The sequence below is a fragment of the Streptomyces sp. NPDC093544 genome, from assembly GCF_040683495.1.
Lineage (GTDB): Bacteria > Actinomycetota > Actinomycetes > Streptomycetales > Streptomycetaceae > Streptomyces.
The window spans coordinates 1-56,494 of the sequence record NZ_JBFBEA010000011.1 but is presented as its reverse complement, the minus strand read 5'-3'; the positions used below and the strand labels follow the sequence as shown (position 1 = coordinate 56,494).

Genomic DNA, 56,494 nt, shown 5'->3' with positions numbered 1-56,494 from the left:
CCGACGAACCGACCACCGCACTCGACGTCACCGTCCAGGCCCAAGTCATGGACCTGCTCGCCGAGTTGCAGCGCGAACTGCACATGGGGCTCATCCTCATCACCCACGACCTCGGCGTGGTCGCGGACGTCGCCGACCGGATCGCCGTGATGTACGCGGGCCGGATCGTCGAGTCGTCGCCGGTGCACGACATCTACAAGGCCCCCGCGCACCCGTACACCAAGGGCCTGTTGCGTTCGATCCCGCGCCTGGACCAGAAGGGCCAGGAGCTCTACGCCATCAAGGGCCTGCCACCGAACCTGATGCACATCCCGCCGGGCTGCGCCTTCAACCCCCGCTGTCCGATGGCCCAGGACATCTGCCGGACCGACGTGCCCCCGCTCGCGGAGGTAGACAGTCCTGACGGCGCACGCAGGAGCGCCTGCTTCTTCTGGAGGGAGTGCCTCGATGACACAAGCAGCCACTGAGGCGGCACCAGCAGCCACTGAGGCGCTTCTGGAGGTCAGCGGGCTGGTCAAGCACTACCCGCTGACCCAGGGCATCGTCTTCAGGAAACAGGTGGGGTCCGTCAAGGCCGTCGACGGCGTCGACTTCCATCTCGACCGGGGCGAGACCCTCGGCATCGTCGGCGAGTCCGGCTGCGGAAAGTCCACGGTCGCCAAGATGCTGGTCAACCTGGAGAAGCCGACCGCCGGGGTGATCAAGTACAAGGGCGAGGACATCACCACGATGTCCGGCAAGGCGCTGAAAGCCGTACGCCGCAACATCCAGATGGTGTTCCAGGACCCGTACACCTCGCTCAACCCGCGCATGACCGTCGGCGACATCATCGGGGAGCCGTACGAGATCCATCCCGAGGTCGCGCCGAAGGGCGACCGGCGGCAGAAGGTCCAGGACCTGCTCGACGTGGTCGGACTGAACCCCGAGTACATCAACCGCTATCCGCACCAGTTCTCCGGCGGGCAGCGCCAACGCATCGGTATCGCAAGGGGGTTGGCGCTGCGTCCCGAGATCATCGTCGCGGACGAACCGGTGTCCGCGCTCGACGTCTCGGTCCAGGCGCAGGTGATCAACCTGCTCGACAGACTCCAGGACGAGTTCAATCTGTCGTACGTCTTCATCGCGCACGACCTCTCCATCGTGCGGCACATCTCCGACCGGGTCGGCGTGATGTACCTCGGGCGGATCGTGGAGACCGGCAGGGACGCCGAGATCTACGACCACCCGACGCATCCCTACACACAGGCCCTGCTCTCCGCCGTGCCCGTCCCCGACCCCGAGGCCCGGGAGCACCGCGAGCGGATCATTCTCGTCGGGGATGTGCCGTCCCCGGCGAACATCCCCTCCGGATGCCGCTTCCGCACCCGCTGCTGGAAGGCGCAGGAGCGCTGCGCGTTGGAGGTGCCGCTGCTCGCGGTGCCCGCGGAGTTCCGGCTCACCGAGGGTCCGGCCGCGCACGACTCGGCCTGTCACTTCGCGGAGGAGAAGCAGGTGGTGCCGCCGGACGACCCCACAGAGGGGGCGGCATAGCCGCACAAATGTGCACCAATCGCGTTTACACGCAGGCAACTTCACGGAAGCGGACCCGATATACGGACGCGTCAGTCTGAACAACGTACGGCCGTGCGGGTGCCGTAAACGGGCCGGGACGCGCCATGTCGTCCCGGCCCGTTGCCGCGCTTTGCGCCTGAACCGGCGCCGCTCTCGCGGACCCCTTTTTGCGCCTAAGCCGGCGCCGCTCTCGCGGACCGGGTGCTCGCCGTCGTGGTTTCTCAATTGATGGTTGCGGTGGTCTGTGGGAGTTTTCCGGTCAGGCCAGCTTGAGGGCGCGCCGTAGGAAGTCCACTTGGAGCAGCAAGAGGTTCTCCGCGACCTGTTCCTGCGGGGTCATGTGCGTGACGCCCGACAGGGGGAGCACCTCGTGCGGGCGGCCGGCGGACAGCAGGGCCGAGGACAGGCGGAGGGTGTTGGCCACGACCACGTTGTCGTCGGCGAGGCCGTGCACGATCATCATGGGGCGGGCGGGTTCCGCGGCTGCCACCAGACCGTTGTCGTCGATCAGCGAGTTCGCGGCGTACACCTCGGGCCGGGTGTTCGGGTCGCCCAGGTAGCGCTCCGTGTAGTGCGTGTCGTACAGCCGCTGGTCGGTGACCGGCGCCCCGACGATGCCCGCGTGGAACACGTCCGGGCGGCGCAGCACCGCGAGCCCCGCCAGAAACCCGCCGAACGACCAGCCCCTGATGGCGACCCGGGTCAGATCCAGCGGGAAGGTCTCGGCGAGAGCCTGGAGCGCGTCGATCTGGTCCTGGAGCACGATCGCGGCCACGTCGTCCTTGATCGCCTTCTCCCAGGCGGGGGAGCGGCCGGGGGTGCCCCGCCCGTCCGCGACGACCACCGCGAAACCCTGGTCCGCGAACCACTGCGAGGTGAGGTGCGCGTTGTGCGCGGCCACTACCCGGTTGGCGTGCGGACCGCCGTAGGGGTCCATGAGGACGGGCAGGGGAGTGTCACCGCGGTAGTCCGTAGGCATAAGCACGGCGCATGGGATTTTCCGTGCGCCCCCCTGTGTGAGGGTCACGCGCGGGGACAAACCTGGATGTTCGGCGTACGAGGGGATCGTCGCCACCTGCTTTCCCTCGCGGAGCACCTGGACCTTGGCCCCGGGCTGGTCCAGTACCGCCGAGACGAGCACGGTCACGCCCCCGGCGCGCACCGCCGAGTGCATGCCGGGCTCCTGCGAGAGGCGCTCCAGGCCGAGCTCGTTGACCCGGTAGACGTGCACCTCGCCGGTCTCGGGCGCGGCCGCCGCCTCGCCCGCCGACGCCGAGATCAGCACCTCGTCATCCGTCACGTCGAGCACCGCGCGCACGTGCAACTGCGGGCCTGTGAGCGGGCGTTCACCGAACGCGAGCACTCGCGCGCCGCCCTCGTCGGCGATCCGTACGAGCTGTCCGGCAGGGCTCCAGCACGGCACGCCGGGGAAAAGATCAAGCCATTGTGGATCTTCGTCCGCGTGCACCATCCGAGTCGCCCCGGTGTCCGGATTCACCGCCAGGTACAGCTGACTCCGCTGGTCCCGCGCCTGCACGAGAACCAGCGGCGCACCAGCCTCTGACCAGTGCACATGCGCCAGATACGGGTACCGCGCCCGGTCCCACACGACCTCCGTGCGCACCCCGTCGAGATCGATGACGAAGAGGCGTACGTCCGCGTTGGCGCTTCCGGCCACCGGATACGCGACCTGCTGCGGATCGCGGTCGGGTTGTGCGGGGTCGGCGATCCACCAGCGCTGTACGGGCGCGTCGTCGGCCCGCGCGACCAGCAGCCGGTCGCCCTCCGGCGACCACCAGAAGCCGCGTGAACGCTGCATCTCCTCCGCCGCGATGAACTCCGCCAATCCATAGGAAACCGTCTCCGCCTCCGGCTCGGCGAGCGCCCGGTCGCCCTCGCCCTCGGCGCCGACGACCCGCAGGGCGCGCCCGGATACGTATGCGACGAGCCGTCCGTCGGGCGAGGGGCGTGGGTCGATCACCGGTCCGGGGACGCGGAGTTCGCGAGCTGTGCCGGCCCGCAGCTCGGCCGTGAAAAGCCGCCCTGACAAGGCGAAAGAGGCCAACTCCACCGCCGTATCGGTGGCGTAGCCGACGATCCCGGCACCGCCCTCGCGACTGCGCTCGCGGCGCGCCCGTTCCGCTGCCGACAGGTGCTCCTTGGCGCCCCCGAGCAGGGCCTGTGGATCGGCCGCGACGCGCTCCGCGCCGTCCGCCACATCGAGCACCCACAGCAGATTCGCCCGGTCCGTACCGGAGCGGGAGCGCAGGAACACGACGCGGGAACCGTCGGGGGCCACGGCGAAGGCGCGCGGCGCGCCGAGCGTGAACCGCTGGGTACGGGCGTGCTGTCGGGGGAAGGAAAGGGGCTCGGTCGTCATGCCTCGACCATATTGGCCATGCGCCCCCTTGTGCGGCCGTGCGCCGATCGATGCGCGCGTACGGATAGTTATGATCACTAGCGCTGTGTGGGTATGAACCCGCTGGCTGCTGTATGGATTTACCGACCCCTCATGTCCGACCCCCACACCGGACCCGTGTCCCTGGGATCTTTGGAGGTGAACCGCCGTGGCACTCTCGATTTCGGCGGTGGTGCTGCTGGCGATCATCGTCTTCATCCTGGTGAAGAAGTCAGGACTGAAGGCGCCGCACGCCATCGTGTGTGTCCTGCTCGGGTTCTATCTCGCCTCCTCGACGGTCGCTCCCACGATCAACGAGGTGACCACGAACATCGCGGGCATGATCGGCAGCATCAACTTCTGACCGGCGCGGCGACGAGGGCCTCTCGGGAGACGAGAGGCCGAAGTCCGCACCTGGCCGTCCCGTTCCGCTGCTTCATGACGTCCGGCTCCGTAAGCTGACGGATCCGGGACGAGCGAAGGCTGGGGCAGCGGCGCGTGGACAGACAGAGTTTGGACGACCGGCTTCGGGAACTGGCGAAGGGGTCACCCAACTTCGGGCGCCTCTACGGGTACCAGCCTCTCCTGGCCATCTACGGGTCTCAGGCGGAACTCACCGTCCTGACCAACCCGAACGCCGCCTATGTGAGTGCTGGGCAGTTCGGCGAGGTCCTGGCCGAGGAGTTCGTCACCCGGACCGGCACTCGCGTCGAGGGCACCAGCCAGTTCGACCGCCTCAACGCGCTCACCCGGGCCGGCGTGCTCGTCGGCTGGAGCCGTGAAGCCTTCGACAAGCTCCGCAGGGGCCGCAACGACGCCGCGCACAACCACCTCTTCGACACGACGAAGGCACTCGAAGCGCTGAGGTTGTGCTGGCAGTTGGGCGAGCTCTTCGACCGGGCCATGGGCGGTACGCGGACCGTGACCGCGTTCGTCCCGCCGACCCTCCCGGACGAGGTGGAGGCCGCCGACCCCGAGGAGATCGCGCAGCTGGAGAAGGCGCTGGAGGGGCATCGCCGCGCGCTGGCCGAGTCGCGCGTGAAGCTGTCCGAGACCAGCGACCGCCTGGAGGCCGAGCGGCGGGCCCGCGCCGAGACCGAAGCCCTCATCGCCAGTGCCCAGCGGACCAAGACCGCGTACGCCGAACAGATCGAGGAGTTGCGGACGCAGGTCGCGGACCTCCGGGCGGCCCACCAGCAGCGGTACGACCGCGAGCGGGTCAAGCCCCGCCAAGTCGCCTCCGCCGCCCGTGAGGCCATCGTGGAGCGTGCGCAGCGTCCCGCGCCGCTCAACGAGGTGCAGGCGCGCGAGAAGATCGACGCCCTGCTGTCCAAGGCGGGCTGGCTGATCCAGGACAAGGCGGACGCCAACCCGCTGGCGGGCAAGGGCGTCGCCGTCCGCGAGTTCACGGTGGCCACCGGCCGTGCCGACTACGTCCTCTACGTCGACGGCAAGATCGTCGGCGTCATCGAGGCCAAGCGAGAGGGCACGCCGCTCGCCGGAGCCCTCGCACAGAACGAGCGGTACGCGGCGGGTGTGCTCAAGGAGCACGCGATGGCCGTATGGCGCCGGGAGGAACCCTTCGCGTTCCGTTACGCGACCACCGGCACGGAGACGTACTTCGTCAACCGCGTCGACCCCGACGCCCGCTCCCGTGAGGTCTTCGCCTTCCACCGCCCCGAGACACTCGCCGCGTGGATGAAACGTGCCGACGCGGATCCGCAGGCGCCCACCTTCCGGGCGGCTCTGCGTACGAGCATGCCGCTCCTGGAGACGCACGGCCTGCGCATGGCTCAGGTCGAGGCCATCACGGGCCTGGAGGGGTCCCTGGCCGCCGACCGGCCGCGCGCCCTGATCCAGATGGCGACGGGCGCGGGCAAGACGTTCACGGCCGTCACAGAGACCTACCGCCTGCTCCGCCACGCGGGCGCCCGCCGGGTCCTGTTCCTCGTCGACCGCAACAACCTCGGCCGCCAGGCGCACGCCGAGTTCGACAAGTACCGCACACCCGACGAGAACCGGAAGCTCACCGACCTCTACAACGTGGACATGCTGGGCCGCAGCGGGCTCCAGGAGACCTCGTCCGTCGTGATCTCGACGATCCAGCGGATGTACGCCTTCCTCAAGGGCGAGCCGTTGACGGAGCCGGAGTCGGACGAGCCGGACACGGACGAGCTGAAGACGAGCGGGGCGGAGACCGGGGATCGCGAGGACAGGAAGTCCTCGACCCTGGACGAGACCTACGCGGCGGACGAGCCGATCACGGTCGACTACAACCCGGACGTCCCGATCGAGTCCTTCGACGTGATCGTCATCGACGAGTGCCACCGCTCCATCTACGGCCTGTGGCGCGGCGTCCTGGAGTACTTCGACGCCCATCTCGTCGGCCTCACGGCCACCCCCACCCGCCAGACCAAGGGATTCTTCGACAACAACACGGTCTCGCAGTACACGTTCGAGCAGGCCGTCGCCGACGGCGTCAACGTCGACTTCGACATCGTGCGACTCAACACAGACCTGCGAGAGGACGGCGGCGCCAAGATCGAAGCCGGTACGACCGTCCGGATCCGCGACCGCCAGACACGCGCGCAGCGGTACGAGGAACTCGACGAGGACTTCGAGTACACCGTCGCGCAGCTCGGCCGCACGGTGATCACCGCGGACGAGATCCGGGCCGTCCTGACGACGTACAAGAACAACTGGCAGCGGTGGTTCCCGGGACGTGCGGACCTCCCCAAGACCCTCGTCTTCGCGGCCGGCGACGACCATGCCGACGAGGTGCTCAAGCAGGTCAAGCAGGTCTTCGGGCGGGGCGACAAGTTCGCGAAGAAGATCACGTACAGATCGCGGGAGAACGGGGACGACCCCGACTCGCTCATCAACGACCTGCGCAACTCGCCCAACCTGAGGGTCGCGGTGACGGTCGACATGATCGCCACAGGTACTGATGTGAAGCCGCTGGAGTGCGTGATATTTCTCCGGTCGGTGCGCAGCCCGGTGCTCTTCGAGCAGATGAAGGGGCGGGGTGCCCGCTCCATCGACCCGGACGAGCTGAAGGCGGTCACTCCGGAGGCGTCGCCTGATCTGGTGAAGGACCGTTTCGTACTGATCGACGCGGTGGGTGTGACGGACTCACCTCTGGTGGACGCCCGCCCGCTGATCCCGGCGGGCGAGAAAGGCATCTCCCTGGCGAAACTTCTCGACAAGGCCGGTACGCGGTCACTGACGGCGGACGAGGCGGAGACGCTGGGGCGCCGACTGGCCCGTATCGACCGGCAGTTGGGCGACGAGGAGCGGGGGCTACTGGCTCAGACGTCGGAGGGCGTCAGCCTGGCCGACCTGGCCCGCCGCATCGCCGACGCCGTGGACGTCGACACGCAGGACCGCGCCCGTAGTGAGGGTGGCGCGGAGCTGGCCAAGAAGTTGGTCCAGGACGCGGTGGCCCCGCTGACCAGTCGGCCGGAGCTGCGCAAGCTGATCCTGGAGATCCGCCACCAACAGGACCTGACGTACGACGAGACGACGGAGGTACGGGTCACCGAGCTTCGGGAGATACCGCGCGAGGAGAGGGCCCGCAAGGAGCTCGCCGAGTGGAACACGCTGCTCACGAAGGAGCAGGACGACGAGAACGCGGCGATCAGAGTCGCGCTGGGCAGCGGTGCGCGCCGCTTCACTCCGCGTGAGGCGCGGGACGCGCTGAAGGAACTCTCCGGCAGGATCCGGGCGACCAACCGCTCCTGGACGACGGGGGTCCTGTGGGACCACTACGACCAGCTCGGCAAGGCCGCGGCCAGCCCCGGCAAGGAGGCGGGCCTGGGCGACCTCGTCAGGCTCATCCGCTTCGAGCTCGGCGCCGATGATGAGCTCCGTCCGTACCGTACGGTGGTCGAGGAGCGCTTCGAGGGCTGGTTGCTGCGGCAGCGGCAGGCGGGCGTGGAGTTCACGGAGGACCAGCTGTGGTGGTTGGACCGCATAAAGAACGCCATCGCCGTCGACGTCGGCATCGAGCCGGGGGACTTCGGACACGCACCATTCTCCGAGCGCGGCGGAGGTCGGGGCTTCATGCGGGCGTTCGGGGACAAGGACAAGGCACTTGAACTGTTGGATGAGCTGAATCAGGAACTGGCGTGAGCGTCGACAAGGAACAGATTCCACTGAACTGGACGTGGGTGGAACTAGGCGAGGTGGCGGAATCTGTTCGAAATGGTATTTACGTGTCGCGTCCCGGCGTCGTTCCCGACGGCGTCCCTATTCTCCGTATCGGTGCCGTCCGCCCTTTGCGTCTGGATCTATCGGATCTGCGCTATACGGGGATGGAGGCCGCGGAAGTCGAAGAGCTCGATGGCACGCTAAGTCCCAGTGACCTACTCTTTACACGTTACAATGGGAACCCCGAGTTCGTCGGTGCCTGCGCACGGGTGCCCGATGGTGTCGGTGATCTGACCTACCCGGACAAGCTAATTCGTGTCCGGCTTGCCCCTGGCGTATTCGATAGCCGATTTGTCTGCTACATGTGGGCCTCTGAGGGCGTTCGTCGGCAAGTGCGTGAGTACGTCAAGACATCCGCTGGCCAGGTCGGCATTGCTGGTGGGTCCCTGAAGAAGGTACGCCTTCCCCTGCCGCCGCTAGCAGAGCAGCACCGCATCGTCGAGGCTCTTGAAGAGCAGCTGTCACGGCTGGATATGGCTGAGCGCGCAGCTATGAACGTGAGGCGCAGTCAACCTCAGTTGGTTGGTGCCTTCAAAAGCGCCCTTCTCCACGCGAAGGGCAACCTGCCTGCTGGTTGGCATTGGCGCGAACTAGCAGACGTCGTAGAGCGAGTCGAGGCCGGTAAGTCCTTCCGCTGTGAGCCCCGCCCCGCCGAGGATGGAGAGTGGGGCGTAATCAAGGTAAGTGCCATGACGTGGGGGAAATTTCGGCAGGGTGAGCAAAAAGCCGTCCCGGTTGGCAGGGAGATTGACGCACGATATGAAATTAGGGCCGGCGATATTCTGGTGAGCCGTGCAAATACCCCTGAGTATGTCGGTGCTCCTGTCCTTGTTCGTCAAACGCGTTCTCATCTCCTGTTGAGCGATAAAAGCCTGCGATTGATTCCTAAGTCGGGCGTTAGTCGCCACTGGCTAATTACAGTCCTGTCGGCACCGTTGGTGCGCCAACAGATCACGGCTAGAGCGACGGGGAGCAAGGATTCCATGCGGAATATTTCACAGAGGGATTTGCTCTCTGTGCGAGTGCCCGTGCCTCCGTCGGATGAGCAGAAGTCCCTAGCGGATCGGGCGGATGAGGTACTGACGGCTATCGAAGGAGCGGCTCGCGAAGTGGAGCGGGTTGGCGAGCGAGCGGGTGCGCTACGAAAGGCCATTCTTGGCCGAGCGTTCGCTGGTCAACTGGTCGCCCAAGATCCCGCAGACGAACAAGCATCCATGGCCCTGGACCGCATGGTCGCCGACCGAGTTGCCCAACTCAAGCCTAAGCGGACCCGCAAGGTCGCATCGAGTGAAGCCGAGAAGGTTCCTCGGGCACGCGGCCCACGACCGGCTACAGCTCCCGCCCCCGAACCAACCCCCGCCCCATCCCTCGCCGTACAGCAGGAGTTCGACCTGTGACCGCCCCCGCAGACCCCCAGCAGCCCGCGACAGAGCTGGCCGAGACGGCCAAGGTCGTCGCCCAGACCAACACCCTGGTCTCCAAGCTCTGGAACTACTGCAACGTCCTCCGCGACAACGGCATGTCCACCATCGAGTACGTCGAGCAGCTCTCGTACTTGCTCTTTCTCAAGATGGTCGACGAGTTCGAGAACGACCCGTGGGACGGGCGCGACATGAGCGCGATCGTGCCTGCCGAGTACAACTGGAAGTCACTCGTCGGCAAGCGCGGCCCGGAGCTAGAGAAGCACTACCGGGACACCCTCGAACACCTGGGCCGTCTACCCGACACAACCATCGGCACGATCTTCGCCGACGCCCAGAACCGGATCACCAAGCCCGCCCTCTTGGAGAAGCTGGTCGTAGACCTGATCGGCCGGGAAGAGTGGACCGTCACGGGGACTGACCTCAAGGGTGACGCCTACGAGGGCCTGCTCAACAAGGGTGCCTCGGACACGAAGACCGGCGCCGGCCAGTACTTCACGCCCCGCGCGCTGATCGACGCGATGGTTGACGTCGTACAGCCCGGCCCGGACGACACCATCACGGACCCGGCCTGCGGTACCGGCGGCTTCCTCATCGCTGCCCACTCCTACATCCGCGACCACTACATGAAGACCATGCCGCTGGACGAGCGGATGGCCTACGACAGTGGCCGCAAGATCTGGGGCAACGAACTAGTCACCGGCACTGCCCGCCTCGCCGCGATGAACATGCTCCTTCACGGCATCGGCAAGAGCGACGGCCCGAGCCTCATCACCGTCGGAGACGCCCTCGCCGACAAGCCCAGCGGCAAGCACGCCACCCTCGTCCTCGCGAACCCTCCCTTCGGCCGCAAGTCCGCGATCACAGTGATCGGCCAGGACGGCGACGTCGAGAAGGAGGACATCCAGTACGACCGCGACGACTTCACCGCGACGACCACCAACAAGCAGCTGAATTTCCTGCAACACATCATGTCGCTGACGGCAGTTGGCGGCCGCGCCGCCGTCGTCCTGCCGGACAACGTCCTCTTCGAGGGCGGGGCCGGTGAGAAGGTCCGCCGCAAGCTCCTCGACGAGTTCGACCTGCACACCATCCTGCGGTTGCCCACCGGCATCTTCTACGCCGGTGGAGTCAAGGCCAACGTCCTCTTCTTCGACAAGAAGCCTCCGCGCGCCGACGGCAAACCGCACACCACCGAGACCTGGATCTACGACCTCCGAGTCGGCCAGCACTTCACGCTCAAGCAGCGCCCCCTCACGCGAGCCCACCTGGACGACTTCGTGGCGGCCTACCGTGCTGGCGAGCCCCGGTCGTCCCGCGTCGAGTCCGAGGACGACAACGGGCCGTTCAGGAAGTTCAGTTACGAGGACCTGATCGCCCGCGACAAGATCAACCTCGACATCACATGGATGAAGGACCCGGCCCTCGACGACGCCGACAGCGGTCTGGCCCCCGAGGTGATCGCCGAGGAGATTGTCCGCGACCTCCAGTCCGCCCTGAACGAGTTCACGGCCATCGCCCGCTCCCTCGGCGCCGAGGTCGACGTACCGGAGGCCGAGGTCGAGTAGCCGACTCACCGCTCGGCTTGGCCTTCGGTCGCGTCTGAGCCGCAGCGGCCCGAGCGGTGGGGAAGGCCAGACCCGCCCTCGTTCAGCTCACCCTCCGGATGAGGGGGCGGCTAGGGTCGTGAGCAAGCAGCGCCGAAGGGGTACACGCATGAGTGCACAGCACGCCGAGACACCGCCACCGCTCATTCCGCAACCGCCGACCACCCGCGATGCCCTGCGCGAAGCCGTTAAGCAGATCGCGCTCGCCCGGCTTGCCGAGTTCGATCGCGACCTCGGTGAAGCCTTCGATCAGGCCATCCAGCTCTCGTCCATCACACCCATGCGGCTGTTCCTGGAGAAGTGGGCAACGCTTGTCGCCATCGAGCGCCACCCTGAGCAGGCGCGGATGATGCGTGAGGCCGAGCGAACCATCGCCGATCCCAGTGCCCCGGAGGACGCCTTCCGGCAGGCGCAGGCCACGGTCACCCGCATACTCGACACGGCATCCGAGGAGGCCGGAGTAGCCCTGGGGTGAACGAGCGCGAAGAAGGCCAGGAGGACGCCACCACAGGGTGGGCCTGGGAGTACGACCCGAACGCAGAGTGGGTGGTCGGCGGTATGAAAGCCGTGGACCAGGAGGCGGTCGCCGTCATCGCGTCCGCGCTGGCCGATCTCGCCGCATACGGTCTTGGCCCGGACGGGCGCCTCGACGAAGACCCGAATCCCATGCGGCTGCGCACCTACAGCACCGGAACGATCCTGGTCTGGTACCAGGTGGTTCCGTACCGCAAGCGCGTATACGTCAAGCGCGTCAACTTGTGACACCGGGCCGCCCGCACATCCAGTCGCTGCCCTCAGGCACCCGGGCCAGTCAGCCTTCAGACACGTGCGGAACGAAGTCGGCCCAGGCGGCGAGGAAGAAGGACAGGCGGGGGCCGTCGGTGGACTTGGAGTCGCGGATGTGGACCGTGCCGGGGGTGGTGGCGATCTCGACGCAGGAGTCGCCGTCGGGGCCGCTGCTGTAGCTGCTCTTGAACCACGCCAGTTCGGAGGCGTCCCCGGCAACGGTCTTGCGGATCATGTTTCTCCCAGCAGTTGCTCAATGAGGGTCAGCGACTCCCGTGGTGGGAGAGCCTGCGCCCGGATGGTGCCATACCGCAGCTCAAGGATGCGAAGCTGCCTCGGATCGGACGTCGGACGACCGTTGAACGCGCCGTCGGAACGCCCCACAGCTGTCCCGTCCTCGAACTTCAGCACTTCGATCCTGCCGCTCATGCCGGGATGGGCAGCACTGTCCATCGGCATCACCTGAAGCGTGACGTTGTTCAAGTGCCCCATCTCCAGCAGGCGTTCGAACTGCTGTCGCTGCACCATTGTGCCTCCAACTTTGCGGCGAAGCGTTGCCTCCTCCAGAACGAAACTGAGCGCAGGTGCAGGCGACCGCTCGAAGACGGACCGCCGGGCAATGCGGGCGGCTACCCGCCGTTCCAAGTCCTCCAGCGAATAGGCCGGCTGCCACGATTCCAGCAGGGCTCGTGTGTGCTCGGGCGTCTGCAACAGACCGGCGATGCTGCTGCACTCGTACACCCCGATCTCCACCGCCCGCGCCTCCATCTGCGCCAGATCCCGAACCTTCTTCGGATACCGAACCCTCTTCACGTCCTCCTTCATCGCCGAGAGCAACCCACCCGCCCCCAACACCTCGTCCGCCTTGTCCAGATACTCGGGCTGAGGAATCCGCTTCCCGCCCTCGATCTTGTAGACCAAGTCTTCCCCGTACCCGACGGCCTCCCCGAACTCGGCGGCCCGCATCCCCACCGCCTCCCGCCGCAGCCTCAGCTGCCGCCCCACGGTCGCGACGACCGCCACACCCCAGTCGTCGTCCGGGTCCACCTCCCAACCCGGCTCGTCCGCCTCGCTCTTGAGCCGCACCGCGTTGCCGTCCACCTGCCGCATCCCGCACCCCTCCGTCGTACGACTGTGCCGCGACGGCCCATACCCGTACGCCCGGTGCCGACAGCCCGGACACGACCGGACAACGTCCGGACAATCACCGTACGCAACGGAGTCGTCACTGTTCACGGTAGGCGTGGGCAGCCACTCTGAGTGACGTGATCCACGAAACCGCCGCCCCCGAGGCTCAACCCGGCCACCTCATCCGCAACTTCAGCGTGCAACTGTCTCCCACGCCACGCGGAGCCCGTCTCGCCCGTCTGCTTGCCACCGAGCAACTGCGCTCCTGGGAACTTCCGTTGGACCCGGCACGCCAACTCGTCGCCGAACTCGCGGCCAACGCGGCCACGCACAGTCGCGTCCCCGGCCGAGATTTCAGGATCACCCTCTACGTCGTCGCGCACACCCTGCGCATCGAGGTGACCGACACCTGCGGCGACCGGCTGCCCCGCCCCCAAGACCCCGCCCCCGACGCCGAGTCAGGCCGTGGTCTCGTCCTCGTCGAGGCGCTCGCCGACCGGTGGGGCACCATCCGGGGACCGCGCCCGCGCAAGACGGTCTGGGCGGAACTGAACCTGTCACCGGACCACGGAAACGCGTGCTCCGGTGACAGGGGCGCTCTTCCCAAAGAACCACGAGGGTGAAAGGACCCCACCAAACCCCACCCCACCCTCCCGCACGCGTCGGCACGCCCCTCACTCGCGCGAGTGAACATCACCAACTCTGCTGGATTTCCTGCCCCTTGCCTGCCCTACGCTCAGCGCGACACAACACAACCGCAGACATGCGACGGCCCCCGCCGGGACGGCAATCCCAGTGCGAGGGCCTGACCACCGAGGAAGAGAAGAGCTTCCCGATGGGTACCCAAAACCCTAGCGTGCCCCCGCACGCCCAGTCCCGGCATGCCGCCGACAAACACCCGAACCGGCGGCGGCACCCCCGCTCCGGAGTCTCCGGAGGCTCCCGAGACTCTGGCCAAGGCGGACTCACCCACGACAACGCCCGCCACGCCACCCGCTTCACGGTGATCGGCAACCACCTCGCCCAGCACCCGGAGCTGTCGGGTCTCGCGATCGGGCTGGCCGTCCACATCCAGTCCCTCCCCGCAGGGGCCCGTGTCGACATCAAGACCCTCACCGCCCGCTTCCCCGAGGGAGCGACTCGTATCGCCGCAGCTCTGCGCGAGCTGGAGGCCCACGGCTACCTGCGCCGAGAACGGCGACGCATTCCGGGCGGCCGCATCGTCACCCGCACGATCTCCTGCAATCAGCCCGGTCACCAGCCCGACCGCCACCAGGCAGCCGACGACCACGGCCCGGTAACCCCTAAACAGTCGAAGGAGCCGGAGAGCCCGGAGCAGCCGTCGCAACCGCAGAGCCCGGAGCAGCCGACGCGGCCGAAGCAGCGCGCACCCCGCAAGCCCCTCCCCGCGGTACCGCGCCCTGCCTGCCCCGCCCCCGCCCTCCTCCAGACGGCCGCCGACCTCCTCGCGGACCTGCGTCGCCACGACCCCAGTCTGCTTCTCTCCGCCTGTGACACGGCCCACCTAGCCCCCGGCGTCGCCGCCTGGCTGGAGCGAGACGTCAGCCCCACCGCCGTACGACAGGCGCTGACCACCGACCTGCCACCCGAGGGTCTACGGCGGCCCGCCGCCCTCCTCGCCCACCGCCTGACCGCCCAGTTGCCGCCGCCACCCCCGTTCCGTGCCCCCACCTCACGGTCGGCAGGCGCACGGCACCCACTCCAGAACTGCGACGGCTGCGACCGCGCCTTCCGCGCACCCGAACCGGGCCGCTGCTACGACTGCCGGACTCTGTCACCCGCGCTCTAAAGATCCGCCCAAGCACAAGGAACCGCATGGTCAACTCGTCCCACGAGGCGATGCACCGCATCTTCCAGGAGTACCCGGGCTTGTTCACCGGCGTCTCCAGGGCCCTCGGCCTCCCGTTCATCCCACCCAAGTCCGTCACTGTTCTGCCGACCGACCTCACCGAGATTCAGCCTGTCGAACGCCGCGTCGACACACTGCTGCGTTTCGACGGCGAGGAGCCGATTCTGCTGGCCGTCGAAGCGCAGAGCGCGAAGGACTCGAACAAACCATCCAGCTGGGCCTACTACCTTTCCTTCCTCTTCGCGAAGTACAAGACCCCGCCCCTGTTGCTGGTCGTCTGCCAGGATCGGGCCACAGCCGAGTGGGCCGCCCAACCCGTCCCCATCGGCCCTCGGTGGTGGGCCGCCCTCACCCTGCACCCTCTTGTGGCCGGTCCGCACAACATGCCCGTGATCACTGATCCGGACGAGGCCCGCGCCGACCTGGCGCTGGCAACGCTGTCCGCTATCACCCACGCGAAGAACCCGGACATCAATGGGATACTGAAGGCCCTGTCCGCCGCTCTGCAGGGTGTGCCCGAAGCCGTAGCCGACCCGATCATCGAATTCACAGCACAAGGCCTTGGTGTCAACCGCCGGGCCGGGGAACTCTGGAGGAACCTGGTGGCCGTGGACCTTTCCTTCTACAAGTCGTACATCTCGGAAGAGATCCGTGACGAGGGGCGCGCAGAAGCCCGCGTTCAGACGGCCGCCGAGGACATCCTGCTCGTCCTGGAGACGCGCGGCCTCGATGTCCCCGACGAGATCCGCGAACGCGTCACCGGCTGCGACGACCCCGAACTCCTCCGCCACTGGCTCACCCGCGCCGTCACCGCGCCGTCCGCCGAAGAGATCTTCACTGACGCGGGCGAAAACGCCTGAGGCCAGCGGGAGCAGCCAGGGCCTGAAGCCACCGGTCTCGACGGCTCCCGTGTCCGGAGAGGTGTGATCCGGAAACCGAAGGGTCGGAATCGGCCACCTTGGTGTGGGCTGGCCCTTCTGGCTTGACTGACCCCCGTACGGCTCGGGAATCGTGCACGTAGAGATCGTGACGGAGAGCTCTACGGGGGTTACCCATGGCCGTTCCCAGACCGCAGACGCGTCAGTTCGAGGCGTTTATGACGAACCTGTCGTACGCCCGGCGCATGGTCGAAGCGGGCAGGATGCTCACCCCCTTCAAGTCACCCACGATCGACATCGACGACTTCTACCGGGCGGCCTGGGTCCAGGCCGTCGCCGCCATCGACCACTGGCTGCATGAAGAGGTGCTGCGCCGGGTCGCCGAGCTGGCGGCCAAGGACAGTCCCGACATGCCGTACCAGCTGCGGGTTTACGAGTTGCCGCTGCACAGGGTCGAGGCGGTTCAGCGGGGTGATGTCACCTTGTCCGAGGCGGTCGTCGAGCACCTGCGCGACAAACTCGCGGCTCAGTCGCTCCAGCACCCGGGGAAGATCTCCGAGGTGCTCAAACTCGTGACCGACAAGAAGGTCTGGTATCTGTCCGCGGGATGGATCAACAAGTCGCTCTTCCAGGACCGTACCTCCCTGAATGAGAAGACGCTTCGCAGTCGCTACCTGGAGATCACTCAGCGGCGGAACAAGATCGCGCACGACGCCGACCTGATCGACGGCGATCTCAAGCAACGCCGCCCCATCGACGAGGCTTCGGTGAACGACGCCATCGACTGGATCGAGCGGATCGCGCTCGCCATCGCTTACGTGCTCGACGACGAGGACTGACAGGCGGTCGGGGAGGGGGATGGGGGAGCGTGGGCGCCTCGTAGGGTGGGTTCCATGACGGAACTGCCCGACCGGCGTCTGCTCCTGGTGCACGCGCACCCGGACGACGAGTCGATCAACAATGGCGCGACCATGGCCAGGTACGCGGCCGAGGGCGCCCAGGTGACGCTGGTGACCTGCACCCTCGGCGAGGAGGGCGAGGTCATCCCGCCCGGGCTCGCCCACCTCGCGCCGGACCGTGAGGGCGGGCTCGGCCCGTACCGGACCGGTGAGCTGGCCGCCGCCATGAAGGAACTCGGCGTCACGGATCACCGCTTCCTCGGCGGCCCCGGGCGCTATCGCGACTCCGGGATGATGGGCGTCGAGCAGAACCGGCGCCCGGGCGCCTTCTGGTCCGCCGATCTCGACGAAGCCGCCGGATATCTCGTCGAGGTGATCCGAGAGGTACGCCCCCAGGTGCTCGTCACCTACGACCCCGACGGGGGTTATGGGCACCCGGACCACATCCAGGCCCACCGCGTGGCCACGCGTGCCGCGGAGCTGGCCGCGCAGCCGTCCTTCCGCACCGATCTCGGTGCGTCCTGGGAGATCGCCAAGATCTACTGGAACCGGGTCCCGCGCTCGGTGGCCGAGGAGGCGTTCGGGCGGCTTCGGGAGGCGCTGCCGGAACTGCCGTACTCGAAGTCGGCCGTCATCGACGACGTGCCGGGTGTGGTCGACGACTCGCTGATCACCACCGAGATCGACGGAACGGCCCACGCCGCCGCCAAGGCCGCCGCGATGCGCGCGCACGCCACCCAGGTCGAGGTGACCGAGCCCTGGTTCATCCTGTCCAATGAGCTCGCTCAGCCGCTGTTCACCACGGAGTACTACGAGTTGGTACGCGGAGAGCGACCGAAGTCGCGTGAGACGGATCTGTTCGCGGGCATCGACCGGCAACAGCGAGAGGCGGGCGTGTGATGAGTACGACGGGACAGCGGGGGAGTGGGATGGCCCAGCCGCTGACGCCGCCCTCGGGCGGGCGCATCGTCGTCTACGTGGCACTCTTCGTGCTCGGCGCCGTCGTCGGGGCCGCCGGAGCACTGGTGCAACCCGGCTGGTTCCCGGGCGGGTTGCTGCTCGCGCTGGCCGGCGCGGCCGGGCTCTTCCTGGGCGGGGCGCGGGGCGTCGGCACCAGAGCCGGGGCCGTCGCGCCCGCGGCCGGCTGGATGGTCGCCGTCATCCTGCTCACCGCCAGCCGCCCGGAAGGCGACTTCCTCTTCGGCACGGGATTCGGCTCCTACCTCTTCCTGCTCGGCGGTATGGCTGTGGCTGTGATGTGCGCCACGCTTGGACAAGTGCGGCAACCTGACGGCTCCGCCGTCCGACTTGGCAAGTGACGTACCACTTCGCCATATCCGGCAGGTGCGGGTCCCGTGGGGGTTTCCTTCGCGGTCGAGGTTTGCGGGCCCGACATGGCCAGTATGGTGGTGCGCGTCGCCGAGCCGCCCGAGATGAGGTCGAGGAAACGGGCGGCGGAGCCAACCGGGAGAACTTGCCTTGAGTCGTGAAACTGACAGTTCGTCCTCCGGGCCCAACGGGCGCGGTGGAGCCGCGTACCCGTCGGGGACGCCGCCGTACGGGACCCCCCAGGCCTCCGACAGCGGGGCTGACGCGGGCCGTTCGGCTGCCGGCGCGCCGCCGGAGGAGCGCAAGACAGAGACCACGCTGACGACGCGGATCCGGATCAACATCCCCGGGTCGCGGCCCATCCCGCCCGTCGTGGTGCGTACACCGGTCGCGGACGCCGACGGTGCCGACAGCCTGGGCGGCGGAGCGGGCGGTGGCGCTGAGCCGCCGCGTGCCCTGAGTTCGCCCACCGGCGCGTCCACGGTCGTGGACATTCCGGCGGGTGCCGCTCCGGCCCCCACGACCGCTGCCGAGGAGAAGACGAGCGACTGGTTCGCGCCGCGCAAGTCCGGTGCGCCCAAGGGCGGGCCGGGAGGCGGGTCCACCAACGGGGCCGGTCTGCCTGGCGGTTCGGGTCCCTCGGGCGCCGCTGGTCCTGCCGGGCCGCAGGGTTCGGGTGGCCAGGGTGCCGGTGGCGGCCGTCACAGCGCTCCCGGCGGTGCGCGTCCCGCCGGCACGAACGGCGCCGGTCCGCAGGGCGCCTCCGGTGCTGGCCGGCCCGGCGGGGGCAACGCGCCCCGCCCCGGCGGTACGAACGGTGCCGGGCTGCCCGGTGCCACCGGCGCCGGACCCGTGGCGCCCGGCCACGGTGGCGGCACCGGTTCCTTCGACGTCTCCGGAGCGCTCGGCAACACCGCCTCCTTCCCGGCGATCGGATCCGGCGCCGATGAACAGCGGCGCGACGACCTCCCGTACTTCCCGGACGACGGCCGGCGTGGCCCCGGCACGGGCCACGGGCCCTCGGGGCCGACCGGTGGTCCGGTCACCGGGAACGGTCCGCTGGTTCCGCCGATGGGCGCGGGCGTGGCTCCGGGCAGTCTGGCCGCGGGGCCGGGTGGACCCGGTGGACCGGGCGGGCAAGGGATGAGGCCGGGTGGGCCTGGCGCGGGACCGGGCGGTCCCGGCGTGGGCTCGGGATATCCCGGTGGAGGTCCCGGAGGCCAGGCGGGTCCCGGAGGTCCGGCGGGTCCGGGAGCCTCGGGGTACCCCGGCAGCCAGGGCTACGCCGGCAGTTCGGACTACGACTTCGCGAGCGGTCTCAGCGACGACACCGCGATCCTCACGCCGCAGAAGCCGGCCCCCGAACCGGGCGCGGGCGGCTACGGCGGCGGCGCCGGGGAGAACGTCTCCGGGCACACCCTGACCAGCGGCATCCCCGTCGTACCCGCCACCCAGAACTCCCCGTTCGGGCCGGGCGCGCACCCCGACGGACCGCTGCCGCACACCCCGCCGAAGCTGCCCGAGCCGGTCCAGGAGCCCGCACCCGCGGCGAAGCGGACCAAGAAGAAGGGCCGCAGCAAGCTGATGCTCCTCGGCGTCGGCGTGTTCGTCATAGGCGGTGGTGCCTACGGCGCCGGGCTGCTGATGAACCACTCGGACGTACCCAAGGGCACCACCGTGCTCGGCGTCGACATCGGCGGCGGCACCCGGGACGACGCCGTCAAGAAGCTCGACGACGCCTTCGGTGACCATACGAACAAGGCGCTCAACCTGTCGGTCGACGGCGACACGGTCTCGCTCAAGCCGGACCAGGCCGGGCTCCAGCTCGACACCCAGGCAACGGTCCGCGCCGCCGCGGGCAGCGACTACAACCCCGTCTCGGTGATCGGCTCCCTCTTCGGCCAGGAGCGTGTCGTCGAGCCCGCGATGCCCGTCGACGAGGAGAAGCTCAAGGCCGCCCTGCAGAGCACCGCGGGCGGCTCCGGTTCGGCGAGCGACGGCACGATCAAGTTCGAGTCCGGCAAGGCCGTCGCCGTGTACGGCAAGGCGGGCAAGGGCATCGACGTCGCGTCGTCCACGCAGGCCGTCGAGGACGCGTACCGCACGCAGGTCGAGACCGGCACGGCCCCGCCGGTGAAGGTCGCCACGTCCACCCAGCAGCCGACGGTCACCGACGCCGAGGTCGACCGGGAGCTGAAGGAGTTCGCGGAGCCGGCGATGTCGGCCAACGTGACCGTGCAGACGGACGCGGCGCACTCGGTCCCGATGAGTCCGGAGAACTCGCTGTGGAAGTTCCTCGCGGTGACGGCTGTCGACGGCAAACTGGTCGACAAGCCGAACCTGACCGCCCTGGAGGAGCTCTACGGACAGACCTTCGACGGTGTGCTCATCACCCGGGCCAACGGCGAGAAGACGGCCGTGACACCGCAGGACGTCTACGGCGCCCTGCGCCAGGCACTGCTGAGCACGACCGACCGGGTCGCGGTCATCGACACCGACCCCAGCTAGCGGGTTCGCCTCCAAGAGGGCGCCCGGCCATGACTCCCATGGCCGGGCGCCCTCTTGTTGTCCTTGTCGTCTTTGTCGTCCGCCAGGATCCGAGACAGCGTTGCCAGTAGGGGCCATGGCGGCCGCCGGGTGCCGGAACTACGCCATCTCACGCACCTGGGCGTCGATTTGACCGACTCGGGCGCGGGCAGCGCGAACCGGTCCACCACGGACTGGGCGCACGCCGTCGCGTTCGCCACCGACTTGGTCCTCACGGACAGCCGCGGCAACGCTGTCCTGGCAAGGGAGTTGGACGCTGGAGCCCCGCGCCGGAGGCACTGCGCGCCGAACGCCGGCGCCGAGCCGCATGACATCTGTCATCCCGGATGCCCGACAGTCGGCACTGCCGGCGGCGCCCCCCGCGCCGCCACCATGGGGCACATGACAACGACTGCGACGGCCACCACCTCGGTGGTCGGGTTCGAATCGGTGACCAAGAGCTACGGCGGCGTCCGGGCCGTGGACGGACTGACGCTCGACCTGCACCCCGGCGAGACCGTCGCCCTGCTCGGCCCCAACGGCGCGGGCAAGTCGACCACCCTCGACCTGCTCCTCGGCCTCAAGCGCCCCGACAGCGGCGTGGTCCGGGTGTTCGGGGCGGGCCCGCGCGAGGCCATCGTCGCCGGCCGGGTCGGGGCGATGCTACAGAGCGGCGGGCTGATGGACGAGGTCACCGTCGGGGAACTGGTGAGGCTCGCCTGCGATCTGCACCCGAAGCCGTTCCGGGCCACCGACGTACTGGCCCGCGCGGGCATCTCACAGCTCGCCGACCGCAAGGTCAACAAGCTCTCCGGCGGCCAGGAACAGCGTGTGCGCTTCGCCCTCGCCACCGCCGGCGACAGCGACCTGATCGTGCTCGACGAGCCCACCACCGGCATGGACGTCTCCGCCCGCCAGGCCTTCTGGGCCACCATGCGCGAGCAGGCCGACCAGGGCCGTACGGTCCTCTTCGCCACGCACTACCTGGAGGAGGCCGACGCGATCGCCGACCGGGTGCTCGTCCTGCACCGGGGCCACCTGCTGGCCGACGGCACCGCCGCCGAGATCAAGGCGAAGGCGGGCGCGCGGCGGATCGCCTTCGATCTGGAGACCTCGGCCGGCCAGGTCGACGAGGCCGAGCTGCGAGCGCTGCCGTTCCTCACCACCATCGACATCTCGGGCCACACGGTCCGCATCCAGTCCACCGACGCCGACGCGACCGTCCACGCGCTGTACGGCCTCGGCGTCTACCCCCGCAACCTCGAAGTCGCCGGGCTCGGTCTCGAGCAGGCCTTCGTCGCCATCACGGCCGCCGAGGAGGCGAAGCAGAAGTGAACAGCCTCATCAAGCTGGAGATCACCCGCGCCCTGCGCAACCGCAAGTTCCTGTTCTTCTCGGTGATCTACCCCTCGGCCCTGTTCCTGCTGATCGCGGGCAGCGCCGACAGCACCACCCAGGTGGACGGCACCGGTCTCACCCTGCCGACCTTCTACATGGTCTCCATGGCCTCCTTCGGCGCCCTGACCGCCGTCCTGATGGGCAACAGCGAGCGCATCGCCAAGGAACGGGAGAGCGGCTGGGTACGGCAGCTGCGGCTGACCACGCTCCCGGGCCGCGGCTATGTGCTGGCGAAGACGGCGAGCGCCGCCGTCATCAGCCTGCCCTCGATCGTGATCGTCTTCATCGTCGCGGCGGCCGTGAAGGACGTACGCCTCGACGCCTGGCAGTGGGTGGTCCTCACCTTCGCGATCTGGGCCGGCAGCCTGGTCTTCGCCGCGCTCGGCGTCGCCATCGGCTACATCGCCAGCGGCGACGCGGTCCGCCCGATCACGATGATCGTCTACTTCGGTCTGTCGATGCTCGGCGGTCTGTGGCTGCCCAGCACGACCTTCCCCGACTGGCTGCAGAGCATCGCGAAGTGGCTGCCCACGCACGCGTACGCTGGCCTGGGGCAGTCCATAGAACTGGGCAACGCCCCGCACGCGACGGACCTCGCCATCCTCGCCGTCTCCTTCGTCCTCTTCGCGGGAGGCGCGGCCTGGCTGTACCGGAAGGACACGCTGAAGGCGTGAGCGGCGTCGGCATCGGGCAGCGCCCGCAGAACCGCAAGCAGAAGATGGTCAAGTCCCTGTGGACCGGCATCTGGCTCGTCTATCTGAGCGCGCCCGTCACCGACCTGCTGAACGGCGGGCACAGCACCGGAGTCCGGATCCTCGGCTGGCTCGGCCTGGTCGCCTTTGTCTGCTGGTACATGATCCTGGTGTTCCGCACCGGCCGCGGCGAGACCAACGCCCTGGTGCTCGGCTCCCTCGCGGTCCTCGCCGCCCAGTCCACGGTCCTGTCCCTCACCCTGGGCCGGGAGTGGCTCGTCCTCTTCGTGTACGTCGCGATCGCGTCCGGCGCGGCGCTTCCGCTGCGGTTGGCGCGCTGGAGCATCCCGTGCGCCGCCGCCCTGCTGACGGCGGTCGCCCTGGCCGTCCCGGACGGCACGGCGTATCTGGGCGCTCTCCTCATCCCGGCGGTCCTCGGCGGGTTCGCGATGACCGGCGTACGTGAACTCGTGCGCACGACCATCGCACTGCGCGAGGCCCGCGCCACCGTCGCCCAGCTCGCCGCGAACGAGGAACGGCTGCGGCTGGCCCGTGACCTGCACGACCTGCTGGGGCACTCGCTGTCGCTGATCACGCTCAAGAGCGAGCTGGCCGGGCGCATGCTCCCGGACCACCCCGACAAGGCGGCCCAGCAGGTCGCCGACATCGAGAACGTCAGCCGCCAGGCCCTCGTCGACGTACGCGAGGCGGTCACCGGTTACCGGCGGCCCCGGCTGGCCGGTGAACTCGCGGGCACGAAGGTCGCGTTGGCGGCGGCGGGCATCCTCGTGGACCTGCCGGCCGAGCCGGATCTCACCGAGGTCCCCGAGGAGAGCGAGTCCGCGCTGGCCTGGGCGCTGCGCGAGGCGGTCACCAATGTCGTACGGCACAGTGGGGCCCGGCGCTGCGTGGTGGGGCTCGTACACCGTCAGACGCTGGACGGGCCGGTACTCGAACTGTCCGTGGAGGACGACGGGTCCGGGAGCTCGGGCGGCTCCGGCGGTGGGCCCGGCAACGGTCTCACCGGGCTGGCCGAACGCCTGGAGAAGGCGGGCGGTTCCTTGGAGGCCGGGCGGGCGAGGAGCGGGTTCCGGCTGGTCGCGCGGGTGCCTACGGGCGGTGTGGGCGGTACCGGCGGTACGGGTGGTACGGGTGGTACGGGTGGTACGGGCGGCGTGGCCGACCGGCCCGCAGGATCCGCGGGACCCGTAGGATCCGGGGCATGAGCCGCACGATCAAGGTCCTGCTCGCCGAGGACCAGTCGATGGTCCGCGAGGCGCTCGCCGCCCTGCTGGGGCTTGAGCCGGACATCGACGTCGTCGCCCAAGTGGCCCGCGGGGACGAGGTGTTGGCGGCGGCGCGTGAGCACGACGTGGACGTGGCGCTGCTCGACATCGAGATGCCGGGCAAGACGGGCATCGAGGCGGCGGCCGAAGTCCACCGGGCCCTGCCCGGCCTCAAGCTGGTCATCCTCACGACTTTCGGCCGTCCCGGCTATCTGCGCAGCGCCATGGAGGCCGGCGCCGACGCCTTCCTGGTCAAGGACGCCCCGGCCGCCCAACTCGCCCAAGCGGTACGGAAGGTACTCGCCGGCGAGCGGGTCATCGACCCCACCCTGGCCGCCGCCGCCCTCGCCGAGGGCGCGAACCCGCTCACCGACCGCGAACGCGAGGTCCTCCGCACGGCGGCCGACGGCTCCACCAACGCCGAACTGGCCCTCGCCCTCCACCTCTCCCAGGGCACCGTCCGCAACTACCTCTCCACGGCAATCCAGAAACTGGCGGCCCGGAACAGAGCGGAGGCGGTACGGATCGCGAGGGAGAAGGGGTGGCTGTAGAACGCGGGCCGGGGGAGGCCCCGCAAGGGGCGCGGGGCTGTGACATTGTGCGGCTCCGCCGCGGGGGCGCGACCAGCCACGACGAGGGCTGTGGTCGCGCGACGGCGCAAGCCCCTTCGGCGCTCGGGCGAGTCAGTTGAGCATGGCCCGCGCGGCATGCGCCTGCTGCCGCACACGGTCCCCGGCCGCTTCATCGACCGCAGCCACCACATCGGCATAAGCGTCGAGTTCAACCGCCCCGCCGAGGAAGTCGCCCCGCTGGACAAGAAGTTGGGCCCGCTCGTAGCGCAACCGGGCAGGATGTGACGGCAGCGCCAAGGACAACTCGACGGCCCACAGGGCCACATCGGACCGCTCGGGCCGGGCGGCAGCCCACGCCCGGATGTTGTTCAGGATCCGCAGGACGACGTCGAGCGGGTCGGCCGGTGAGAGCATCGCCGCGTCGAGCGGCGCCCCCGTCGCCCCCGCGACGAGCAACTCCGCGTCGGAGCCGCTGAGCACGCGGCCGCCGTCGAAGGGGTCGGCGAGGACCTGCTGCTCCGGGGGCCCGAAGCCGACGACGAAGTGCCCGGGCAGGGCGACCCCGTACACGGGCGCACCGGACCGCCGGGCGACCTCCATCCACACCACGGAGAGCAGGATGGGCAACCCGCGCCGCCGCCGCAGTACCTCGTGAAGCAGCGAGGAACCGAGCCGCTGGTAGTCGGCGGGCGAGCCGCGGAACTCGCAGCGCGCGCCGAGGAGTTCACCGAGCGCGGCCGCCCAGGACCGAGGCCCGCCGGGCCGGAACGGCAACAGCCCCGCCAGCCGGTCCAGCTCGATCTGCGCCGCGTCCATCCCGGCTTCGTCGAGGCCGCCGTCCGCCGCGGCCCCCACCAGCAGACACAGCACCGCCAGATCGGGCCGCTCGGCCCGCGCCTCCACACCGAACCGCCGCCGCACCTCGGCGGCCCGCTCCGGCTCCGGAGGATGAGGAGAACGCATAGCAGCCTCGTGCCCGTTCACGACGATCGATACCGGTCGCGCGGCTGGGTGCCGGCCTCGCGGCGGGCGGGAGCTTTCGCTAGAGCCGCGGGTACGGCGGAGTTCGCGAGGGCGGCGGGATCGGTGGGGACGCCGGGATCGATAGGGACGCCGGGGACGGCGGGACCGGCGGGGGCCGTGGGGACTGCGGGGGCCGCAGAGCCAGCGGGTACGGAGGAGTCCGCTGGATCGGAGGGGACGGTGAGGACTGCGGGATCGGTGGGGACGGTGGGGACGGCGGGATCGGAGGGGGCCGTGGGGACTGCGGGGGTCGCGGAGCCAGCGGGTACGGAGAAGTCCGCGGGTACGGCGGGTACGGCGGGTACGGAGGAGTCCGCGGGATCGGAGGGGACGGTGGGGACTGCGGGATCGGTGGGGGCGGCGGAGTCGGCGGGCATGGCGGAATCGGCAGGGACTGTCGGGGCCGCGGGATCGGTGGGGGCCGCGGGGAGCGCAGAGTCGGCGGGGACGGCGGGCATGGCGGAGTCCGCGAAGGCGGCGGGATCAGCGGGTACGGCGAGGACGGCGGAATTGGCGGGGGTGGCGGGAACGTCGGGGACATCGGAGTCGGCGGAACTGGCGGGGACATCGGAGTCAGCCGGGGTGGCGGGATCGGCGGGGACCGCGGAGTCGGCCGGAACGGTGGCGACGGTGGGATCGGCGGGATCGGCGGGATCGGCGGGATCGGCGGGAACGGCGGGAACGGCGGGGACCGCGGGGACATCAGGCACCCACCGATAGTGGTGGTACGCGTGATGCGCTCCGAACCCCATCCCCCCGTACAGCGCACGCGCCCCCGCGTTGTCCGCCTCCACCTGGAGCCAGGCCGCCGAGGCGCCCTCGTCCAGGGCGCGGTGGGCCAGCGCGGCCATCACAGCCGTCGCGAGCCCCTGGCGCCGGTACGCCGGGTCGACCTCGACGGCGGCGAAACCGGCCCACCGCCCGTCCACCACGCACCGCCCGATCGCGGCCGGAGCCGCACCCGCCGCCCCCGGCACCGTCGCGAACCACACCGAGGGGCCGCTCCCCAGCACCTTCAGTGCCACCTCGCTCAGCCCCTTGCGCTGGTAGCGGTCCAGCCAGGCGGCGTCCGCCTCGCGGGAGATCACGACCCCGGGCGCCTCCCGGTCCCCGATCGGCGCGAGCGCCCCGATCCACAGCTCGGCCGTCACCTCACGCGCCCACCCGCGCGCCTCCAGCTCGGCGCACAGCAGTTCCTGCGTGCCCTCGGCCCCGGTGGCGGTCTGGACGTACGCGGGCAGATCACGGGTGGCGTACCAGCCCCGTACGTACGAAAGCGCCTCGTCCAGCGGCAGGCCGGGCTCGCCGAGCGGCAGCACGGAGTTGGCGCGCCGGGTGAACCCGGAGGCCGCCCGCAGCTCCCACTCACCGAGCCGCTCGCTCTCCACCGGCCGCCAGGCCCGCGCGGCGACCCGGGCCAGCTCCTCGTACGAGGCCACCGGGCCCCGTCGCCGTGCCGGGGCGGACGGTACGACCTTGCCCGCGACCAGCACGGATTCCGGCATCCGGACACGTTCGCCGGTCCGTCGTGTGATCGTCAACACACCGTCGTCCCATGATGTGAGAACACCCACCGTGTCAGTGAATTTCTCCCCGTTGGTGGCATCCTCGTAGCGCCGCCGAACAGAGACGCGTTTGCCCACGTCAGCAGCGGTGATGCGGACCTCAAGTCGGCCAAACGCAGAGATTTCCACAGGTCAGTTCACCCCTCCTGTTCGGATCAGGACCAAGAACGGAGATACTAGGTGCGGGCATCGACGACGCCGCGCTTCCGCGCGCCAGGCGGCGGAGCCTACGGAGGCCCGCCAGCGCCCTATCGAGGAGGAACGACAGCGTGACCTACGTCATCGCGCAGCCTTGTGTCGACGTCAAGGACAAGGCGTGCATCGAGGAGTGCCCGGTCGACTGCATCTACGAGGGCTCCCGGTCCTTGTACATCCACCCGGACGAATGCGTCGACTGTGGAGCCTGTGAGCCGGTGTGCCCGGTCGAGGCGATCTTCTACGAGGACGACACTCCCGAGGAGTGGAAGGACTATTACAAGGCGAACGTCGAGTTCTTCGACGAACTCGGCTCGCCCGGCGGCGCCAGCAAGCTCGGCCTGATCGAGCGCGACCATCCCTTCGTCGCAGCGCTCCCGCCGCAGAACCAGTAAGCGGCCCGCACCCACGCGCCGCCTCGGTCCCGTACGGCCTGATCGCCTTGATCGCCGTGCGGGACCGAGGCGTTTGCCGTACCGGTGCACAGCGACTGCACGTGAGTGCAGCGAGTACCAGCGATACGTACGGGCCCCAGGCCGCCGTACGCATCAGAAAGTGAGCCCATCCCGTGTCCGCAGTCACCGACCGGCTTCCCGCCTTTCCCTGGGACAAGCTGGAGCCCTACAAGGCGACGGCCGCCGCTCACCCGGGCGGCATCGTCGACCTGTCCGTCGGCACCCCGGTCGACCCGGTGCCCGAGCTGATCCAGAAAGCTCTGGTCGCGGCCGCGGACTCGCCGGGCTATCCCACGGTGTGGGGCACGCCCGAGCTGCGCGACGCGCTCACGGGCTGGGTGGAACGACGGCTCGGCGCACGGGACATCACCCACCATCACGTACTCCCGATCGTCGGCTCCAAGGAACTGGTCGCCTGGCTCCCGACCCAGCTGGGCCTGGGCCCCGGGGACAAGGTCGCGTACCCGCGCCTGGCGTACCCGACGTACGAGGTCGGCGCCCGCCTGGCCCAGGCGGACCACGTGGCCTACGACGACCCGACGGACCTGGACCCGACGGGCCTGAAGCTCCTCTGGCTGAACTCCCCGTCGAACCCGACGGGCCGCGTCCTGTCCCGGGCCGAGCTCACCCGGATCGTCGGCTGGGCCCGAGAGCACGACATCCTCGTCTTCTCCGACGAGTGCTACATCGAACTGGGCTGGGAGGCCGACCCGGTCTCGGTGCTCCATCCGGACGTGTGCGGTGGCTCGTACGAGGGGATCGTCTCGGTCCACTCGCTCTCCAAGCGGTCGAACCTGGCCGGCTACCGCGCCGCGTTCCTCGCGGGCGACCCCGCAGTCCTCGGCGACCTCCTCCAGATCCGTAAGCACGGCGGCCTGATGACCTCCGCGCCCACCCAGGCCGCCGTGATCGCCGCCCTGTCCGACGACACCCACGTCCGCGAACAGCGCGAGCGCTACGCGGCCCGCCGCAGGGCCCTGCGGGACGCCCTGCTGCGGCACGGCTTCCGCATCGAACACAGCGAGGCCAGCCTCTACCTCTGGGCCACCCGCGACGAGTCCTGCTGGACCACCGTCGCCCACCTCGCCGACCTGGGCATCCTCGCCGCCCCGGGCGACTTCTACGGCCCAGCGGGCGAAAACTTCGTACGAGTGGCCCTCACGGCCACGGACGAGCGGGTGGCGGCCGCGGTGGACCGCTTGTCGAGGTAGCCGCGCCCGCAGACGCGCTACCGCTGGCCGGCCGCCGCTACCGCTCGTGGGCAGCCGAGCCGCTACCGCCGGCGGGTAGCCGAGCTGCCACCGTTGGCGGGCAGTCGAGCCGCTACCGCTGTGGGCAGTCGTCCCGCAGGGCTGGACGGGTGGGCACAGCCGACAGCGCCGGGTGCCGTGCAAGAAGGCTCCAGCTCCTTCCGGGGGCAAGCGAAATGGGGGTTCAGGGAAGAAGACCTTCCCTGAACCCCCGTAGCCGTACAGCCCCGGCGCCTAGCCGAGCGGCAGACCCTTCAGCGGCAGCTGCTCCGTGGGCAGTCCACCCTTGGTGACCGCGTCGGTGGGCAGTCCCTTGGTAACCGCGTCCGTCGGAAGCCCACCGCCCGCCGTCTTGGCGGTCTCACCGACCAGGCCTCCGGCCTGCCCCGCGGTGTCCCCGGCCACCTGCTGCGCGGCCGGCGTCGCCGTCTTGGCGACCTTCCCGCCGGTCTTGCCCGCGGCAGGCACTGACTTCTTGACCGCGTCGCCGCCGGACTTGCCCGCGAGCCCGGTCACGTTCTGAGCCGCACCGTCGACCGTGTTGCCGACGCTCGCCCCGTCCAGGGCGGTCAGTCCGCCGAGGTTGGGGGTGGCCGGCAGTTCGGGGGCCGCGCTGGCGGAGCTGGCCGCACCGACCCCGGCAGCCGCTCCCGCTGCGACGAGCAGCGCGGCACGGGCGATCCGGCGGGTCAGGGGGAGGGACATGATGCTCCTTAGACGGAAGAGAACGGTGAAATGTCCATCCAGGCCCGGCAGTTGACCGACTGGTGGTCGGCCGACCGTCGACCGACCGAAGGTGATCGTTCCGGACTCGGACGCAGTGACTACCGCTCGAAGCCCGCGAAGGTTGCGGTGGGCCAACGTAAAGAGTTGGTAATGCGTCGCATAATCATCTGCGGACAAAGGCGAGTAAAGGGCACCCGGTCGGAAAGTCTGCCGAATCCTTACGGCCCTTTGTTTTCAAGGGATTCGGCGGAAACGACAGCGACCGTGCGAAAACTTCCGTCCATCGCCGCCACCACTCGCTCCGCGTCCCCCCAAAGGGTGAGGACCCGTACTACTGCCCAGTGACGATTCGGACCTCGGCGGTGGACGCCTCCGCGGCCGAGCCCCCGTTCCCGTCGGACGTACCCCACCCGCTGTCGGTGCTGTCGGCCGTCCACTCCCGCCCCGCGTACGAGACGCGGTCGATGTGCAGTGCCGAGGAGTTGGCGACGGCCCAGTGCGCCAGCTCCCAGCCGCGCTGCCGGACGGTGACCGCGGCGGTGCTCCCGGACCCCTCCGTGGACACGGGCACGGTCACGGTCCGGCTCGCGGTCGTGGGTGAGGGGGAAGCCGGGGCGGAGGCTGTCGGTGAGGAGGAGGGCTCCGCGGCGCTCACATCCGCTGCCGTCTCCTGGAGCACATCACGCCCGAAGTCCTGTACGAGCGCGGCCCGTACCGAGTCCGTGCCGCCTGCCGGGGTCGGCTCGGCGGGGCCCTGACAGGTCAGCGTGGCCGCCGAGCGGCCGGTCAGAGCCGCGGCAAGCAGCGTGGCGTCCGGCTCGTGCTTCGCGTACGCGTCCGGATAGGCGCTGCGCTGCACCCGCTGCGCGGCGACGGTGAGCGGCAACTGCGCATAGTCGTCGACCTTGGCCAGGTGCTCGTAGAAGATGTCCGCCGCGTACGTCGGATCCATGATCTCCGTCGTCGTCCCCCAGCCCTGCGAGGGCCGCTGCTGGAAGAGGCCGAGCGAGTCCCGGTCGCCGTGCTTGATGTTGCGCAGTCCCGACTCCTGGAGGGCTGTGGCGAGGGCGATGGTCACGGCCCGCTCGGGCATGCCGCGGTTGGTGCCGACCGCCGAGATCGTCGCCGCGTTCACCGCCTGCTCCGGCGTGAACTCGTACGACTTGCCGTCGCTCTTGCCCGAGACGACCGTGCACCGGGGAACTCCCGGCCCCCCGGTGAGGTACTGCACCGTGAGATAGCCGGCGAGCGCGAGCAGGACCACGACGGCCCCTCCGAAACGGAGGAGGCGGCCGCGCCGGACAGGGGTGGGGGACGGCTCTGACACGTCGTACAAGGTACTGGAGGTCACTGTCATGGAAATGCGGGGCTGTGGATAACCGGTTCGAGCCCGCGGAGCCGTGAGCGCTAGGGTCGGCGCCATGGCCGATACCCCCCTTGACCTCACGCTGGACGCTGCCGAGCTGACCGCGCAGCTCGTCGACTTCCCCTCGGAGAGCGGCGGCGAGAAGCCGCTCGCGGACGCGGTCGAGACCGCGCTGCGCGCCCTGCCGCACCTGACGGTCGACCGGTACGGCAACAACGTCGTCGCGCGGACCAACCTGGGCCGCGCCGAGCGCGTCGTCCTCGCCGGCCATATCGACACGGTCCCCATCGCGGACAACGTCCCGTCCCGCCTCGACGAGGACGGCGTGCTGTGGGGCTGTGGCACCTGCGACATGAAGTCGGGGGTGGCGGTCCAGCTGCGCATCGCGGCCACGGTGCCCGCCCCCAATCGCGACCTCACCTTCGTCTTCTACGACAACGAAGAGGTCGCCGCACACCTGAACGGTCTGAAGCATGTGTCCGAAACCCACCCCGGCTGGCTGGAGGGCGACTTCGCGATCCTGCTGGAGCCGACGGACGGCCAGGTGGAGGGCGGCTGCCAGGGCACTCTCAGGGTGTTCCTGAAGTTCAAGGGGGAGCGGGCGCACTCCGCGCGCGCGTGGATGGGCTCCAACGCGATCCATGCGGCGGCCCCGGCCCTGGCCAAGCTGGCCGCGTACGAGCCGCGCACGCCGGTCGTGGACGGCCTGCGCTTCCACGAGGGCCTGAACGCCGTGCGCATCGAAGGCGGCGTCGCCACCAACGTCATCCCCGACGCCTGCACGCTGGTCGTCAACTTCCGCTACGCGCCCGACCGCAGCGAAACCGAGGCGGAGGCCTTCGTCCGCGACTACTTCGCGGACTGCGGCGTGGACGAGTTCATCGTCGACGACCACACCGGCGGAGCCCGTCCCGGCCTGACCCACCCGGCGGCGGCGGCCTTCATGGCGGCCGTCGGCGGTGAGGCCCGCCCCAAGTTCGGCTGGACCGACGTCGCCCGCTTCAGCGCGCTCGGCGTGCCAGCGGTGAACTACGGCCCCGGCGCCCAGCTCCTGGCCCACAAGGTGGACGAGCGGGTCAAGGCCTCCGCGATCCCGGAGGCCGAGGAGCGGCTGAGGGCCTGGCTGACGGCCTGAGAGGTGGCTGAGACGCGAGCTGAGCCCTGCTGGTGTCCTGCGGACATGCTCGCGTCCCCCCTCCGTAACCCGCGTAGATCTACGCTGGGGTGGAACTACCGCAAGCGGAGGGAGCGCACATGGCTACTGGCAACCCCGAGGGCAAGAAGCGGCCACCGGAGGAGCAGCGGCTGGGACCGGTGCTGCGCAGGCGGGATCAGGTGCAGGCGAGCACCACCGACCAGCGTCTCCTGGACGCGGGCGGGCCCTCCGACTGGGTGCACACCGACCCCTGGCGGGTGCTCCGCATCCAGTCGGAGTTCATCGAGGGCTTCGGCACCCTGGCCGAACTCCCGCCCGCGATCAGTGTGTTCGGATCCGCCCGTACGAAGGCGGACTCGCCCGAGTACGCGGCGGGCGTGGCACTCGGCCGCGGTCTCGTCGAGGCCGGCTTCGCCGTGATCACCGGCGGTGGCCCGGGCGCCATGGAAGCCGCCAACAAGGGCGCCTGCGAGGCCAAGGGCATCTCCGTCGGCCTCGGCATCGAGCTGCCCTTCGAGCAGGGCCTCAACCAGTACGTCGACATCGGCCTCAACTTCCGGTACTTCTTCGTCCGCAAGATGATGTTCGTCAAGTACGCGCAGGGTTTCGTGGTCCTTCCCGGCGGCCTCGGCACCCTGGACGAACTCTTCGAGGCCCTCACCCTCGTCCAGACCCAGAAGGTCACCCGGTTCCCCATCGTCCTCTTCGGCACGGAGTACTGGGGCGGCCTGGTCGACTGGCTCAAGAACACCCTCATCGCCCAGGGCAAGGCCTCGGAGAAGGACCTCCTCCTGTTCCACCTGACGGACGACGTGGACGAGGCGGTGTCGCTGGTGTCGAAGGAGGCGGGCCGGTAGCGGTTTTCAGCCCGTCCGGCGTTTGACGACGAGGCCGTTCAGGCCGATGGCGGGGGTCTGGGGGCGGCAGCCCCCAGGTACGGGACGGGTAGGGGCGGCGGGGGCGACTGCATCCATCAGCGGCTCCGCCGCGGGCCCTACGCCAGCCCCCGCCGAGCCACCGCCGGCGCCCGATGCCCCGCGATCGACGCCACCATGTCCAGCACCTGCCGCGTCTCCGCGACCTCGTGGACGCGGTACACCTGCGCCCCCAGCCACGCCGAGACGGCAGTCGTCGCCAGCGTCCCCACCACCCGCTCCTTCACCGGCTTGTCCAGCGTCTCGCCCACGAAGTCCTTGTTGGAGAGGGAGACGAGGACGGGCCATCCGGTGGACACCATCTCGCCGAGCCGCCGCGTCGCCTCCAGACTGTGCCGCGTGTTCTTCCCGAAGTCGTGCCCAGGGTCGATCAGCACGGACTCCCGGGGCACACCCAGCGAAACCGCCCGCTCGGCCAGCCCGAGGGTCACCCGGAGAATGTCGGCCATGACGTCGTCATACGCGATCCGATGCGGACGCGTACGCGGCTCGGCGCCCCCGGCGTGGGTGCACACCAGCCCCACCCCGTACCGCGCGGCCACCTCGGCCAGCCGCAGATCCACCCCGCCCCACGCGTCGTTGAGCAGATCCGCCCCCACCTCGCAGACCGCCTCGGCGACCTCGTGCCGCCAGGTGTCGACGCTGATGATCACGTCGGGGAAACGCCGCCGCACCTCGGCGACGAACCCGACCGTGCGACGCGCCTCCTCTTCGGCAGTCACTTCTTCCCCCGGCCCCGCCTTGACCCCGCCGATGTCGATGATCGCAGCGCCCTCGGACACCGCCTGTTCCACCCGGGCGAGCGCGGGCTCGTCGCGGAACGTGGATCCCTGGTCGTAGAAGGAGTCCGGGGTTCGGTTGACGATGGCCATGATCACCGGCTCGTGCGGGTCGAATTCGTGCCTGCCCAGCCTGAGCATCCCCTGTGACCTCTCCCAGTAAGTCCCGCTGATAAGCCGCCTGCGACCTTAACTGTCAGACTCGCATGGCACGATCGGACCCGACACTGTCAGCATCAGCACCAACCGCTTCAGCACAGTCCGCTGCAGCGGAATCCACGCCGACGCGCCCCGCGTCGGCACCAGAGCGTGGGGACCTCAGCGATGTTCATGTTCTTGTTCCTGGTCGTCGCGCTCGTCGTCGTGGTCGCCGCGGTGACGGTTGCCGTGGTGGGCGGCGGCGAGAGCGCGCCTCTCCCCGAGGCCGGGCCCGAGCGGCTGGTGGACCCGTTTCCGCCGGCCCGCCCCGTGAACAGGGAAGATGTCGAGACGCTGCGCTTCCCCGTCGCCGTACGCGGCTACCGCATGGCGGACGTCGATGACGCCCTCGGCCGCCTCGGCGCCGAGATCGGCGAGCGCGACGCCCGGATCGCCGACCTGGAGGCGGCGCTCGACGGCGCCAGGTCGGCTTCGGTCAGCTCCACCTCGCTGCGGAAGCCCGCCGAGGAGGATCACCAGTGACCGACGCACTCGCGGGCCCGGACGGCGCGCTGCGGTGCCCCTGGGCACTGTCGACCGAGGACTACGTGGCGTACCACGACGAGGAGTGGGGCCGCCCGGTCCACGGCGACGACGCGCTGTACGAGCGGCTGTGCCTGGAGGCATTCCAGTCGGGCCTGTCCTGGATCACGATCCTGCGGCGCCGCGAGGGGTTCCGTGCCGCCTTCGCCGGCTACGAGATCGCCAAGGTGGCGACCTTCACCGACGCGGACAAGGAGCGGTTGCTCGCCGACCCGGGCATCATCCGCAACCGCGCCAAGATCGAGGCAACGGTCGCCAACGCGCGCGTGCTGACCGACTGGGCGCCGGGTGAGCTGGACGAGCTGATCTGGTCCTTCGCCCCCGACCCGGCAACCCGCCCGGCCCCGAAGAGGCTCGGTGACGTCCCGGCCGTCACCGACGAGTCGACCGCCCTCTCCAAGGCCCTCAAAAAGCGCGGCATCCGCTTTGTCGGCCCGACGACGGCGTACGCCCTGATGCAGGCATGCGGCCTGGTCGACGACCATCTGGTGGACTGCGTGGCCCGGGGCTGATCCCCGGGCCGCGCGGGGGCTACCGCCCCAGGTACTTCGGCTTCTCCTTGTTGACGAACGCCTGCACAGCGATCATGTGGTCCTCCGACGCGCCCGCCCGAGTCTGGAGTTCGTCCTCCTTCTCCAGGGACTCGTCCAACGAGTGCGACAGGGCGTAGGCGAGGGACTCCTTCAGCGCGGCGTACGCGAGGGTCGGCCCCTCGGCCAGCGCACGGGCCACTTTCTCCGCCTCGGCGCGCAACTCGCCCGGGGGCACGAGCCGGTTTGCGATCCCCAGGTCGAAGGCTTCCTGAGCGGTGATGCTGCGCGGAAAGAGCAGCAGATCGGCGGCGCGGCTCGGGCCGACGACCCGCGGCAGCGTCCAGGAGATCCCCGAGTCGGCGGTCAGCGCGACCCCGGCGAAGGATGTGTTGAAGGCCGCCGTTTCGGCCACGATGCGGTAGTCCGCGGCGAGCGCGAAGCCGAACCCCGCCCCGGCCGCGACGCCGTTCACGGCGGCCACCACCGGCTTCGCCGCGCCCGTCAGCGCGCGCACGATCGGGTTGTAGTGCTCATGCACGGTGCTCATGACGCCCTGGCCCGCGCCCGATTCGCGCGCCGCGAGCAGCCCGCCGACGTGCTCCTTGAGGTCCTGGCCCACGCAGAAGGCCCGGTCACCGGCGGCGGTCAGCAGTACGGCCCGTACGGAGTCGTCGGATGCGGCGGCCTGTGCCGCGTCCCGGAAGGCGATCTTGGTCTCGGTGTTCATCGCGTTCATCGCCTCGGGGCGGTTCAGCGTGATCGTCGCGAGTCCGTCGCTCACCTCGTAGAGCACGGTGTCGGCCATGGTGGGTTCCCCTCCGGTGTCGCGGCTCCGTCGTACCCGCCTACCCGCCGGTACGTCCTGCTTCCGAGGACAGCATGACGGAGATCACTGACAGCGGAGCCGCTCGGACATGTGACCTGCGTCAAAGAATTCGTGACCTTGGAAGGTCATGCGGCGGCGCAGTATCGCAGTCACATCGCCGAATTGAGTGGTTTTGCTCAAGCGCGTTGCGCAAGCGATGCCGACTGATGTTGGTCATCGGGTCCTGAGATGCGGGATAATGGCCTGGAAGCAATGTGTTCGATGCCGGTGACGCGTGTCCTATGTGGGGACGGGCGTGCCCTTCAGGGGGCCGTCGGCGACGATGAGCTGGTTTCAGGAAGGGGAACGAGCATGGCGGCCATGAAGCCGCGGACGGGCGATGGCCCGCTCGAGGTGACCAAGGAGGGGCGGGGCATCGTCATGCGCGTTCCGCTCGAAGGCGGCGGTCGGCTCGTCGTCGAGCTGACCCCTGACGAGGCCGACGCTCTTGGCGACGCCCTCAAGAAGGTCGTCGGCTGACGCGGGACGCGACCATACCCTTTCATCAGCTGCCCTGGCATCGTACGCGGTGCCGGGGCAGCCGTTTTTGAGGGATACGACATGGATGAAACCCCTGGTCAGCGGCCCAATCCGAGGTGCTGGGTCAGCGCTTGACCGCGCACAGCAGGCCGTCGCCCACCGGCAGCAGCGAGGGGATCAGATCCTGGCTCTCACGCACCGCGCGCAGCAGTTCCCGCAGCCGGTCGACCTCGGCGGGCTGCGGTCCCGAGTCCACCGTGCGGCCGTCCGCGAAGACGCCCTCGAAGACGACCAGCCCGCCCGGACGCAACAGGCGCAACGATTCAGCGAAGTAGTCCAGGCACTCCAGACGGTCGCCGTCGCAGAAGACGAGGTCGTATCCGGAGTCCGCGAGCCGGGGCAGTACGTCGAGGGCGCGGCCCGGGATGAAGCGGGCGCGGTTGCTCGCGAAGCCGGCGGCTCGAAACGCCTGGCGGGCGAACTGCTGGCGCTCCGGCTCGGGATCCACCGTGGTCAGTACCCCGTCCGGCCGCATGCCGTTGAGCAGATGAATTCCGGAAACTCCGGTCCCGGTCCCGATCTCCGCCACCGCTTTCGCGTCCACGGTGGCGGCGAGCAACCGCAGCGCGGCGCCGGTACCGGGCGACACCGAGCGCAGCCCTGCCTCGTGAGCCCGGTCCCGGGCCCAGAGCAGTGCTTCGTCCTCGGCGGCAAAGGCGTCGGCGAACGCCGCCCAGCTTGGCTGCCGGTTGCCGGTAATGACGCTCTCCTGTCCCCGTAGATGCCTGGCCGTGACTGTATCCGTTGGCGCCGGGAACCCGCAGATGGGACCAGGCGTTTAGAGGGGTGGGGAAACGCACTGGGGGAAGCGCATGGATCAGACCGCGGAGCAGGGCGGTGAGCAAGTGCTGACGCAGCGATATGAGCGCGTATCAAATTCTCGTAAAACCGCTTATCCGGAGCTAACGGGCGAGGTGGCTATGGTAGGGGCTCCACTGGACACCACCAGAGCCGACAGGGGAGGTGCGGCTGCGCCTGTGGATCGGGGAGGAGTGCTGCGGCGCTTTCTCAGGTCGGCGGGTGAGCCGAAATCCGTGACCAACACCGCTGACCGTTTCCACAGTGCCGACTCCGGGCAGACCGCGACGTTCACCACCGACGCGGAGTCGCAGGCGTGGACTCCGCCCACCTGGGAGGAGATCGTCAGCACGCACAGCGGCCGGGTCTACCGGCTCGCCTACCGACTGACGGGCAACCAGCACGACGCCGAGGACCTGACACAAGAGGTCTTCGTCCGTGTCTTCCGCTCCCTGTCGACCTACACGCCCGGCACCTTCGAGGGCTGGCTGCACCGCATCACCACGAATCTCTTCCTGGACATGGTGCGCCGCAAGCAGCGCATCCGCTTCGACGCCCTCGGCGACGACGCGGCCGAGCGCCTGCCCAGCCGTGAGCCGTCCCCGCAGCAGGTCTTCAACGACGCGCACTTCGACGCGGACGTCCAGCAGGCGCTGGACACCCTCGCGCCCGAGTTCCGCGCCGCGGTCGTCCTCTGTGACATCGAGGGACTGTCGTACGAGGAGATCGCCGCGACCCTGGGCGTCAAGCTCGGCACGGTCCGCAGCCGGATCCACCGTGGCCGCTCGCAGCTGCGCAAGGCCCTCGCACACCGGTCTCCCGAGGCCCGTGCCGAGCGCCGCGGCTTCGCGGTGACCGGTGTGCCCGCGCTGGGAGGAGGGGGCGCGTCCGCGTGAGTGGATCACGTCCTACACCCGCTGAGCAGCATCTGGGAGACCGGCTGTCCGCCCTCGTGGACGGAGAGCTCGGTCATGAGTCGCGCGAGCGCGTCCTGGCCCACCTCGCCACCTGTGCGAAGTGCAAGGCCGAGGCGGCAGCCCAGCGCCGACTGAAGAACGTGTTCGCGGAGATGGCCCCGCCACCGCCCTCCGAGAGCTTCCTGGCCCGTCTCCAGGGGCTCCCCGGCGGAGGGGACTCCGGCGCAGGCTCGGGCTCACCGCTGGGCGGAGGAGCCTTCGGCGGAAGAATCCCCGGCGGCTCCGACGGCACCGGCATCTTCGGAGTGAGGGGCGAGTCCTTCGGCTACGTCCCCTCCGAACCCCACGCCGACGTGCTGCCCCCCTCCCCGGGGCGCGGCTTCCGTATCCATGACGTCAGCCGTCACGAGGCCGAGCGGTCGGCCTCGCGCGGGCTGCGCTTCGCCTTCGCCGCGGCGGGAGCCGTCTCGCTGGCCGCGGTCGCGCTCGGCGGGGTGTCCACCGGGACCCCCGGTGACACCACGGCTTCGCGGGGCGATTCCGGTTCCGGAAGCAATGTGACGCCGACGCGTTCGCAGGGCGCGGGGGCCTCGACGGCTCCTGAGTCGCAGCGGCGCCGGTCCGTGGGGCCGCTGCTCGCGCAGGGCGAGCGGACGCTCGGCCAGAACACGGTGGCGCCCACCGAGGTGTCCGCGCCGCTGCTGCCCGGAGTCCCCGCACCGGTCGGCCGTGGCCAGGAAGTCATCCACACACTCACGGCACCCGTGGTCGCCGGTGCCGCCGTGATGTCCCCGCTCATACGTCCGTTCACCGAGGTCGACCCGGTCGCGCTGACCTCATGGTCCACGGCGCCGGACGTCACGACTCCGGGCCTGCTCGCGGCCCCCGGACCCCTCTTGTCCCCCTCTCCCTCCCCGTCCCCTTCCTCCCCCTCCTCCGGCACCATCCGCTGACACGCCCTCTGCGCGGCGGCCCGTGAACCTGGTTGAATCCGGGGTGGGCCGCGTTCGCAGGAGGGATCCCGGGCGCGGAGTCGACAATCTGCGGCAACCGTCGGCGAGTTGTGCCCGGGGGCCAGGTGTGGGGAGAGCATGAGCGAGGGGAAGCCCACGAAGGCGAAGTGGTGGAACCGACCCCGGTCGCCGGTCGCCCCGGGGGATACCGGGGCGGTCTCGTCCGAGGGCGTACGGATACCTGAGGCCGAGGCCGAGGGCGATTTCGAGCTTCAGCGACCTCTCGGGGGCGGTGACCCGACGGCGCCCGGTGTGGACGCCGACGGTGACTTCGAGTTGGAGCGACCTCTTGGGGGCGGCGAGTCGGCAGGGTTGGGCGCCGATGGTCATGCTGCGCCGGCACGGTCGGATGCCGATGGTCATGCTGCGTCGGCACGGTCGGGCGCCGATGGTCATGGTGAGTCGGCAGAGTCGGGCGCCGGTGCCGACGGCGACTTCGAGTTGGCGGATCCCGTTCCGGCCCACCGCGAAGGCGAGCCGGACGGCATTTCCGCCGGCCATCCCGCGGCTCTTCCCGACGACCATTCGTCCGAAGTCCCCGCGGCTTTTCCTCCTGACCTTCCGTCCGACCGTCCCGCGGTTCTTCCGTCCACCCTTCTCCCCGACCGTCCCGCGGCTTTTCCTCCCGACCTTCCCCTCGACCCTCCCGCGGTTCTTCCCCCCGGCCTTCCTCCAGGCCGTCCTTCCGACCCCCCTTCCAACGCCGTGCCCGCCGACCAGGCCCCGGCCGACCGCCCCAAGCCCCTGCACGACCCCGACCCCTACAGCACCCCGCCCTACGGCGAACCAGGCCCCTGGGCGTCGGCCCCGCCCGTCCAGCACCCCGCGGGCACGCCCGCGCACGGCACCCAGGTCCCGGCGGCGCCCCCGGCGCCGACGACTGCGGCCGACGACACGTACGAACCCTTCGCCCCCGCCCCCACCTCCGTCGTCCCCGCCCCCTGGCAGAACTACGACCCCTGGGCCGCCCCCGCCGCCCCCGGCCCCCTCCAGCAGAACGGCGCGGTCGTGGCCACCAAGGCCCAGCAGCGCAAGCGCACGAAGAAGGCACTGGTCGCCGGGGCGGTACTGATCGCTCTCGTCTCCGGAGGCGTCGGAGGCGCCGTAGGGGTGTATCTGGAGCGGAACGGCGGGGTGAGCGACGTAGAGCTGCCGCAGGCCGGGAAGGAGGCGCCAGGGCGCGCTCCGGACAGCGTGGCCGGGATCGCCGCGCAGGCGCTGCCCAGTGTCGTCACCCTGCATGTGAGCGGGTCGGAGCAGGAGGGCACCGGCACCGGGTTCGTGCTCGACGGCCAGGGGCACATCCTCACCAATAACCACGTGGTCGAACCGGCCGCCGACGGCGGCGAGATAACCGTGACGTTCAGCAGCGGCGACACCGCCAAGGCCAAGGTCGTCGGGCGCGACAGCGGGTACGACCTCGCCGTCGTCGAGGTGTCCGGCGTCAGCGGCCTGGACCCCATGCCGCTCGGCAACTCCGACAACGTCCAGGTCGGCGACCCGGTCGTCGCCATCGGCGCGCCCTTCGACCTCGCCAACACCGTCACCTCCGGCATCATCAGCGCCAAGGAGCGGCCCATCACGGCGGGCGGGGAGGGCGGTGACGGCAGCGACGTCTCGTACGTGGACGCACTGCAGACCGACGCTCCGATCAACCCCGGCAACTCCGGCGGCCCCCTCCTCGATTCCAGGGCCCGCGTCATCGGCATCAACAGCGCCATCCGTTCCGCGGACAGCGGTTCCGGCCTGGAGAGCGGTCAGGCCGGTTCGATCGGGCTCGGTTTCGCCATCCCCATCAACCAGGGCAAGCGCGTCGCCGAGGAGATCATCAACACCGGCAAGGCGACCCACCCCGTGATCGGCGTCACGCTCGACATGGAGTACGCGGGCGACGGCGCCAAGGTCGGGACGCAGAGCGGCGACGGCGGTCCGGCGGTCACGGCGGGCGGCCCAGGTGCCAAGGCGGGCATCAAGGAGGGCGACATCATCACCGAGGTCGACGACCGGCGCGTGCACTCCGGCGAGGAGCTCATCGTGAGGATCCGCGCGCACCACCCCGGCGACACGCTGCGGTTGACTCTCCTGCGCGGCGGTACGGAAGAGCAGCTCACCCTGGTCCTCGGTTCGGCCGACAGCAACTGACAGGAACGTCACACAAAGTCGGCCGGGGCCTGCCCCGAACGGCAAACATCGCGGAAAACCCGGCGTGTACATGAACCCGGAAGCCCCGGGACAGTTCCGGACGGACGGGATGGCCGGGTACCGTGGACACGGCCCGGACCACGGAAGAACCGCCGAGGGCCCGAGGACCGAGGACATCGCAAGGAGCTTCAGGTGTTCAATGACATAGGACCGCTCGAGGTTGTGGCGCTCGTTGTTCTCGCCGTGCTCGTCTTCGGTCCGGACAAGCTCCCGAAGATGATCCAGGACGTCACGCGCACCATCCGCAAGATCCGAGAGTTCTCGGAGAGCGCCAAGGCGGACATCCGCGAGGAACTCGGCCCGGGGTTCAAGGACTTCGAGTTCGAGGACCTCAACCCCAAGACGTTCATCCGCAAGCAGCTGGACAACGACGAGCTGGGGCTCAAGGAAATCCGCAACGGCTTCGACCTGAAGAAGGAGATGGCCGACGTCACGGACGCGGTGCACGGCCGTGAGTCCGAAGCGTCCGCCGGCTCCGCCGGCACTTCCGGTGGCTCCGTCGACATGACGAAGAAGCGCGAGAAGCACGACCTCACCAAGGACGAGCGCCCGCCCTTCGACGCGGACGCCACCTGAGCCGTACGGACGCGCCACCTGAGCCGTACGGACGCGCCACCGGAGCCGTACCGACGCGCCACCGGAGCCGTACCGACGCGCCACCGGAGCCGTACCGACGCGCCACCGGAGCCGTACCGACGCGCCAGCTGAGCCGCGGACGGCCTTCGTCGCAGGTGATCTCAGTCTCACGCGGCCCTAAAACGTACCCACGCGCCGGGCGCTTTCCCGGCTGCTCGGAGTGGTGTGGCTATGCTGCCCAGTTGTTGTGCGGACCGATAAGGACGCCCGAGGGGGGCGGGCCCAGCGGTCCGACGAGAGCTAGGAGGCGTCCGGCAGATGGAGACGACAAGTCGGGTAGGCGCGCAGGCGCCGGCCGCGGAGGGCGGACAACAGGTCCCCTCCGCCCGGCGTACGGTCGACGGTTACCTGCTGGCGCCCTTCCCGTGGTACGGCCTCGATGAGGCCTTCACGGGACCGCGCTGGCTGATGCAGGTCGGTACCTCGGCGGACGGTGCCGTCGAGCACGGTTCGATCGGGCACGGCGAAGAGCCCACCGTGCGTGGCGAGACGACTGAGGACAAGGAGCGCTTCGCGGTCGTGGTGACCGTCGCGGCCAGCCCCGTACGCCGCAGCGCGGACGGTACGGGTCTGCTGGAGGCCACTTCGGTCTCCTCCGCGGCCTGGCTCGCGGGAGTGGGGCTGCTGTCCTTCACCTGGCCCGGCCAGATGGACCACACCCTGCGGGACGACTGGCTGGACCAGCAGACGGAAACGGCGTGGGTCCTGGCCGACGACCTGACCGGCCCCGACTGGTCCTCCCTGTCCCTCCCCGTGGACGGCGTCCCCACGCCCTTCCACTACCGCGAGGCCGAGTTCGGCTGGGTCCTCGCGGGTTCCACCCAGGAGGGCGTCCACGTGGGCGCGTACGGGCGGGGCATGAGCGCGTATGGGCTGGGCTTCTCGATGATCAAGGACATCGGGGCGTACGCCTAGGCGGCGGGCATACGAGGAGGGGGCGCCGTCACTCAAGACGGCGCCCCCTCTTTGTGGGGAGCGTTTCAACCCGCGGGTTCGTCGTGGTTGCTCGCGCAGTTCCCCGCGCCCCTGAAGGGGCGCCTCCAGTCCCCTGCTCAGAATTTGTTGCGCGGCGTGATGCCCAGGGACATGCCCGAAAGGCCTCGGGCTCGGCCGCCCAGTTTGCCTGCGATTGCGCGGAGGGCGGAGCCCGCAGGGGAGTCCGGGTCGGTCAGGACGACGGGCTTGCCCTCGTCGCCGCCCTCGCGGAGGCGGACGTCGATGGGGATGCTGCCCAGGACCGGGACGTGGGCGCCCGTGGTGCGGGTCAGGCCCTCGGCGACTGCCTGGCCGCCGCCCGTGCCGAAGATGTCGACCATCTCGCCGCAGTGCGGACAGGGCAGGCCCGACATGTTCTCGACGACGCCGACGATCTTCTGGTGGGTCTGTACGGCGATGGAGCCCGCGCGTTCGGCGACCTCGGCGGCGGCCTGCTGAGGCGTCGTCACGACGAGGATCTCGGCGTTCGGGACGAGCTGGGCGACCGAGATCGCGATGTCGCCCGTGCCCGGCGGGAGGTCGAGGAGCAGGACGTCCAGGTCGCCCCAGAAGACGTCCGCCAGGAACTGCTGGAGGGCGCGGTGGAGCATCGGGCCGCGCCATACGACGGGCGCGTTGCCCGGCGTGAACATCCCGATGGAGATGACCTTCACGCCGTGCGCGGACGGCGGCATGATCATGTTCTCGACCTGGGTCGGCTTGCCGTCGGCGCCGAGCATGCGCGGTACGGAGTGGCCGTAGATGTCGGCGTCGACGACACCGACCTTGAGGCCGTCGGCCGCCATCGCCGCAGCCAGGTTCACCGTCACCGAGGACTTGCCGACGCCGCCCTTGCCGGAGGCGACCGCGTACACGCGGGTGAGCGAGCCGGGCTGGGCGAAGGGGACCTCACGCTCGGCCGTCCCGCCGCGCAGCGCGGACGCGAGCTCGCGGCGCTGTTCGTCGCCCATCACGTCGAGGGTCACGTCGACGTGTGTGACGCCTTCGACCGCCGCGACCGCGGCCGTCACGGTGTCCGTGATGGTCTGGCGCATCGGGCAGCCGGAGACGGTCAGGTAAATAGTGACCGCGACCGCACCATCCGCGCCGATCTCAACCGATTTGACCATCCCCAGCTCGGTGATGGGTCGTTGGATCTCGGGGTCGTTCACCGTCGCCAGTGCTTCGCGCACCGCGTCTTCCGTAGCCACCATGCTGTCGATGGTACGGGGCTCCCCATGGGCCCAGGAAAGCCCCGTCACAGGTCGTCTGTGTCACGTCCCCGAGGGTGCTCCGGCGGGAATACCACGCGGCTGTCCGGACGCCGCTCCTCCAGTTCCCTGACCAGGTCCTGGAGCTCGGAACGGATCCAGTCGCGGGTGGCGACCTCGCCGAGGCCCACGCGCAGCGAGGCGATCTCCCGGGTGAGGTACTCGGTGTCAGCGATCGACCGCTCGTTCTGCTTGCGGTCCTGTTCGAGGTTGACGCGGTCGCGGTCGTCCTGCCGGTTCTGCGCGAGCAGGATCAGCGGGGCGGCGTAGGAGGCCTGGAGCGACAGCATCAGGGTCAGGAAGATGAACGGGTAGTTGTCGAAGCGCAGGTCGCCCGGCGCGAAGATGTTCCACAGCACCCACACCACGACGACGATGGTCATCCAGACGATGAACCGCCCGGTGCCCAGGAACCGCGCGATCCGCTCCGAGAACCGTCCGAACGCCTCCGGGTCCCACTCCGGCAGCAGTCTGCGGCGCGTCGGCTTCGGCTGGTCGAGCCGGGTGCGCGGCCGGGTGGCCGCGGTCGCCCCGGAGACGGCGCGCTCGCGCGTCTCGCGTTCAGGCGCCATCGGCCACCCCCTCGTCCTCCCCCTCGTCCTCGTCGAGGTGGAACTCCGTCTCCCGCCAGTCCTCGGGCAGCATGTGGTCCAGTACGTCGTCCACGGTCACCGCGCCGAGCAGCGAGCCGCTCTCGTCGACGACGGGCGCCGCGACCATGTCGTACGTCGCGAAGAACCCGGCGACGACGGGCAGCGCGGCGTCCGGGGTGAGGGGCTGCAGATCGTCGTCGAGGATCGAGCTGACCAGGGTGTACGGCGGGTCGCGCAGGAGCCGCTGGAAGTGCGCGGTGCCCAGGTACTTGCCCGTGGGTGTCTCGTCCGGCGCGCGACACACGTACACCTGGGCGGCGAGCGAGGGGGAGAGGTCGGGGCTGCGGACCCGGGCGAGCGCCTCGGCGATCGTCGCGTCCGGCCGCAGAATGATGGGCTCGGTCGTCATGAGACCGCCGGCGGTCCGCTCCTCGTACGCCATCAGCCGCCGTACGTCGGCCGCGTCGCCGGGCCGCATCAGTTTCAGCAGCCGCTCCACGTCCTCCTCGGGAAGTTCGGCGAGCAGGTCGGCAGCGTCGTCCGGGGCCATCGCCTCCAGGACGTCGGCCGCGCGTTCCTCCTTGAGCTTGCCGAGGATCTCGATCTGGTCGTCCTCGGGGAGCTGTTCGAGCACGTCGGCGAGGCGGTCGTCGTCGAGCGCGGCGGCCACCTCACCGCGCCGTTTCGGCGACAGGTGGTGCATGACGTTCGCGAGGTCGGCCGGGCGGAGCTGCTCGAAGGTGGCGAGGAGGCTTTCGGCGCCCTGTCCCTGCTCGTCCAGCGAGAACCCGGTGAGGGCGGACCACTCGACGGTCAGGGTTACGCCCTTGGTGCGCCTGAACGCCCCGCTGCGGCCCTTGCGGACGTACACCCGGTCGATCTCCCAGTCCCGCCGTGCCGGAAGCTGCTGGATGGACACGTCGAGCACGGTCACCTCCTCGTCCGTCTCGATGAGTGTGAGGCGACGGTCGAGGAGCTCGCCGAACACGAGCCGCTCCGTGGGCCGTTGTTCGAAGCGGCGCACGTTGAGGACTCCGGTGGTGATGACCTGGCCGCTCTCGATGCCGGTCACCCGGGTCATGGGCAGGAAGATGCGGCGGCGCGTGGACAGTTCGACGACCAGGCCGAGGATCCGGGGCGGTCGCCGCGCGACACGCAGTATGGCGACCATGTCCCGCACACGGCCCACCTGGTCGCCGTTCGGGTCGAATACGGCGACGCCGGCGAGGTGCGAGACGAAGATCCGGGGGGCGCCTGCGGCCATGCGTGCGCCTCCTGTTCCTGCCGTTTTGTCCGCTCGGGTGGGCTTCAGGCTAGCCCGTCCCGGTCGGATACGCCCTGGTGGGCGGTCCGGACGGACCCCTTCCGCCGGGCGCGGGAAGCACCGGTACGCTGCCGTACGCCGCCGCCCGGACCCCCGCTCGAAAGGCGCCCCACCTGTGACTGCAATTCTCCTGGGCCGTACCCGCAGGGCCGCGCTGGTGAGCGCGATGTGCGCACTGGTCGTGACGGGGACAGGACTGACGGGGTGCGGCAGCGAGGACCCGGACGCGGGCACGAACGGGGTGGGCAAGCTGACCGCCGCCGAGATCCAGGCGAAGACGAAGCAGGCGGCCGAGGCCGCGAAGACGGTACGGCTCGCCGGAACCGTCGTGACCAACGGGACCACCTACACCCTCGACATGAACCTCAAGGACGACGGCGGGACGGGGTCGGTCACCTCGAAGGAGTCGACCTTCAAGCTGTTGCGGGTCGGCGAGCACCTCTATCTCAAGGCCGACGCGGACTTCTGGACCCACCAGGACGGTTCGGGCGGCGCCACCTCGACGGACACGGACGTCGCCGACAAGCTCAGCGGCATGTACGTGAAGGTCCCCACCGACGACCCCACCTACAAGCGCTTCAGCGGTTTCACCGACAAGGACGTCCTCCTCGACGGCCTGCTCACCCTGCAGGGCACCCTCTCCACCGACGGCTACCACGAGCAGTCCGGCGTCCGCACCTTCCGCATCACCGGCGGCGACGGCTCGGGCGGCTCCCTGGACGTCTCCCTGGAGGGAACGGCGTACCCCCTCCTCCTGGTCCGCGCGGGCAACGCCGGCACCCTCCGCCTCACGGACTGGGGCAAGGACTTCGCCCTGGCGGAGCCCAGCAAGAAGGAGACGGTGGACTACGGGCAGCAGCTGCCGTCGTCCTAGGCCTGGCGTCGCTTGCGCTTCTTGAAGAGAAGACGGGGAAGGCCCGCGGGGGCCGGCTGCCGGGTGGTGGCGGGGGTGGGCAGCGGCGGTGCGGAGAGCGAGCCGTCGGGGAGCTCGGACGTGCCGCCCGTCGGTTCGAGGCGGAGCACCCTGCACTCGCGGGCCCAGCGCCCGGTCATGGCCTCCCCATCGGGGGCGTTCAGGCGCTTGCCCTTGAGCTCGGCGACCGCCGCCTCCCACTGAGGGGATCCGGGCGTCAGCTCCACGACCTTCGCGGCCCAGGCCACGAGCCGCCCGCCCTTGTCCTTGCTGCGTACGGTGACGACCGCGTCGCCCCCGTCGACCAGACCCGGCAGCGGCTGCTCGCCGGGCCCGTCGCCGATCAGACAGGCCGCGCCGTCGTGCCACACGTGCCACAGGGCGCGGGTGGGCACAGCACGGGCCTGCCCTTCAAGCACCGGCACCTCGCTGCCGCGGACCCAGATGAGCCCGGACTTCTTGGTGGCCTCCTCGACGAGGGCCTGGTCGAGCAGCTCTTCCGCCTTGGCGCCAAGGGTCGTCATGGCGCCAAGAGTATCGAGCGTGCCTTCACAGCCAGCCGTTGCGCTTGAGCGTGCGGTGGATCCCCAGGCAGATGGCGACCGTGACGCTGAGGATCACCGGGTAGCCGTACTTCCAGTGCGTCTCCGGCATGTGGTCGAAGTTCATGCCGTACACGCCACACACCATCGTCGGTACGGCGATGATCGCGGCCCAGGACGTGATCTTGCGCATGTCCTCGTTCTGCGCGACGGACGCCTGCGCGAGGTTGGCCTGGAGGATCGAGTTGAGCAGCTCGTCGAAACCGAGGACCTGCTCCTGGACCCGGGCGAGGTGGTCGGCGACGTCGCGGAAGTACTTCTGGATGTCGGGGTCGACCAGTCGCATCGGCCGCTCGCTCAGCAGCTGCATGGGGCGCAGCAGCGGCGACACCGCCCGCTTGAACTCCAGTACCTCGCGCTTGAGCTGGTAGATCTGCCCGGCGTCCGTGCCGCGCGGGGAGCCCTTGCGGCCGGGCGAGAAGACCTGGGTCTCGACCTCGTCGATGTCGTCCTGTACGGCGTCCGCGACCGCGATGTACCCGTCGACGACATGGTCGGCGATGGCGTGCAGGACGGCGGAGGGTCCCTTGGCGAGCAGCTCGGGGTCGTCCTGGAGCCGGTGCCGCAGTGCCCGCAGCGAACCCTGCCCGCCGTGCCGGACGGTGATGAAGAAGTCCCGCCCGGTGAAGCACATGACCTCGCCGGTCTCGACGATCTCGCTGGTGGCGGTCAGCTGGTCGTGCTCGACGTAGTGGATGGTCTTGAAGACGGTGAAGAGCGAGTCGTCGTACCGCTCCAGCTTGGGCCGCTGGTGGGCCTGCACGGCGTCCTCGACGGCGAGCGGGTGCAGCCCGAACTCGCTTGCGATACCGGAGAATTCGGCCTCGGTCGGCTCGTGCAGACCGATCCACACGAAACCGCCGTCACGGTGCACCTGACGCACCGCCTGGTGCGGCGTCAGGGGCTCGCGGGTCTCCACCCGGGCGCCGTCGCGGTAGATGGCGCAGTCGACCACGGCGGAGGGGGTCCCGGGGTCACGCGTGGTGTCGTACGAGCCAGTGTCCTTGCGCAGCGAGGGACGGGGGCGGACTGCGGCACGGAGGTCACGAATCATCGACATGGCAGGCTCCTTCGCAACGGAGGCGGCCGACGACGGTTGGAACTGCCCGGAATGGGGACGTCCTGACTACGGATGTTTGGTACGTCCACAAAGCGGGGAGCACCGCACCGTCGTGGTGGCAGCTTCGCTACTGATTCAGATCAGGCAGATCACGTCTCGATCAGACGGATCGCGTTCGGATCGAACGGATCAGGTGGGAACGAAGCGCTCTTCCGTGGTGCACCGGGCAACGCTGACACGTATGCACATGTTCGCAGGAGGCGACAGCCAGCAGGACTACAGAGCCAGCTAAAGAACTCAGCGACCGGAAGAGCGGGTAGTACTGCACGGGTGACTTCGATCCATTGCAGCCCCACCTCCTCCGGTCGGTCCCCCGTGAGGGACGATCCATCCCCCGTAGGGGGTCCAGCTCCCTCCACAGGGGAGTCGGACGGTTCCCCCGTGGGGGGAGTCAGCCTCAGAGGGCCGGGACTTGAGAGCGACGCTTCTGCGTGCTGCCCCGGCCGAGGGCCAAGAGTATCAGCGCACCGATGCGTCAAGGTGCCGCTTTGCCCCGTCCTAACGAGTTCTATGCTCGGCTCATGGCTGATGTTCTTCCTCTGGTCGAGGCCCGGATACGTTCCGCGCTGGGCGAACCCGACGCGCGGGCCGCGGTCACCTTCCTCGGTACCGACCGCGTCGAAGTACTGCGTTTCACCGAGGGAGACATCGTCCGCTACGCGACGCTCGGCATGTCCGCCCAGCCGATGGCGGACCCCACATCGGTCGTCGCCGACCCTGTGAAAGGCCCGCGCGCCGAGCTGGTCCTTTCCGTGCGCGCCGGCGCCGCCGACACCGACAAGGTGCTCCGCCCGCTCGCCGTACTCGCCGCGTCTCCGCAGGTCGAGGGCCTGATCGTGGCCCCCGGCGCCTCGCTCGACGTGGGTGAACCCCTGTGGCCGGGCGCGCCGTTCACCTCCGTACTGGTCGCCGAGCCCGGCGGCCTGGTGGAGGACCTCGACCTGGACGAGCCCGCCGACCCCGTACGTTTCCTGCCGCTGCTCCCCATGACGCCGAACGAGGCCGCGTGGAAGCGCGTGCACGGCGCGGGCGCCCTCCAGGAGCGCTGGCTGAGCGGTGGAACGGACCTGCGCGATCCGCTGCGCAGGTCCGTTCCGCTGGACTGAGGTCTTTTTTCTGTTCCGGTTCTGTTCGGGGTTCTGTTCCGGGTTCTTTTTTGGTTTCGGCTGATCCCAGGTCAGACCCTGGCTGAAATCAGTCAGTTGGCAAAAACGGTGACACTGTCCTTCGTGGCGTGCCGCGGTTCCAGCTCCTCGGCGTCGTGCGTGAGCGCGTCCCGTCGTACGAAGACCACCGCGGCGCCGATCACCGCCGTGACGGCCGCGACGACGAACGGGATGCGGATGTTGCTCCATCCCTCGATCTTCGGCGCGAAGTAGGGCGCCGCCGCGGCCGCGAACCACCGCACGAAGTTGTACCCGGCGCTCGCCACCGGGCGCGGTGCGTCCGAGACGCCCAGGGCCAGTTCCGTGTAGACGGTGTTGTTCACGCCGATGAAGGCGCCGGACAGGATCGTGCAGACGACAGCGGTGGTGTGGCTGCCGTAGCCGAGGACGAGTACGTCGAAGGCGAGCAGGATCAGCGAGCCGCCGAGCACCTTCAGCGAGCCGAAGCGGGCCTGCATGCGCGGGGCCACGATCACCGAGAAGAGGGCGAGCAGCAGACCTCAGCAGAAGAAGACGGCGCCCGACTTGTACGGGGTCATGTTCAGCACGAACGGGGTGAAGGCCAGCACGGTGAAGAACGTGTAGTTGTAGAAGAACGCCGAGACGGCCGCCGAGGCGAGGCCGCCGTGGCCCAGTGCCCGGATCGGGTCCAGCAGTGAGGTCTTCTTCGTGGGCTTCGGCTGCTCCTTGAGGAACGCCGTGATGCACAGGAAGCCGACCGCCATCAGGAACGCGGTGCCGAAGAACGGGTAACGCCAGCTGGCGTTACCGAGCAGCGCGCCCAGCAGGGGTCCGCACGCCATGCCGAGGCCCAGGGCCGACTCGTACAGCAGGATCGCCGCGGCGCTGCCGCCGGCCGCCGCGCCGACGATGACGGCGAGGGCGGTGGACACGAACAGTGCGTTGCCGAGGCCCCAGCCGGCCCGGAAGGCGACGAGTTCGCCGACCGATCCGGACGTGCCGGCGAGGCCCGCGAAGACGACCACGAGGGCGAGGCCGAGGAGCAGGGTCTTCTTGCCGCCGATGCGGCTGGAGACGAAGCCCGTCAGGAGCATCGCGACGGCGGTGATCAGGAAGTACGAGGTGAAGAGCAGCGAGACCTGGCCGGTGGTGGCGTCAAGGCCCTTGGCGATCGACGGCAGGATCGGGTCGACGAGCCCGATGCCCATGAAGGCGACGACGGACGCCCCGGCCGTCGCCCAGACCGCCTTCGGCTGGCGCAGGATGCTGCCGGCTCCCGCGTCGAAGGGGTCGTCGATCGGGTCCGCTTCAGCCGCTTCTCCTGTGGTGGTGCGCATACGTGGTCCTCGCAGTCCTCGACCAGATCGTTGACGTATACACATAATAAGTTAGGTCGACTAAATAATGCAAGCTACATCTACTTTTCCCAGGCGACCCCGGGTGAGGTGCGGGCGCCGGACGGGTGATCGTCCTTGACGCGGCGAAGGACGGGGAGGACCGTTGGGCCTTATGAGGGGCGAACCCAGTTGCCCGAAGTGTGGTGGCCGGGTCAGGGCTCCCGGCCTCTTTGCCGACTCCTGGCAGTGCGATCTGCACGGCACCGTGCATCCGCTGCAGCCCGTGATCCCGCCCAGCGTCGAAGCCCTCGGCGTGGTGGTGCATCGCGCCCGGGTGCCCGTGTGGATGCCGTGGCCGCTGCCGGTCGGCTGGCTGTTCACCGGCGCCGCCTTCGCCGGTGACGACCGCAGCGGCGGGCGTGCGACCGCCGTCGCCTGCTCCGGGCCCGGACCGCTCGGCGGTATAGGGGAACTGGTCCTCATCGCCGAGGAACTCGGCGTCGGCCTCGGCGCGCGGTACGCGGGAGTCGACGGGCCCGACCCCGGCCCGTACATGAGTGTCGAGAAACCGCCCCAGGCGAAGGTCCTCGCGGCAGGCCGGCCCACCCCCCTCTGGCATGTGGCCGGCGCCCCCGACGACCGCGCCGTCTTCGCGGGCGAGGCGCTCGGGCTGTGGCTGTGGGCGGTCGTGTGGCCCGAGCAGTCCGGACTGCTGATGTACGACGAACTGGTGCTGACGGACCTGCGGGACGCGGGCGCCGAGGTGGACCTGCTGCCGTGCGGGGCGCTGTCGCCGCGGATCCTGGAGCCGTAGGGCTCGCGGGCGGTTCGTAGGCGGTTCGCCTGCGATTCGTAAGGGGTTCGTAGGGGGCGCCGGGTGTATGCGGGTGTGACAGGGGAGGGTCGGATTCCCGTTACCCTTGGGTGTTCCCTTCCCCGCCCTGGGTGTCCTCTTCCGTACTGTCACCGTCTGGAGTCCGCGTAGTGCGCATCGACCTGCACGCCCACTCCACCGCGTCCGACGGTATGGACACCCCGGCCCAGCTGGTCCGCAACGCCGCAGCCGCCGGCCTGGACGTCGTCGCGCTTACCGACCACGACTCGACCCGCGGGTACGCCGAGGCCATCGACGCGCTGCCTGCCGGGCTGACGCTGGTCACCGGAGCCGAGCTCTCCTGCCGCCTGGACGGCATCAGCATGCACTTGCTGGCCTACCTCTTCGACCCCGAGGAGCCCGCGCTGCTCGACGAGCGTGAGCTCGTACGGGACGACCGGGTGCCGCGCGCCAAGAGCATGGTCGCCAGGCTTCAGGAGATCGGTGTGCCGATCACCTGGACGCAGGTGGCGCGCATCGCGGGCGAGGGTTCGGTGGGACGGCCCCATATCGCCTCCGCCCTGGTCGAACTCGGCGTCGTACCGACCGTGAACGACGCCTTCACCGAGAAGTGGCTGTCCGACGGCGGCCGGGCCTTCGTCGAGAAGCACGAGACCGACCCCTTCGAGGCGATCCGGCTGGTCAAGAGTGCGGGCGGCGTCACCGTCTTCGCGCATCCGGCCGCCGCCAAGCGCGGCCGGACCGTGCCGGACTCCGCGATCGCGGAGCTGGCGGCCGCGGGTCTCGACGGCATCGAGGTCGACCACATGGACCACGAACCGGCCACCCGGGCGCGCTTGCGCGGCCTTGCGGCCGAGCTGGGGCTGCTGGCCACCGGGTCCAGCGACTACCACGGCAGCCGAAAGACGTGCGTGCTCGGGGAGTTCACGACCGATCCCGAGGTGTACGGGGAGATCACCCGGCGGGCCACCGGGGCGTTTCCGGTGCCGGGGGCGGGCGGGGACCAGGGTCTGTAGGTCCCTCTCCCCGGTTCGCCACTCCTGTTCTCGTCATTCCTGGTTCACCCCTCAATACCTGCAAGGCCTCCCCTGTGTTCGACGTTGCTGTCTTCGGTTCTCTGTTTCTCACTCTCTTCGTGATCATGGATCCCCCTGGGATCACCCCGATCTTCCTCGCGCTCACCGCGGGACGCCCCGCCAAGGTGCAACGGCGGATGGCCTTCCAGGCCGTCTGTGTGGCCGGCGGAGTGATCGCCGTGTTCGGGCTGCTCGGGCACCAGATCCTGGACTACCTGCATGTGTCCGTGCCCGCGCTGATGATCGCGGGCGGCCTGCTGCTCCTGCTGATCGCCCTCGACCTGCTGACCGGCAAGACCGACGAGCCCAAGCAGACCAAGGACGTCAACGTCGCCCTCGTACCACTGGGCATGCCGCTGCTCGCCGGACCCGGTGCGATCGTGTCGGTGATCCTGGCGGTGCAGAAGGCCGACAGCGTCGCCTCGCAGGTGTCCGTGTGGGCCGCGATCCTCGCCATCCATGTCGTGCTGTGGATCGTGATGCGGTACTCGCTGCTGATCATCCGCGTCATCAAGGACGGCGGTGTGGTGCTGGTGACGCGGCTCGCGGGCATGATGCTGTCGGCGATCGCGGTTCAGCAGATCATCAACGGGGTTACGCAGGTGATTCAGGGGAGTTGAATTGCGTCGGGGGCGGGTTCGTCAACGGGCGGGTTCGGCAAGGGGCCGGTTCGAGAACGCGCAGAGCCCCGTACGGCATGGTTGCCGTACGGGGCTCTGAAGTCTGTCCGCGTGTTATGAAGCGGATGAGTCGGCCGGGCGGATCCAGAGTCGCTGTCCTATGGCGGCAGCCTGCTGAACGATCCGGTTGACGGAGGCGGCGTCTACAACGGTGCTGTCCACGGCTGTTCCGTCGACGTCGTCGAGTCGCATGATTTCGAAGCGCATGGGCTTCTCCCTTCGTCTGGTCATCCTCCTGAGGAGAACTACTTGAGTGGCGCGTGAGGCGTCGGTGCCCCTCGCTCCATACGGATTCAACGGGATGCGTGTTACAAACATTCCCTACGCTAAGGAAATTTTTCGCGTCGCTAACTACTTGCGAGTACGCGACCCCTCACTACTTGTGAGTAGCGGACTGATCGGGACCGGTTGTGTTCGAAGCGTGACCGCCGGGACAATGGAGGCGATGAACGACGACCTCGGGACGCTCGGCGCCCGCATCGACCGCACGAACGAGTTGCTCCAGCGCATGCTCGCCGAGGTGGCCAAGACGCCCTCGACCCATGCGATCTTCGTCGACGCCGGGTATCTGTACGCGGCCGCCGGACGACTGGTCGCCGGCACCGAGGACCGTCGCTCCTTCGATCTGGACACCGAGGGCCTCATCGAGGCGCTCATCGACCGGGCCCGCACGATCTTCGCGGACAGCAGGCTGCTGCGGGTCTACTGGTACGACGGCGCGCGGCGCCGTATCCACACGGCGGAACAGCAGTCGATCGCCGAACTGCCGGACGTGAAGGTGCGGTTGGGCAACCTCAACGCCAACAACCAGCAGAAGGGCGTCGACTCGCTCATCAGGTCCGACCTGGAGTCCCTAGCCCGGCACCGCGCCATCAGTGACGCCGCGCTGCTCGGCGGCGACGAGGATCTGGTGTCGGCGGTCGAGGCGGCGCAGGGGTACGGGGCGCGCGTCCACCTGTGGGGCATCGAGGCGCCGGAGGGCCGCAACCAGGCCGAGCCGCTGCTCTGGGAGGTCGACAGCCAGCGCACCTTCGATCTCGACTTCTTCAAGCCGTACGTCGCGCGGCGGACCTCCGCCACGTACGACGCGACGGCGGCGGCGCGGCCCTCCCGCGATGACGTGCGGTTCGTGGGCGCGCAGGTCGCCGCGAAGTGGCTCGCGGCGCGGGGGCGCGAGGCACTGGTGGACCTGCTGCCCGGGCATCCGTATCTGCCCGGCTCGGTCGACCAGGATCTGCTGGTCGAGGCCGAGGGGCTGTTGCAGTACTCCCTGCGGGGACAGGCGGATCTGCGGCGGGCGCTGCGGGACGGGTTCTGGGAGCACCTTCGGGCGCAGTACTAGCCCGCCCGTACTAGTGGCGCTCCTGGATCTGGTTCCAGAAGTCTGCGAGGGCGCGGGCTGTTTCCTTGGGGCGGTCCGTGTTCGGGGAGTGCTCCGAGCCGTGGATGACCGTGCGGCGCGCGTCGAGGCGTACGGCCATGTCGTCGAGGAGCGGTAGCGGCCAGGTGTTGTCCTCGTCGCCGGACAGGACATGCTTCGGCAGGGGGAGCGCTGCCAGTTCGGCGACGCGGTCCGGCTCGCTGCACAGCTGGCGGCCGGTCGCGATGAGCTGGGCCGGGCTGTTGCCGAGCCAGCGGCGGCGTAGGTCGGCGCGGTCGTCGAGGCCTGTGTCGAGGCCGCCGGTGTCGGTGTCCTCCGGCGGTTCCATCGCCTGCATGGCTTCCCATACCTCGGCCATGTCCATTACTGCGAGCGCGTCCCGGAGCAGTTTGGCGCGCTGTTGCTGGGAGACGGAGATCTGGGCGGGGCCCGAGGAGATGAGTGTGAGGGAGACGAAGGGGGACGGGTTCAGGAGGACGGCGGCGCGGGCGATCTGGCCGCCGAGGGAGTGGCCGACGAGGTGTACGGGGGTGCCGATGGCGTCCGCCTGTGCGAGTACGTCCCTTGCCAACTCGCCCTGCGCGTACGGCGTTTCGTCGTCCCGTGGGCCGGGGGACTCGTGCTGGCCTCGGCCGTCCACGGCCACGGTGCGGTAGCCGTCCGCCGCGAGCGGTTCGTGCAGCGAGATGAAGTCCTCCTTGCTCCCGGTGAACCCCGGCAGGAACAGCACAGTGCCCCTGCGCTGCCCCTGTGCTGCCGCTTCGAGCGCGGCGAACTCGCCGCGTGCGGTGTGGAGGCGGAGGGCGTGTACGCCGGGGGGAGGGGTGAAGGTGGCGGGCCTGCTCATGGTTCGAGGCTATCCGGCGTTGCTCGTGGTGCGCTGGGTGGGTGCCTGCGGGTGGGTGTCTGCGGTCGGGTGTCTGGGGTCCGGTGGGTGGGTCGGGGCCGGGGGCCGGTACATCCGCCCGTCGCCGCCGGATCAGGCGTTGGGCAGGATGCGGGGGTCCGGTGACGC

Annotated in this window: 53 protein-coding genes and 2 pseudogenes (1 of these 55 cut by a window edge); 37 read left to right on the top strand and 18 right to left on the bottom strand. The window is 69.6% G+C overall.

The window, feature by feature from the left end:
• Positions 1-467, top strand: the end of a protein-coding gene (locus AB0N66_RS18225; RefSeq protein ID WP_365435446.1) for an ABC transporter ATP-binding protein. The gene continues 529 nt to the left of window position 1, outside the view; only the last 467 of its 996 coding nucleotides appear in the window; its start codon lies off the left edge, out of view; it ends in the stop codon at positions 465-467.
• Positions 448-1,530 carry a dipeptide ABC transporter ATP-binding protein gene (locus tag AB0N66_RS18220; protein WP_365435443.1) on the top strand — a complete coding sequence of 361 codons (1,083 nt, stop codon included), beginning with the start codon at positions 448-450 and terminating at the stop codon, positions 1,528-1,530. Before AB0N66_RS18225 ends, AB0N66_RS18220 begins: the two co-directional genes overlap by 20 nt.
• 280 nt (positions 1,531-1,810) lie before the next feature.
• On the opposite strand, the gene AB0N66_RS18215 is transcribed toward AB0N66_RS18220, so the two are convergent.
• Positions 1,811-3,931 carry a prolyl oligopeptidase family serine peptidase gene (locus tag AB0N66_RS18215; protein WP_365435440.1) on the bottom strand — a complete coding sequence of 707 codons (2,121 nt, stop codon included), beginning with the start codon at positions 3,929-3,931 and terminating at the stop codon, positions 1,811-1,813.
• A 187-nt stretch (positions 3,932-4,118) separates the two neighbouring features.
• Here AB0N66_RS18215 and AB0N66_RS18210 point away from each other — a divergent pair, with 187 nt between their 5' ends.
• The 6 genes from AB0N66_RS18210 to AB0N66_RS18185 all read left to right on the top strand — a co-directional run bounded on the left by AB0N66_RS18210 (position 4,119) and on the right by AB0N66_RS18185 (position 11,948).
• On the top strand, positions 4,119-4,313 hold the full coding sequence (locus AB0N66_RS18210; RefSeq protein ID WP_365435437.1) for a hypothetical protein: 195 nt from the start codon (positions 4,119-4,121) through the stop codon (positions 4,311-4,313).
• Positions 4,314-4,447: 134 nt separating this feature from the next.
• Positions 4,448-8,080 (top strand): DEAD/DEAH box helicase family protein, encoded by a 3,633-nt coding sequence (locus AB0N66_RS18205; RefSeq protein ID WP_365435434.1) that lies wholly within the window; start codon positions 4,448-4,450, stop codon positions 8,078-8,080.
• Positions 8,077-9,555: a hypothetical protein gene (locus AB0N66_RS18200; protein WP_365435431.1), complete on the top strand. Its 1,479-nt coding sequence runs from the start codon at positions 8,077-8,079 to the stop codon at positions 9,553-9,555. The genes AB0N66_RS18205 and AB0N66_RS18200 overlap by 4 nt, the downstream gene beginning before the upstream one ends.
• A 35-nt stretch (positions 9,556-9,590) precedes the next feature.
• Positions 9,591-11,147, top strand: a complete 1,557-nt coding sequence (locus tag AB0N66_RS18195; RefSeq protein ID WP_365436062.1) for a class I SAM-dependent DNA methyltransferase — start codon at positions 9,591-9,593, stop codon at positions 11,145-11,147.
• A gap of 148 nt (positions 11,148-11,295) precedes the next feature.
• Positions 11,296-11,661, top strand: a complete 366-nt coding sequence (locus AB0N66_RS18190) for a DUF6247 family protein (protein ID WP_365435428.1) — start codon at positions 11,296-11,298, stop codon at positions 11,659-11,661.
• Entirely contained in the window at positions 11,658-11,948 is a 291-nt protein-coding gene (locus tag AB0N66_RS18185) for a hypothetical protein (RefSeq protein ID WP_365435425.1), read from the top strand. The genes AB0N66_RS18190 and AB0N66_RS18185 overlap by 4 nt, the downstream gene beginning before the upstream one ends.
• A gap of 49 nt (positions 11,949-11,997) precedes the next feature.
• Here AB0N66_RS18185 and AB0N66_RS18180 read toward each other — a convergent pair whose 3' ends face one another.
• Together AB0N66_RS18180 and AB0N66_RS18175 are read right to left on the bottom strand one after the other, a co-directional pair.
• Positions 11,998-12,207 (bottom strand): DUF397 domain-containing protein, encoded by a 210-nt coding sequence (locus AB0N66_RS18180; RefSeq protein WP_365435422.1) that lies wholly within the window; start codon positions 12,205-12,207, stop codon positions 11,998-12,000.
• Entirely contained in the window at positions 12,204-13,082 is an 879-nt protein-coding gene (locus AB0N66_RS18175) for a helix-turn-helix transcriptional regulator (RefSeq protein WP_365435419.1), read from the bottom strand. Before AB0N66_RS18175 ends, AB0N66_RS18180 begins: the two co-directional genes overlap by 4 nt.
• A 155-nt stretch (positions 13,083-13,237) precedes the next feature.
• Between AB0N66_RS18175 and AB0N66_RS18170 the strand changes: the two genes are divergently transcribed.
• The 11 genes from AB0N66_RS18170 to AB0N66_RS18120 all read left to right on the top strand — a co-directional run bounded on the left by AB0N66_RS18170 (position 13,238) and on the right by AB0N66_RS18120 (position 24,529).
• The gene (locus AB0N66_RS18170; protein WP_365435416.1) at positions 13,238-13,723 is read left to right on the top strand and encodes an ATP-binding protein; all 486 of its coding nucleotides are present in this window, start codon (positions 13,238-13,240) and stop codon (positions 13,721-13,723) included.
• A 212-nt stretch (positions 13,724-13,935) separates the two neighbouring features.
• A complete protein-coding gene (locus tag AB0N66_RS18165) occupies positions 13,936-14,910 on the top strand; it encodes a helix-turn-helix domain-containing protein (RefSeq protein WP_365435413.1) in 975 nt (324 codons plus the stop codon).
• A 26-nt stretch (positions 14,911-14,936) separates the two neighbouring features.
• Complete coding sequence (locus tag AB0N66_RS18160) at positions 14,937-15,830, top strand: hypothetical protein (protein WP_365435410.1); 894 nt, start codon at positions 14,937-14,939, stop codon at positions 15,828-15,830.
• A gap of 194 nt (positions 15,831-16,024) precedes the next feature.
• Positions 16,025-16,687, top strand: a complete 663-nt coding sequence (locus AB0N66_RS18155; protein ID WP_365435407.1) for a hypothetical protein — start codon at positions 16,025-16,027, stop codon at positions 16,685-16,687.
• Between the two features lie 54 nt (positions 16,688-16,741).
• Complete coding sequence (gene mshB, locus AB0N66_RS18150; RefSeq protein WP_365435404.1) at positions 16,742-17,647, top strand: N-acetyl-1-D-myo-inositol-2-amino-2-deoxy-alpha-D-glucopyranoside deacetylase; 906 nt, start codon at positions 16,742-16,744, stop codon at positions 17,645-17,647.
• Positions 17,647-18,066 (top strand): DUF6113 family protein, encoded by a 420-nt coding sequence (locus tag AB0N66_RS18145; RefSeq protein WP_365435401.1) that lies wholly within the window; start codon positions 17,647-17,649, stop codon positions 18,064-18,066. Before mshB ends, AB0N66_RS18145 begins: the two co-directional genes overlap by 1 nt.
• Before the next feature lie 160 nt (positions 18,067-18,226).
• On the top strand, positions 18,227-20,584 hold the full coding sequence (locus AB0N66_RS18140) for a hypothetical protein (RefSeq protein WP_365435398.1): 2,358 nt from the start codon (positions 18,227-18,229) through the stop codon (positions 20,582-20,584).
• 420 nt (positions 20,585-21,004) lie between these two features.
• Complete coding sequence (locus AB0N66_RS18135) at positions 21,005-21,937, top strand: ABC transporter ATP-binding protein (RefSeq protein WP_365435395.1); 933 nt, start codon at positions 21,005-21,007, stop codon at positions 21,935-21,937.
• Positions 21,934-22,674, top strand: a complete 741-nt coding sequence (locus AB0N66_RS18130) for an ABC transporter permease (protein ID WP_365435392.1) — start codon at positions 21,934-21,936, stop codon at positions 22,672-22,674. The genes AB0N66_RS18135 and AB0N66_RS18130 overlap by 4 nt, the downstream gene beginning before the upstream one ends.
• A complete protein-coding gene (locus tag AB0N66_RS18125) occupies positions 22,671-23,918 on the top strand; it encodes a histidine kinase (RefSeq protein WP_365435389.1) in 1,248 nt (415 codons plus the stop codon). Before AB0N66_RS18130 ends, AB0N66_RS18125 begins: the two co-directional genes overlap by 4 nt.
• Positions 23,915-24,529: a response regulator transcription factor gene (locus AB0N66_RS18120; RefSeq protein WP_365435386.1), complete on the top strand. Its 615-nt coding sequence runs from the start codon at positions 23,915-23,917 to the stop codon at positions 24,527-24,529. Before AB0N66_RS18125 ends, AB0N66_RS18120 begins: the two co-directional genes overlap by 4 nt.
• A 132-nt stretch (positions 24,530-24,661) precedes the next feature.
• Here the strand turns inward: AB0N66_RS18120 and AB0N66_RS18115 are convergent, their stop codons facing one another.
• Entirely contained in the window at positions 24,662-25,513 is an 852-nt protein-coding gene (locus AB0N66_RS18115; RefSeq protein WP_365435383.1) for a transglutaminase-like domain-containing protein, read from the bottom strand.
• Between the two features lie 773 nt (positions 25,514-26,286).
• A pseudogene (locus AB0N66_RS18110) lies at positions 26,287-27,267 on the bottom strand (GNAT family N-acetyltransferase); the annotation flags it as partial.
• A gap of 140 nt (positions 27,268-27,407) precedes the next feature.
• Here AB0N66_RS18110 and fdxA point away from each other — a divergent pair.
• Both fdxA and AB0N66_RS18100 read left to right on the top strand, forming a co-directional pair.
• Complete coding sequence (fdxA, locus tag AB0N66_RS18105) at positions 27,408-27,728, top strand: ferredoxin (protein WP_019058397.1); 321 nt, start codon at positions 27,408-27,410, stop codon at positions 27,726-27,728.
• Between the two features lie 173 nt (positions 27,729-27,901).
• Positions 27,902-28,999, top strand: coding sequence for a bifunctional succinyldiaminopimelate transaminase/glutamate-prephenate aminotransferase (locus tag AB0N66_RS18100; RefSeq protein WP_365435380.1), 1,098 nt, complete (start codon positions 27,902-27,904; stop codon positions 28,997-28,999).
• A gap of 273 nt (positions 29,000-29,272) precedes the next feature.
• On the opposite strand, the gene AB0N66_RS18095 is transcribed toward AB0N66_RS18100, so the two are convergent.
• Together AB0N66_RS18095 and AB0N66_RS18090 are read right to left on the bottom strand one after the other, a co-directional pair.
• Entirely contained in the window at positions 29,273-29,743 is a 471-nt protein-coding gene (locus tag AB0N66_RS18095; protein ID WP_365435377.1) for an ATP-binding protein, read from the bottom strand.
• Positions 29,744-30,095: 352 nt separating this feature from the next.
• The gene (locus tag AB0N66_RS18090; protein WP_365435374.1) at positions 30,096-31,091 is read right to left on the bottom strand and encodes a heavy metal transporter; all 996 of its coding nucleotides are present in this window, start codon (positions 31,089-31,091) and stop codon (positions 30,096-30,098) included.
• A 94-nt stretch (positions 31,092-31,185) separates the two neighbouring features.
• Between AB0N66_RS18090 and dapE the strand changes: the two genes are divergently transcribed.
• Both dapE and AB0N66_RS18080 read left to right on the top strand, forming a co-directional pair.
• Positions 31,186-32,265 (top strand): succinyl-diaminopimelate desuccinylase, encoded by a 1,080-nt coding sequence (dapE, locus tag AB0N66_RS18085; protein WP_365435371.1) that lies wholly within the window; start codon positions 31,186-31,188, stop codon positions 32,263-32,265.
• 119 nt (positions 32,266-32,384) lie between these two features.
• The gene (locus AB0N66_RS18080; protein ID WP_365435368.1) at positions 32,385-33,143 is read left to right on the top strand and encodes a TIGR00730 family Rossman fold protein; all 759 of its coding nucleotides are present in this window, start codon (positions 32,385-32,387) and stop codon (positions 33,141-33,143) included.
• Positions 33,144-33,280: 137 nt separating this feature from the next.
• On the opposite strand, the gene folP is transcribed toward AB0N66_RS18080, so the two are convergent.
• Entirely contained in the window at positions 33,281-34,141 is an 861-nt protein-coding gene (folP, locus tag AB0N66_RS18075; protein WP_365435365.1) for a dihydropteroate synthase, read from the bottom strand.
• A 183-nt stretch (positions 34,142-34,324) separates the two neighbouring features.
• On the opposite strand from folP, the gene AB0N66_RS18070 reads away from it, so the two are divergent.
• Both AB0N66_RS18070 and AB0N66_RS18065 read left to right on the top strand, forming a co-directional pair.
• Positions 34,325-34,681, top strand: coding sequence for a DivIVA domain-containing protein (locus AB0N66_RS18070; protein WP_365435362.1), 357 nt, complete (start codon positions 34,325-34,327; stop codon positions 34,679-34,681).
• On the top strand, positions 34,678-35,253 hold the full coding sequence (locus tag AB0N66_RS18065) for a DNA-3-methyladenine glycosylase I (protein WP_365435359.1): 576 nt from the start codon (positions 34,678-34,680) through the stop codon (positions 35,251-35,253). The genes AB0N66_RS18070 and AB0N66_RS18065 overlap by 4 nt, the downstream gene beginning before the upstream one ends.
• 19 nt (positions 35,254-35,272) lie before the next feature.
• Here the strand turns inward: AB0N66_RS18065 and AB0N66_RS18060 are convergent, their stop codons facing one another.
• Positions 35,273-36,079 (bottom strand): enoyl-CoA hydratase-related protein, encoded by an 807-nt coding sequence (locus tag AB0N66_RS18060; protein ID WP_365435356.1) that lies wholly within the window; start codon positions 36,077-36,079, stop codon positions 35,273-35,275.
• Positions 36,080-36,451: 372 nt separating this feature from the next.
• On the opposite strand from AB0N66_RS18060, the gene AB0N66_RS18055 reads away from it, so the two are divergent.
• A complete protein-coding gene (locus AB0N66_RS18055; protein ID WP_003966491.1) occupies positions 36,452-36,619 on the top strand; it encodes a DUF3117 domain-containing protein in 168 nt (55 codons plus the stop codon).
• A gap of 124 nt (positions 36,620-36,743) precedes the next feature.
• Here AB0N66_RS18055 and AB0N66_RS18050 read toward each other — a convergent pair whose 3' ends face one another.
• Positions 36,744-37,445 (bottom strand): O-methyltransferase, encoded by a 702-nt coding sequence (locus AB0N66_RS18050; RefSeq protein ID WP_365436059.1) that lies wholly within the window; start codon positions 37,443-37,445, stop codon positions 36,744-36,746.
• 226 nt (positions 37,446-37,671) lie between these two features.
• Between AB0N66_RS18050 and sigE the strand changes: the two genes are divergently transcribed.
• From sigE to AB0N66_RS18025, 5 genes are all read left to right on the top strand, one after another.
• Positions 37,672-38,373: an RNA polymerase sigma factor SigE gene (sigE, locus tag AB0N66_RS18045; protein WP_365435353.1), complete on the top strand. Its 702-nt coding sequence runs from the start codon at positions 37,672-37,674 to the stop codon at positions 38,371-38,373.
• Positions 38,370-39,347, top strand: coding sequence for a zf-HC2 domain-containing protein (locus AB0N66_RS18040; protein WP_365435350.1), 978 nt, complete (start codon positions 38,370-38,372; stop codon positions 39,345-39,347). Before sigE ends, AB0N66_RS18040 begins: the two co-directional genes overlap by 4 nt.
• 138 nt (positions 39,348-39,485) lie before the next feature.
• Positions 39,486-41,549 (top strand): trypsin-like peptidase domain-containing protein, encoded by a 2,064-nt coding sequence (locus AB0N66_RS18035; protein WP_365435347.1) that lies wholly within the window; start codon positions 39,486-39,488, stop codon positions 41,547-41,549.
• 192 nt (positions 41,550-41,741) lie between these two features.
• A complete protein-coding gene (locus AB0N66_RS18030) occupies positions 41,742-42,185 on the top strand; it encodes a sec-independent translocase (protein WP_365435344.1) in 444 nt (147 codons plus the stop codon).
• Between the two features lie 318 nt (positions 42,186-42,503).
• Entirely contained in the window at positions 42,504-43,160 is a 657-nt protein-coding gene (locus tag AB0N66_RS18025; protein ID WP_365435341.1) for a hypothetical protein, read from the top strand.
• Between the two features lie 137 nt (positions 43,161-43,297).
• Here the strand turns inward: AB0N66_RS18025 and AB0N66_RS18020 are convergent, their stop codons facing one another.
• From AB0N66_RS18020 to AB0N66_RS18010, 3 genes are read right to left on the bottom strand one after another with little or no spacing between them, the layout of a single operon-like run.
• Complete coding sequence (locus tag AB0N66_RS18020; protein WP_365436056.1) at positions 43,298-44,431, bottom strand: Mrp/NBP35 family ATP-binding protein; 1,134 nt, start codon at positions 44,429-44,431, stop codon at positions 43,298-43,300.
• A gap of 47 nt (positions 44,432-44,478) precedes the next feature.
• Positions 44,479-45,063 carry a DUF1003 domain-containing protein gene (locus AB0N66_RS18015; RefSeq protein ID WP_365435338.1) on the bottom strand — a complete coding sequence of 195 codons (585 nt, stop codon included), beginning with the start codon at positions 45,061-45,063 and terminating at the stop codon, positions 44,479-44,481.
• Positions 45,053-46,348 (bottom strand): CBS domain-containing protein, encoded by a 1,296-nt coding sequence (locus AB0N66_RS18010; protein ID WP_365435335.1) that lies wholly within the window; start codon positions 46,346-46,348, stop codon positions 45,053-45,055. Before AB0N66_RS18010 ends, AB0N66_RS18015 begins: the two co-directional genes overlap by 11 nt.
• 226 nt (positions 46,349-46,574) lie before the next feature.
• On the opposite strand from AB0N66_RS18010, the gene AB0N66_RS18005 reads away from it, so the two are divergent.
• Positions 46,575-47,282: a hypothetical protein gene (locus tag AB0N66_RS18005; protein WP_365436053.1), complete on the top strand. Its 708-nt coding sequence runs from the start codon at positions 46,575-46,577 to the stop codon at positions 47,280-47,282.
• Here the strand turns inward: AB0N66_RS18005 and AB0N66_RS18000 are convergent.
• Together AB0N66_RS18000 and AB0N66_RS17995 are read right to left on the bottom strand one after the other, a co-directional pair.
• Positions 47,279-47,845: a hypothetical protein gene (locus tag AB0N66_RS18000; RefSeq protein WP_365435332.1), complete on the bottom strand. Its 567-nt coding sequence runs from the start codon at positions 47,843-47,845 to the stop codon at positions 47,279-47,281. The two genes, AB0N66_RS18005 and AB0N66_RS18000, sit on opposite strands and share 4 nt — an antisense overlap.
• A gap of 25 nt (positions 47,846-47,870) precedes the next feature.
• The gene (locus AB0N66_RS17995) at positions 47,871-48,983 is read right to left on the bottom strand and encodes a magnesium and cobalt transport protein CorA (protein WP_365435329.1); all 1,113 of its coding nucleotides are present in this window, start codon (positions 48,981-48,983) and stop codon (positions 47,871-47,873) included.
• Between the two features lie 581 nt (positions 48,984-49,564).
• On the opposite strand from AB0N66_RS17995, the gene AB0N66_RS17990 reads away from it, so the two are divergent.
• The gene (locus AB0N66_RS17990; protein ID WP_365435326.1) at positions 49,565-50,149 is read left to right on the top strand and encodes a suppressor of fused domain protein; all 585 of its coding nucleotides are present in this window, start codon (positions 49,565-49,567) and stop codon (positions 50,147-50,149) included.
• A 92-nt stretch (positions 50,150-50,241) separates the two neighbouring features.
• Here AB0N66_RS17990 and AB0N66_RS17985 read toward each other — a convergent pair.
• Positions 50,242-51,507 (bottom strand): annotated as a pseudogene (locus AB0N66_RS17985) (MFS transporter).
• 172 nt (positions 51,508-51,679) lie between these two features.
• Here AB0N66_RS17985 and AB0N66_RS17980 point away from each other — a divergent pair.
• The 3 genes from AB0N66_RS17980 to AB0N66_RS17970 all read left to right on the top strand — a co-directional run bounded on the left by AB0N66_RS17980 (position 51,680) and on the right by AB0N66_RS17970 (position 54,038).
• Complete coding sequence (locus tag AB0N66_RS17980; protein WP_365435323.1) at positions 51,680-52,321, top strand: DUF6758 family protein; 642 nt, start codon at positions 51,680-51,682, stop codon at positions 52,319-52,321.
• 170 nt (positions 52,322-52,491) lie between these two features.
• Entirely contained in the window at positions 52,492-53,358 is an 867-nt protein-coding gene (locus tag AB0N66_RS17975) for a PHP domain-containing protein (protein ID WP_365435320.1), read from the top strand.
• A 74-nt stretch (positions 53,359-53,432) separates the two neighbouring features.
• Complete coding sequence (locus AB0N66_RS17970; RefSeq protein ID WP_365435317.1) at positions 53,433-54,038, top strand: MarC family protein; 606 nt, start codon at positions 53,433-53,435, stop codon at positions 54,036-54,038.
• A gap of 114 nt (positions 54,039-54,152) precedes the next feature.
• Here the strand turns inward: AB0N66_RS17970 and AB0N66_RS17965 are convergent, their stop codons facing one another.
• Positions 54,153-54,305, bottom strand: a complete 153-nt coding sequence (locus AB0N66_RS17965) for a hypothetical protein (protein ID WP_356270542.1) — start codon at positions 54,303-54,305, stop codon at positions 54,153-54,155.
• Between the two features lie 238 nt (positions 54,306-54,543).
• Between AB0N66_RS17965 and AB0N66_RS17960 the strand changes: the two genes are divergently transcribed.
• Positions 54,544-55,440 carry an NYN domain-containing protein gene (locus AB0N66_RS17960; RefSeq protein WP_365435313.1) on the top strand — a complete coding sequence of 299 codons (897 nt, stop codon included), beginning with the start codon at positions 54,544-54,546 and terminating at the stop codon, positions 55,438-55,440.
• A 10-nt stretch (positions 55,441-55,450) separates the two neighbouring features.
• On the opposite strand, the gene AB0N66_RS17955 is transcribed toward AB0N66_RS17960, so the two are convergent.
• Positions 55,451-56,326 carry an alpha/beta hydrolase gene (locus AB0N66_RS17955; protein WP_365435310.1) on the bottom strand — a complete coding sequence of 292 codons (876 nt, stop codon included), beginning with the start codon at positions 56,324-56,326 and terminating at the stop codon, positions 55,451-55,453.
• Between the last annotated feature and the right edge of the window lie 168 nt (positions 56,327-56,494).

Coding starts and splice junctions, on each gene's coding strand:
- AB0N66_RS18220 (WP_365435443.1), top strand. CDS start 448: ATGACACAAGCAGCCACTGAGGCGGCACCAGCAGCCACTGAGGCGCTT.
- AB0N66_RS18215 (WP_365435440.1), bottom strand. CDS start 3,931: ATGACGACCGAGCCCCTTTCCTTCCCCCGACAGCACGCCCGTACCCAG.
- AB0N66_RS18190 (WP_365435428.1), top strand. CDS start 11,296: ATGAGTGCACAGCACGCCGAGACACCGCCACCGCTCATTCCGCAACCG.
- AB0N66_RS18180 (WP_365435422.1), bottom strand. CDS start 12,207: ATGATCCGCAAGACCGTTGCCGGGGACGCCTCCGAACTGGCGTGGTTC.
- AB0N66_RS18175 (WP_365435419.1), bottom strand. CDS start 13,082: ATGCGGCAGGTGGACGGCAACGCGGTGCGGCTCAAGAGCGAGGCGGAC.
- AB0N66_RS18165 (WP_365435413.1), top strand. CDS start 13,936: ATGGGTACCCAAAACCCTAGCGTGCCCCCGCACGCCCAGTCCCGGCAT.
- AB0N66_RS18160 (WP_365435410.1), top strand. CDS start 14,937: ATGGTCAACTCGTCCCACGAGGCGATGCACCGCATCTTCCAGGAGTAC.
- AB0N66_RS18155 (WP_365435407.1), top strand. CDS start 16,025: ATGGCCGTTCCCAGACCGCAGACGCGTCAGTTCGAGGCGTTTATGACG.
- mshB (WP_365435404.1), top strand. CDS start 16,742: ATGACGGAACTGCCCGACCGGCGTCTGCTCCTGGTGCACGCGCACCCG.
- AB0N66_RS18145 (WP_365435401.1), top strand. CDS start 17,647: ATGAGTACGACGGGACAGCGGGGGAGTGGGATGGCCCAGCCGCTGACG.
- AB0N66_RS18135 (WP_365435395.1), top strand. CDS start 21,005: ATGACAACGACTGCGACGGCCACCACCTCGGTGGTCGGGTTCGAATCG.
- AB0N66_RS18120 (WP_365435386.1), top strand. CDS start 23,915: ATGAGCCGCACGATCAAGGTCCTGCTCGCCGAGGACCAGTCGATGGTC.
- AB0N66_RS18115 (WP_365435383.1), bottom strand. CDS start 25,513: ATGCGTTCTCCTCATCCTCCGGAGCCGGAGCGGGCCGCCGAGGTGCGG.
- AB0N66_RS18095 (WP_365435377.1), bottom strand. CDS start 29,743: ATGTCCCTCCCCCTGACCCGCCGGATCGCCCGTGCCGCGCTGCTCGTC.
- dapE (WP_365435371.1), top strand. CDS start 31,186: ATGGCCGATACCCCCCTTGACCTCACGCTGGACGCTGCCGAGCTGACC.
- AB0N66_RS18080 (WP_365435368.1), top strand. CDS start 32,385: ATGGCTACTGGCAACCCCGAGGGCAAGAAGCGGCCACCGGAGGAGCAG.
- folP (WP_365435365.1), bottom strand. CDS start 34,141: ATGCTCAGGCTGGGCAGGCACGAATTCGACCCGCACGAGCCGGTGATC.
- AB0N66_RS18070 (WP_365435362.1), top strand. CDS start 34,325: ATGTTCATGTTCTTGTTCCTGGTCGTCGCGCTCGTCGTCGTGGTCGCC.
- AB0N66_RS18060 (WP_365435356.1), bottom strand. CDS start 36,079: ATGGCCGACACCGTGCTCTACGAGGTGAGCGACGGACTCGCGACGATC.
- AB0N66_RS18055 (WP_003966491.1), top strand. CDS start 36,452: ATGGCGGCCATGAAGCCGCGGACGGGCGATGGCCCGCTCGAGGTGACC.
- AB0N66_RS18035 (WP_365435347.1), top strand. CDS start 39,486: ATGAGCGAGGGGAAGCCCACGAAGGCGAAGTGGTGGAACCGACCCCGG.
- AB0N66_RS18025 (WP_365435341.1), top strand. CDS start 42,504: ATGGAGACGACAAGTCGGGTAGGCGCGCAGGCGCCGGCCGCGGAGGGC.
- AB0N66_RS18015 (WP_365435338.1), bottom strand. CDS start 45,063: ATGGCGCCTGAACGCGAGACGCGCGAGCGCGCCGTCTCCGGGGCGACC.
- AB0N66_RS18010 (WP_365435335.1), bottom strand. CDS start 46,348: ATGGCCGCAGGCGCCCCCCGGATCTTCGTCTCGCACCTCGCCGGCGTC.
- AB0N66_RS18005 (WP_365436053.1), top strand. CDS start 46,575: ATGTGCGCACTGGTCGTGACGGGGACAGGACTGACGGGGTGCGGCAGC.
- AB0N66_RS18000 (WP_365435332.1), bottom strand. CDS start 47,845: ATGACGACCCTTGGCGCCAAGGCGGAAGAGCTGCTCGACCAGGCCCTC.
- AB0N66_RS17995 (WP_365435329.1), bottom strand. CDS start 48,983: ATGTCGATGATTCGTGACCTCCGTGCCGCAGTCCGCCCCCGTCCCTCG.
- AB0N66_RS17990 (WP_365435326.1), top strand. CDS start 49,565: ATGGCTGATGTTCTTCCTCTGGTCGAGGCCCGGATACGTTCCGCGCTG.
- AB0N66_RS17980 (WP_365435323.1), top strand. CDS start 51,680: ATGAGGGGCGAACCCAGTTGCCCGAAGTGTGGTGGCCGGGTCAGGGCT.
- AB0N66_RS17965 (WP_356270542.1), bottom strand. CDS start 54,305: ATGCGCTTCGAAATCATGCGACTCGACGACGTCGACGGAACAGCCGTG.
- AB0N66_RS17960 (WP_365435313.1), top strand. CDS start 54,544: ATGAACGACGACCTCGGGACGCTCGGCGCCCGCATCGACCGCACGAAC.
- AB0N66_RS17955 (WP_365435310.1), bottom strand. CDS start 56,326: ATGAGCAGGCCCGCCACCTTCACCCCTCCCCCCGGCGTACACGCCCTC.